This window comes from Dysgonomonas sp. ZJ279, assembly GCF_011039205.1.
Classification (GTDB): Bacteria; Bacteroidota; Bacteroidia; order Bacteroidales; family Dysgonomonadaceae; genus Dysgonomonas.
Genome location: NZ_JAAKEL010000001.1, coordinates 690,523 through 748,193 on the forward strand (window position 1 = coordinate 690,523; position 57,671 = coordinate 748,193).

Annotated in this window: 59 protein-coding genes (2 of these 59 only partly in view); 29 read left to right on the plus strand and 30 right to left on the minus strand. The window is 37.0% G+C overall.

Annotated features, from left to right (window positions below):
- Window positions 1-33, minus strand: partial view of a helix-turn-helix transcriptional regulator gene (locus G7Y57_RS03090; protein ID WP_165020700.1) — the 5' portion only. It extends 867 nt beyond the left edge of the window; the window shows 33 of its 900 coding nt (coding positions 1-33); its start codon is at window positions 31-33; its stop codon lies beyond the left edge, outside the window.
- Window positions 34-208: 175 nt separating this feature from the next.
- Between G7Y57_RS03090 and G7Y57_RS03095 the strand changes: the two genes are divergently transcribed.
- Genes G7Y57_RS03095 through G7Y57_RS03105 form a run of 3 tightly spaced genes read left to right on the plus strand, consistent with a single transcriptional unit; the run spans window position 209 to window position 2,132 of the window.
- A complete protein-coding gene (locus G7Y57_RS03095; protein WP_165020701.1) occupies window positions 209-1,036 on the plus strand; it encodes an ATP-binding cassette domain-containing protein in 828 nt (275 codons plus the stop codon).
- Complete coding sequence (locus G7Y57_RS03100; protein WP_165020702.1) at window positions 1,029-1,757, plus strand: hypothetical protein; 729 nt, start codon at window positions 1,029-1,031, stop codon at window positions 1,755-1,757. The genes G7Y57_RS03095 and G7Y57_RS03100 overlap by 8 nt, the downstream gene beginning before the upstream one ends.
- A gap of 15 nt (window positions 1,758-1,772) precedes the next feature.
- A complete protein-coding gene (locus tag G7Y57_RS03105) occupies window positions 1,773-2,132 on the plus strand; it encodes a GntR family transcriptional regulator (protein WP_165020703.1) in 360 nt (119 codons plus the stop codon).
- Between the two features lie 435 nt (window positions 2,133-2,567).
- On the opposite strand, the gene G7Y57_RS03110 is transcribed toward G7Y57_RS03105, so the two are convergent.
- From G7Y57_RS03110 to G7Y57_RS03130, 5 genes are all read right to left on the minus strand, one after another.
- Window positions 2,568-3,239, minus strand: a complete 672-nt coding sequence (locus G7Y57_RS03110) for a hypothetical protein (protein ID WP_165020704.1) — start codon at window positions 3,237-3,239, stop codon at window positions 2,568-2,570.
- Between the two features lie 101 nt (window positions 3,240-3,340).
- Window positions 3,341-3,775 (minus strand): PaaI family thioesterase, encoded by a 435-nt coding sequence (locus tag G7Y57_RS03115; protein ID WP_165020705.1) that lies wholly within the window; start codon window positions 3,773-3,775, stop codon window positions 3,341-3,343.
- A 96-nt stretch (window positions 3,776-3,871) separates the two neighbouring features.
- A complete protein-coding gene (locus G7Y57_RS03120) occupies window positions 3,872-6,223 on the minus strand; it encodes a GH92 family glycosyl hydrolase (protein WP_165020706.1) in 2,352 nt (783 codons plus the stop codon).
- A 57-nt stretch (window positions 6,224-6,280) separates the two neighbouring features.
- Window positions 6,281-7,099 (minus strand): hypothetical protein, encoded by an 819-nt coding sequence (locus G7Y57_RS03125; RefSeq protein WP_165020707.1) that lies wholly within the window; start codon window positions 7,097-7,099, stop codon window positions 6,281-6,283.
- A gap of 22 nt (window positions 7,100-7,121) precedes the next feature.
- Window positions 7,122-7,658, minus strand: a complete 537-nt coding sequence (locus tag G7Y57_RS03130) for a Hint domain-containing protein (protein WP_165020708.1) — start codon at window positions 7,656-7,658, stop codon at window positions 7,122-7,124.
- Between the two features lie 176 nt (window positions 7,659-7,834).
- On the opposite strand from G7Y57_RS03130, the gene G7Y57_RS03135 reads away from it, so the two are divergent.
- Together G7Y57_RS03135 and G7Y57_RS03140 are read left to right on the plus strand one after the other, a co-directional pair.
- Window positions 7,835-8,878 carry an AI-2E family transporter gene (locus tag G7Y57_RS03135; RefSeq protein WP_165020709.1) on the plus strand — a complete coding sequence of 348 codons (1,044 nt, stop codon included), beginning with the start codon at window positions 7,835-7,837 and terminating at the stop codon, window positions 8,876-8,878.
- Window positions 8,879-8,907: 29 nt separating this feature from the next.
- On the plus strand, window positions 8,908-10,080 hold the full coding sequence (locus G7Y57_RS03140; RefSeq protein WP_165020710.1) for an esterase: 1,173 nt from the start codon (window positions 8,908-8,910) through the stop codon (window positions 10,078-10,080).
- A gap of 177 nt (window positions 10,081-10,257) precedes the next feature.
- On the opposite strand, the gene G7Y57_RS03145 is transcribed toward G7Y57_RS03140, so the two are convergent.
- Window positions 10,258-12,795 (minus strand): prolyl oligopeptidase family serine peptidase, encoded by a 2,538-nt coding sequence (locus G7Y57_RS03145; protein WP_165020711.1) that lies wholly within the window; start codon window positions 12,793-12,795, stop codon window positions 10,258-10,260.
- A gap of 169 nt (window positions 12,796-12,964) precedes the next feature.
- On the opposite strand from G7Y57_RS03145, the gene G7Y57_RS03150 reads away from it, so the two are divergent.
- The 6 genes from G7Y57_RS03150 to G7Y57_RS03175 all read left to right on the plus strand — a co-directional run bounded on the left by G7Y57_RS03150 (window position 12,965) and on the right by G7Y57_RS03175 (window position 23,136).
- Window positions 12,965-13,375 carry a DoxX family protein gene (locus tag G7Y57_RS03150; protein WP_165020712.1) on the plus strand — a complete coding sequence of 137 codons (411 nt, stop codon included), beginning with the start codon at window positions 12,965-12,967 and terminating at the stop codon, window positions 13,373-13,375.
- A gap of 120 nt (window positions 13,376-13,495) precedes the next feature.
- Window positions 13,496-14,566, plus strand: a complete 1,071-nt coding sequence (locus G7Y57_RS03155; protein WP_165020713.1) for a glycerophosphodiester phosphodiesterase — start codon at window positions 13,496-13,498, stop codon at window positions 14,564-14,566.
- Window positions 14,567-14,957: 391 nt separating this feature from the next.
- Entirely contained in the window at window positions 14,958-17,981 is a 3,024-nt protein-coding gene (locus tag G7Y57_RS03160; protein ID WP_165020714.1) for a SusC/RagA family TonB-linked outer membrane protein, read from the plus strand.
- A gap of 19 nt (window positions 17,982-18,000) precedes the next feature.
- Entirely contained in the window at window positions 18,001-19,620 is a 1,620-nt protein-coding gene (locus tag G7Y57_RS03165) for a RagB/SusD family nutrient uptake outer membrane protein (RefSeq protein WP_165020715.1), read from the plus strand.
- A 35-nt stretch (window positions 19,621-19,655) separates the two neighbouring features.
- Entirely contained in the window at window positions 19,656-20,708 is a 1,053-nt protein-coding gene (locus G7Y57_RS03170; protein ID WP_255491315.1) for a SusF/SusE family outer membrane protein, read from the plus strand.
- Window positions 20,709-20,925: 217 nt separating this feature from the next.
- Window positions 20,926-23,136, plus strand: a complete 2,211-nt coding sequence (locus G7Y57_RS03175; protein WP_165020716.1) for a glycoside hydrolase family 97 protein — start codon at window positions 20,926-20,928, stop codon at window positions 23,134-23,136.
- A gap of 110 nt (window positions 23,137-23,246) precedes the next feature.
- Here the strand turns inward: G7Y57_RS03175 and G7Y57_RS03180 are convergent, their stop codons facing one another.
- From G7Y57_RS03180 to G7Y57_RS03200, 5 genes are read right to left on the minus strand one after another with little or no spacing between them, the layout of a single operon-like run.
- Window positions 23,247-24,617 carry an alpha-amylase family glycosyl hydrolase gene (locus G7Y57_RS03180; protein WP_165020717.1) on the minus strand — a complete coding sequence of 457 codons (1,371 nt, stop codon included), beginning with the start codon at window positions 24,615-24,617 and terminating at the stop codon, window positions 23,247-23,249.
- Between the two features lie 18 nt (window positions 24,618-24,635).
- On the minus strand, window positions 24,636-25,976 hold the full coding sequence (locus G7Y57_RS03185) for an SLC45 family MFS transporter (RefSeq protein WP_165020718.1): 1,341 nt from the start codon (window positions 25,974-25,976) through the stop codon (window positions 24,636-24,638).
- Between the two features lie 39 nt (window positions 25,977-26,015).
- Window positions 26,016-27,041, minus strand: coding sequence for a LacI family DNA-binding transcriptional regulator (locus G7Y57_RS03190; RefSeq protein WP_165020719.1), 1,026 nt, complete (start codon window positions 27,039-27,041; stop codon window positions 26,016-26,018).
- Between the two features lie 37 nt (window positions 27,042-27,078).
- Window positions 27,079-28,917, minus strand: a complete 1,839-nt coding sequence (locus tag G7Y57_RS03195) for a glycoside hydrolase family 13 protein (protein ID WP_165020720.1) — start codon at window positions 28,915-28,917, stop codon at window positions 27,079-27,081.
- A 19-nt stretch (window positions 28,918-28,936) separates the two neighbouring features.
- Window positions 28,937-31,615, minus strand: a complete 2,679-nt coding sequence (locus G7Y57_RS03200) for a 4-alpha-glucanotransferase (protein ID WP_165020721.1) — start codon at window positions 31,613-31,615, stop codon at window positions 28,937-28,939.
- Window positions 31,616-31,896: 281 nt separating this feature from the next.
- Here G7Y57_RS03200 and G7Y57_RS03205 point away from each other — a divergent pair, with 281 nt between their 5' ends.
- Window positions 31,897-32,121: a hypothetical protein gene (locus G7Y57_RS03205; protein WP_165020722.1), complete on the plus strand. Its 225-nt coding sequence runs from the start codon at window positions 31,897-31,899 to the stop codon at window positions 32,119-32,121.
- A gap of 236 nt (window positions 32,122-32,357) precedes the next feature.
- On the opposite strand, the gene G7Y57_RS03210 is transcribed toward G7Y57_RS03205, so the two are convergent.
- Entirely contained in the window at window positions 32,358-32,870 is a 513-nt protein-coding gene (locus G7Y57_RS03210) for a DUF4251 domain-containing protein (RefSeq protein WP_255491328.1), read from the minus strand.
- A gap of 290 nt (window positions 32,871-33,160) precedes the next feature.
- On the opposite strand from G7Y57_RS03210, the gene G7Y57_RS03215 reads away from it, so the two are divergent.
- The 3 genes from G7Y57_RS03215 to G7Y57_RS03225 are packed head-to-tail and all read left to right on the plus strand — an operon-like array spanning window position 33,161 to window position 35,438.
- Window positions 33,161-33,898 carry a helix-turn-helix transcriptional regulator gene (locus G7Y57_RS03215; protein WP_165020724.1) on the plus strand — a complete coding sequence of 246 codons (738 nt, stop codon included), beginning with the start codon at window positions 33,161-33,163 and terminating at the stop codon, window positions 33,896-33,898.
- Window positions 33,899-33,929: 31 nt separating this feature from the next.
- Window positions 33,930-34,529 (plus strand): hypothetical protein, encoded by a 600-nt coding sequence (locus G7Y57_RS03220; protein ID WP_165020725.1) that lies wholly within the window; start codon window positions 33,930-33,932, stop codon window positions 34,527-34,529.
- A gap of 57 nt (window positions 34,530-34,586) precedes the next feature.
- The gene (locus tag G7Y57_RS03225) at window positions 34,587-35,438 is read left to right on the plus strand and encodes a hypothetical protein (RefSeq protein ID WP_165020726.1); all 852 of its coding nucleotides are present in this window, start codon (window positions 34,587-34,589) and stop codon (window positions 35,436-35,438) included.
- Here G7Y57_RS03225 and G7Y57_RS03230 read toward each other — a convergent pair.
- Window positions 35,433-36,008 carry an ACP phosphodiesterase gene (locus G7Y57_RS03230; protein ID WP_165020727.1) on the minus strand — a complete coding sequence of 192 codons (576 nt, stop codon included), beginning with the start codon at window positions 36,006-36,008 and terminating at the stop codon, window positions 35,433-35,435. The genes G7Y57_RS03225 and G7Y57_RS03230 overlap by 6 nt on opposite strands.
- A 172-nt stretch (window positions 36,009-36,180) precedes the next feature.
- On the opposite strand from G7Y57_RS03230, the gene G7Y57_RS03235 reads away from it, so the two are divergent.
- Window positions 36,181-37,137, plus strand: a complete 957-nt coding sequence (locus G7Y57_RS03235; RefSeq protein WP_165020728.1) for an NAD-dependent epimerase/dehydratase family protein — start codon at window positions 36,181-36,183, stop codon at window positions 37,135-37,137.
- A 9-nt stretch (window positions 37,138-37,146) separates the two neighbouring features.
- Here G7Y57_RS03235 and G7Y57_RS03240 read toward each other — a convergent pair whose 3' ends face one another.
- Entirely contained in the window at window positions 37,147-37,590 is a 444-nt protein-coding gene (locus G7Y57_RS03240) for a hypothetical protein (RefSeq protein WP_165020729.1), read from the minus strand.
- Between the two features lie 98 nt (window positions 37,591-37,688).
- Window positions 37,689-38,369 (minus strand): hypothetical protein, encoded by a 681-nt coding sequence (locus G7Y57_RS03245; protein WP_165020730.1) that lies wholly within the window; start codon window positions 38,367-38,369, stop codon window positions 37,689-37,691.
- A gap of 272 nt (window positions 38,370-38,641) precedes the next feature.
- Here G7Y57_RS03245 and G7Y57_RS03250 point away from each other — a divergent pair, with 272 nt between their 5' ends.
- Genes G7Y57_RS03250 through G7Y57_RS03260 form a run of 3 tightly spaced genes read left to right on the plus strand, consistent with a single transcriptional unit; the run spans window position 38,642 to window position 40,613 of the window.
- Window positions 38,642-38,917: a zinc ribbon domain-containing protein gene (locus tag G7Y57_RS03250; RefSeq protein WP_165020731.1), complete on the plus strand. Its 276-nt coding sequence runs from the start codon at window positions 38,642-38,644 to the stop codon at window positions 38,915-38,917.
- A gap of 7 nt (window positions 38,918-38,924) precedes the next feature.
- Complete coding sequence (locus G7Y57_RS03255; RefSeq protein WP_165020732.1) at window positions 38,925-39,794, plus strand: GyrI-like domain-containing protein; 870 nt, start codon at window positions 38,925-38,927, stop codon at window positions 39,792-39,794.
- Window positions 39,795-39,848: 54 nt separating this feature from the next.
- Window positions 39,849-40,613 (plus strand): GNAT family N-acetyltransferase, encoded by a 765-nt coding sequence (locus G7Y57_RS03260; protein ID WP_165020733.1) that lies wholly within the window; start codon window positions 39,849-39,851, stop codon window positions 40,611-40,613.
- A gap of 4 nt (window positions 40,614-40,617) precedes the next feature.
- Here G7Y57_RS03260 and G7Y57_RS03265 read toward each other — a convergent pair whose 3' ends face one another.
- Window positions 40,618-41,145 carry a GNAT family N-acetyltransferase gene (locus G7Y57_RS03265; RefSeq protein ID WP_165020734.1) on the minus strand — a complete coding sequence of 176 codons (528 nt, stop codon included), beginning with the start codon at window positions 41,143-41,145 and terminating at the stop codon, window positions 40,618-40,620.
- A 19-nt stretch (window positions 41,146-41,164) separates the two neighbouring features.
- Window positions 41,165-41,698, minus strand: coding sequence for a GNAT family N-acetyltransferase (locus tag G7Y57_RS03270; protein WP_165020735.1), 534 nt, complete (start codon window positions 41,696-41,698; stop codon window positions 41,165-41,167).
- 275 nt (window positions 41,699-41,973) lie between these two features.
- On the opposite strand from G7Y57_RS03270, the gene G7Y57_RS03275 reads away from it, so the two are divergent.
- The 4 genes from G7Y57_RS03275 to G7Y57_RS03290 all read left to right on the plus strand — a co-directional run bounded on the left by G7Y57_RS03275 (window position 41,974) and on the right by G7Y57_RS03290 (window position 44,632).
- On the plus strand, window positions 41,974-42,432 hold the full coding sequence (locus G7Y57_RS03275) for a hypothetical protein (RefSeq protein WP_165020736.1): 459 nt from the start codon (window positions 41,974-41,976) through the stop codon (window positions 42,430-42,432).
- Between the two features lie 171 nt (window positions 42,433-42,603).
- On the plus strand, window positions 42,604-42,990 hold the full coding sequence (locus G7Y57_RS03280) for a hypothetical protein (protein ID WP_165020737.1): 387 nt from the start codon (window positions 42,604-42,606) through the stop codon (window positions 42,988-42,990).
- A gap of 252 nt (window positions 42,991-43,242) precedes the next feature.
- Window positions 43,243-44,145: a hypothetical protein gene (locus G7Y57_RS03285; protein ID WP_165020738.1), complete on the plus strand. Its 903-nt coding sequence runs from the start codon at window positions 43,243-43,245 to the stop codon at window positions 44,143-44,145.
- A gap of 118 nt (window positions 44,146-44,263) precedes the next feature.
- Complete coding sequence (locus G7Y57_RS03290) at window positions 44,264-44,632, plus strand: YccF domain-containing protein (RefSeq protein WP_165020739.1); 369 nt, start codon at window positions 44,264-44,266, stop codon at window positions 44,630-44,632.
- Window positions 44,633-44,651: 19 nt separating this feature from the next.
- Here the strand turns inward: G7Y57_RS03290 and G7Y57_RS03295 are convergent, their stop codons facing one another.
- The gene (locus G7Y57_RS03295) at window positions 44,652-45,257 is read right to left on the minus strand and encodes a DUF4230 domain-containing protein (RefSeq protein WP_165020740.1); all 606 of its coding nucleotides are present in this window, start codon (window positions 45,255-45,257) and stop codon (window positions 44,652-44,654) included.
- 11 nt (window positions 45,258-45,268) lie between these two features.
- Window positions 45,269-45,754 carry a surface-adhesin E family protein gene (locus G7Y57_RS03300; protein WP_165020741.1) on the minus strand — a complete coding sequence of 162 codons (486 nt, stop codon included), beginning with the start codon at window positions 45,752-45,754 and terminating at the stop codon, window positions 45,269-45,271.
- 218 nt (window positions 45,755-45,972) lie between these two features.
- Here G7Y57_RS03300 and G7Y57_RS03305 point away from each other — a divergent pair, with 218 nt between their 5' ends.
- Genes G7Y57_RS03305 through recA form a run of 4 tightly spaced genes read left to right on the plus strand, consistent with a single transcriptional unit; the run spans window position 45,973 to window position 48,612 of the window.
- Window positions 45,973-46,548 carry a TIGR00730 family Rossman fold protein gene (locus tag G7Y57_RS03305; RefSeq protein WP_165020742.1) on the plus strand — a complete coding sequence of 192 codons (576 nt, stop codon included), beginning with the start codon at window positions 45,973-45,975 and terminating at the stop codon, window positions 46,546-46,548.
- 25 nt (window positions 46,549-46,573) lie between these two features.
- Window positions 46,574-47,098: a hypothetical protein gene (locus G7Y57_RS03310; protein ID WP_165020743.1), complete on the plus strand. Its 525-nt coding sequence runs from the start codon at window positions 46,574-46,576 to the stop codon at window positions 47,096-47,098.
- 6 nt (window positions 47,099-47,104) lie between these two features.
- Window positions 47,105-47,563: a thioredoxin-dependent thiol peroxidase gene (bcp, locus tag G7Y57_RS03315; RefSeq protein ID WP_165020744.1), complete on the plus strand. Its 459-nt coding sequence runs from the start codon at window positions 47,105-47,107 to the stop codon at window positions 47,561-47,563.
- A gap of 26 nt (window positions 47,564-47,589) precedes the next feature.
- Window positions 47,590-48,612, plus strand: coding sequence for a recombinase RecA (gene recA, locus G7Y57_RS03320; RefSeq protein WP_165020745.1), 1,023 nt, complete (start codon window positions 47,590-47,592; stop codon window positions 48,610-48,612).
- A 79-nt stretch (window positions 48,613-48,691) separates the two neighbouring features.
- Here the strand turns inward: recA and G7Y57_RS03325 are convergent, their stop codons facing one another.
- The 10 genes from G7Y57_RS03325 to G7Y57_RS03370 all read right to left on the minus strand — a co-directional run bounded on the left by G7Y57_RS03325 (window position 48,692) and on the right by G7Y57_RS03370 (window position 54,547).
- Complete coding sequence (locus tag G7Y57_RS03325; RefSeq protein ID WP_165020746.1) at window positions 48,692-49,222, minus strand: DUF4252 domain-containing protein; 531 nt, start codon at window positions 49,220-49,222, stop codon at window positions 48,692-48,694.
- A 99-nt stretch (window positions 49,223-49,321) separates the two neighbouring features.
- Window positions 49,322-49,789, minus strand: a complete 468-nt coding sequence (locus G7Y57_RS03330; protein WP_165020747.1) for a DUF4252 domain-containing protein — start codon at window positions 49,787-49,789, stop codon at window positions 49,322-49,324.
- Window positions 49,790-49,792: 3 nt separating this feature from the next.
- Complete coding sequence (locus G7Y57_RS03335; RefSeq protein ID WP_165020748.1) at window positions 49,793-50,350, minus strand: hypothetical protein; 558 nt, start codon at window positions 50,348-50,350, stop codon at window positions 49,793-49,795.
- Window positions 50,340-50,843: an RNA polymerase sigma factor gene (locus G7Y57_RS03340; RefSeq protein WP_165020749.1), complete on the minus strand. Its 504-nt coding sequence runs from the start codon at window positions 50,841-50,843 to the stop codon at window positions 50,340-50,342. The genes G7Y57_RS03335 and G7Y57_RS03340 overlap by 11 nt, the downstream gene beginning before the upstream one ends.
- Before the next feature lie 4 nt (window positions 50,844-50,847).
- Window positions 50,848-51,360, minus strand: coding sequence for a DUF4252 domain-containing protein (locus tag G7Y57_RS03345; RefSeq protein WP_165020750.1), 513 nt, complete (start codon window positions 51,358-51,360; stop codon window positions 50,848-50,850).
- Between the two features lie 30 nt (window positions 51,361-51,390).
- Window positions 51,391-51,858, minus strand: a complete 468-nt coding sequence (locus G7Y57_RS03350; RefSeq protein ID WP_165020751.1) for a DUF4252 domain-containing protein — start codon at window positions 51,856-51,858, stop codon at window positions 51,391-51,393.
- Between the two features lie 204 nt (window positions 51,859-52,062).
- Window positions 52,063-52,911 (minus strand): META domain-containing protein, encoded by an 849-nt coding sequence (locus tag G7Y57_RS03355; protein WP_165020752.1) that lies wholly within the window; start codon window positions 52,909-52,911, stop codon window positions 52,063-52,065.
- Between the two features lie 20 nt (window positions 52,912-52,931).
- Complete coding sequence (locus G7Y57_RS03360; RefSeq protein WP_165020753.1) at window positions 52,932-53,714, minus strand: amidohydrolase; 783 nt, start codon at window positions 53,712-53,714, stop codon at window positions 52,932-52,934.
- Between the two features lie 12 nt (window positions 53,715-53,726).
- Window positions 53,727-54,266, minus strand: coding sequence for a 1-acyl-sn-glycerol-3-phosphate acyltransferase (locus tag G7Y57_RS03365; RefSeq protein WP_165020754.1), 540 nt, complete (start codon window positions 54,264-54,266; stop codon window positions 53,727-53,729).
- Window positions 54,266-54,547, minus strand: a complete 282-nt coding sequence (locus G7Y57_RS03370) for a hypothetical protein (protein ID WP_165020755.1) — start codon at window positions 54,545-54,547, stop codon at window positions 54,266-54,268. Before G7Y57_RS03370 ends, G7Y57_RS03365 begins: the two co-directional genes overlap by 1 nt.
- Window positions 54,548-54,689: 142 nt before the next feature.
- On the opposite strand from G7Y57_RS03370, the gene G7Y57_RS03375 reads away from it, so the two are divergent.
- Both G7Y57_RS03375 and glgP read left to right on the plus strand, forming a co-directional pair.
- Complete coding sequence (locus G7Y57_RS03375) at window positions 54,690-56,348, plus strand: glycogen/starch synthase (protein ID WP_165020756.1); 1,659 nt, start codon at window positions 54,690-54,692, stop codon at window positions 56,346-56,348.
- A gap of 144 nt (window positions 56,349-56,492) precedes the next feature.
- A protein-coding gene (gene glgP, locus G7Y57_RS03380) for an alpha-glucan family phosphorylase (protein WP_165020757.1) crosses the window boundary here: on the plus strand, window positions 56,493-57,671 show its 5' portion. 1,401 nt of this gene lie beyond the right edge of the window; the window shows 1,179 of its 2,580 coding nt (coding positions 1-1,179); it begins with the start codon at window positions 56,493-56,495; its stop codon lies off the right edge, out of view.

Genomic DNA, 57,671 nt, shown 5'->3' on the forward strand with positions numbered 1-57,671 from the left:
TGTATGCTCGTGTGCATATAATACTCCTGCCATTGTGTCGAATTAATTCTCTATTAATCTGAAAGTCTTGAATTCAGCCGTAAATTTAAAAATAAATTCTCTTACTCTAAATTGTGTATGTGTAAATATAGAATTTTTTTTTGGAATATTAAAATATTGTTATATATTTGCAGTGTTCTAGTTATGTAATACACTAAATCGTTAGGATATGATACAAATAAATAATCTTAGTTTTTATTATAAGAAGACGCGTCCTATTTTCGATAATGTCTCATTGCAATTGAAGGGTGGGATATATGGCTTATTGGGTGAGAATGGAGTAGGTAAGACTACTTTGTTGCACATTATTAGTGGTTTGCGATTTCCCAAAGAGGGGAGTTGTGAGGTGTTCGGACATAAATCGGTCTATCGAAATCCGGATATGCTATCAAAAATGATTTTCTTGCCGGAGGAATTTCAAGCCCCTGCAATTAGTATTAATGAGTTCGTAAAATATAATTCGGCTTTTTATCCTAATTTCAGTCAGGAGCAATTCGATACATGCCTGAGTGAATTTCAGGTAGAGAATGATCGGAAGATGTCGGAGCTTTCATTCGGACAGAAGAAAAAGACATTAATATCTTATGCAATGGCCATTAATACCCCAATCACATTGTTGGATGAACCGACAAATGGATTGGATATTCCTTCAAAAAGCCAGTTTAGAAAAGTTGTAGCTTCGGCTTACGATGAAGAAAGATGTATTGTTATTTCAACCCACCAGGTTCGCGACTTGGAAAGTTTAATCGATCCTATTATTATTCTTGATCGTAATCAGGTATTATTGAATAATTCGGTAGAAGAAATTACTCAGAAACTTCTTTTCACTCACAGTGCTGTAAAACCAATCGATGCTCTTTATTGCGAACAATCTATACAGGGTTATTTATCAGTTCAGATTAATGCTGATAGAGAAGAGAGTACTCTCAACATAGAAGCATTGTTTAATGCGGTTGTGAATAATAAAGATAGAATAAAAGGATTGTTTAATGTTTAATTTTGAAACTATGGATGCCATATTTAATATAAAAAGATTTATAAACCTGGAGAAACGGAATATTGTTGCTGACAGAATGCAATATCTTTATCTGATAGCTGCTTCGGTAGCAATTTATATTATATCTACTGTGCTTTTTGTTGCAACCGATTCTAACAGTTTGGGCGATTTGATACCCATTCTCTATATGTTTGTAATAATATTTGCTCCGTGCTTGTTAGGAAAAAATATTAGTAAGAATAATTCTATTTTTGATTTTATGCTTCCTGCATCTACTTTCGAAAAATTCTTAAGTTTATTTTTGAAGTATGCTTTTTTGATTCCATTCTTATGTATTTCTATCTTGTTCATATTGTCGGGCATATCTTCCATTCTTCCCATTGAAGCACTGAATGCTCATGCAAAAGATTTAGATCTCGGATCTGAAATATCATGGTACAGGATACATAAAGTGTTAGTGGTACAATCGATATTTTTCTTAGGCTATTTTTATTTCCGACGTTATGCATTTGCCAAAGTCTGTCTGGCTCTGATTCTTTTTTCTTTAGTTCTGGCAATTGTATTTGGTAGTGTAGTAGCCCTATATGGCCCAGAACATGGTATGCTAAAATATAAATTTAGTCTTGGAGTATCGGACAAATGGGATATTATGTCGGGTGTGGTGCTTCCTATCGGTATGTGGGTTATATCTTTTTTCAAACTGAGAGAAACCGAAATTTAACAAAAAAAGAAAATTATGGATTTCAAAGCAAGTAAACCTATATATATGCAGATAGTAGAATTCTGTTTTCAGAAAATACTAACTAGTGAGTGGGTAGAGGATGAGCGCATCCCTTCGGTACGCGAATTGGGCGGGATGTTGCAGGTAAATCCTAATACAGCCATGCGTGCTTTCGAGTATATGCAAAGCGAAGAAGTTATTTATCCGAAGCGTGGCATGGGATATTTTGTCTCTGTGGATGCCCGGAAGCAAATATCAAAACTCCAAAAGAAAGAGTTTTTTGAAGAGACTCTTCCTGAAACTTTTCAGGCAATGGATCTGTTGGGTATTACGATTGAAGAAGTGGTAGATCGTTATGAAAAATCTAAAAAATAGAGTGTTATGAAAAAATATGCAAATAAAATATTAATAGTTATGATCGCAGTTATTGTAGTCTTTTTCGCTGTGATGGTCTATCAGGCAATTAATTCCATCGCATCCGGTACATAATTCGGATAAATAAAGGAGATATTTTGTCTCCATTTGTACAAACACTATTAAAATAAACCCTGTCTCTAATGAAAGAGACAGGGTTTGTTTATTATTTGACGTGAATTCAATATAAGCATCATATAATTATGAGTCTGTACCTATCTTTCTCTCCTCGTCATCCCGATACACAGTGAGGGATCTGTATTACTCCTCATTTCAGAATATTATAGATTCCTCACTGTGTATCGGCATGATAGGTTCAGCTAAATGTTTTATTAGTTTTACTCCTTTCTTTATATCGAACTCACGTTATTTATATAAAGACTTAAGTTTTTATATCTATCTACCTCTGCCCGAAGTTTTGGTTTTTTCACTATCGGAAGTACTTGAAGCTGCTTCTTTTCTGCCACCGGAGGTTGATTGATTCGAATCAGAACTACTTCCTGATGTTGTTGGTCTTTCGGTGGTTGTATTATTGCTTGGGCGTGTTGTTCCTTGATTTGTTGTAGGGCGTGTGCCTGCTGTTGTAGGTCTTTTATTACCAGTATTGTCATATACAGGACGAGTGTTTGCCGCTGTGCCCGGACGAACATTTCCACTACTTCCCGGACGGATACTATTCCCTGGTTTTATCGGTTTTGCCGGTTTGACAGCTTGCGGAGGCCTTCCAGGTGAAGGTTGTACAGGATGTACCGGATAGATGGGGTACATTGGAGCAACACCCATAGGAGGCATCGGCTCAGCTACCACATACATAAAATCATAACCCGACAGCCTATTATTCCAAAATTCAATAGCATATGCTTCGTTTCTATAGTTTATATACTGATATACTTCTTGAACCCCATCAGAGTAGTTATTACTAGATAGAATTCGCACAGGATTACCCATAATTTGGGCTACATCGTCGGGATTCATGCCCATCCTTAGGTTGCTAACATCTGCTATACGAGTAGTTCCACAAGCAGAAAATAGTATAGAGAAGAATACGATAATTGCATACTTTTTCATGATAGTTCAGTTTTAGGTATAGTGTTAATAGTGCTATTTACTATCTAAGATAAAGATAGTACTAAAAGGTTTAATCCGTATGCCGATTTTTTGATTACTCTTTAGTTCTTTTTAGTGTATATAACCTTTTTTACCACAGCGTTTGTTATGCGGATAGTCGAAACCAGCCTGCCTGTTGTTTCCGAAATGACATCCACATTCCACACGTGAGTTGCTTTGCCTTTGTGTTGTATAGTTCCGATGGCACGTACAGTATCGCCCATAGGTGCGGTCGATATGTGGCTGGCACTTATCTGCATACCAAAGCAGCGCTCATCTGCTGCACATAATACATTCGACCCTACGCCTGCTACCGATTCGGCTAATGTTATAGTCGCTCCGCCATGCAGCACGCCCATGGTCTGAGTATGGTATTGAGACACATGCATTGTTGCCTCTAAAGTATTCGGATCTTCTGTTTCGATGAAAAATATATCGAGCGTTTCCATCAAAGTATCTTTTATATGCTCTTTTACCTGATTAGTATCTATTTTCATTTCTTTATAAGAATATTATATGCACAAATGTAAAAATAAAACAATTGAGCCGTGATATCTTATCGATACCACGGCTCAAATTTATATTAATTTCACTTATTTTCTAGGCTCAGGTCCCATTTTTAATTTAAGTGTACCACCATTTACGATAGCGGAAAACGGAACTCTCAGACTTTCGTCAGGTTTTCCATTGAGAATGGCTTCTTGTATATAGATATTTTGTTTCGAGTTATTCTCAACCTCTATTACAAATTCACCTTTCCTTATGTTTTCCGGTAATTTGATTGTTATTTTATCAAATAACGGACTGCCGATTTGGAATGACGGATCGGGTGCAGTTAATCCTTTTACATCGAACAAACCAATTCCGGCCATTACATACCAGGCTCCTAGTTGGCCTTGGTCTTCGTCTTGTCCGTAACCATATCCGTGAATACCTTCTGTTCCATAGAATTCGTCACAGATTGCACGTACCCATTTTTGAGTTAGGTCAGGACGTCCTGAAAAGTTGAATAGCCATGAAATATGCAGGTTGGGTTGATTACCCTGATTATACAATCCTTCTAATCCGGCAAAAGCATCGATGTTTGTTCCGCCGCCGAATATATTCTTTTGCGATACGGTGAATATGCTATCCAGACGGCTGTTAAACTCGTCTTTTCCTATAAGCTCTACCAATTCTTCAGCATCATGAGGAACATAGAATGTATATTGCCATGCATTACCTTCTTGAAATCCTGTCCACGGTTTAGTCGGGTCAAAATCTTTAATAAACTCTCCCTTTTCGTCGCGAGGTCTCATAAATTTGGTGGATGGATCATATACTAATTTCCATCCTTTCGACAATTTCATTAATTGCTCATAATCATCTGTTTTTCCTAATGCCTTAGCCATTTGTGCAACAGCATAGCTACTGAACGAATATTCGAGAGTGTGAGATGTTCCGAATGGAGAACCTTCGGTTGTCAACTCTTCCATACCCGGCTTGCTAACTATATATGGAGCATAGCCACGTTTAACAAAGGCTCCGACATCCATTTTGCCTGCTCCTGCAATACGACCTTCATAACCTAATTCGTTTTTGCGGGCAGCTTCGTATCCTAGTTCCACATCGAAGTTGCGGATGCCAACATTATATGCCGCTGCAATGGCTAAACTGGTAAAGTTTGTGCCTACTCCCGAAACATATTTACTTGTAGCGATACCATCGCCTAACCAACCTGCATCTTTATATACAAGTAGTTGGCTCTGTACCCAATCAGCATAATATTCAGGGTATGCTAGAGCCCATAGTTGCGTCAGATTCCAGAATCCGCCCCATATAGCATCAGTGTTGTAATGGTTGTGGACAGGAAGACCGTTCGCATCGAGTGGTATCTGACCTACTGTTCCGTCATTTTTTGGATAAGCTCCATTTACGTCGTTGGCCAGACCACGACCAAGTAGGGCATGAAATAACCCGGTGTAGAATTTCACCTTATCGTCTTCCGTGCCGCCTTCTACTTTAATGCGGTTCAAATAGTCATTCCAAGTACCGATAGCTTGTTCTTTAGCTTGATCGAAAGCAAGATCTTTTGCCTCTTTCTCGAGATTTAGTCGCGCATTTTCGATAGAAGTATACGACAATCCTACTTTGATATTAACAGCTTCGTTAGCTTTAGTATCGAATGTAAGGTATAAACCGGCTCCTATGCCTTGAATATCTTTTTGTCCGGCTGTGGGAATGCTATCGATAAATGTTCCATAGGCAGTAGGTTGTTTGTCTATTACACCTGAGAAATACATGCTAACAGTGGCTTCCTGTTGATATTTTTTTACATATTCGGGCTTAGTAGTTACATATCCTTCGATGCGACCATCTTCGAAATATGTTATCTTAGCATCTTGTACAGCACCACTTTCACCCTGACGGTGACCAATATCGAAAATTATATTAGACTCTTTCGATTCAGGGAAGGTATATCTGTGAAAGCCAACACGATCAGTTGCCGTTAGCTCGGCTTTTACATTGTAATCTTTTAGCAATACACTATAATAACCTGAAGTTGCGAATTCGTCTTTTCTATCAAAATTAGAACGGTAACCGTCCTCTGGGTTTTCTAATTTTCCCGGCTTGGTTTGTAAAGCTCCAACAGTTGGTGCAAAAACTACCCCTCCGATTTGAAATTCGTGAAAGTTGGCAAAGCCTTCTATCGATGTATGGCGATCGTCGTAGCCAACAGCCTCCCAGCCCCATTTGTTTCCATAATGACCATCGGTAGACGGTGCTAGCTTAGCCATCCCGAAAGGTTTGGCGCCAGGTGTGTAAAAGAACCAGCGGCTATGAGCCGTGCCGATATTCGGCTTTACGTACTGTGTTAAATCAGGTTTCTGGGCATCAGCTTGTTTATCCTTACATCCTACAAGGACCAGACCAGCTAAAGCTACAGAGAAAAAAAGTTTTTTCATGATGTCAGTTTAATTATATTATTGTGTGAAATTATAAGTCTAGATTATTGTATTATTTTAGATTTCACCATCAAACATTTGATAGCTATATTTCTCCTTACGTATTGGTTTTCCCTTTGCATCGAGGGTGACAACTTCTTCTGTCAGGCCACTATCCAGATAAGTGGTTTTTCGGTGTGTAATTTTTGGTGCATCTTCTAATATGAAACTTTCATATAGAAAATCTATTTCGTCGCCGTTTTTATTATGCAATATTGTTTCACGAGCGATTAATTTGCCTTCCAGATTCTTGCTTTCAAATATATGTAGAAGTTTATCGTCATTTATTCGCTGTTTGTAAACTGTATCAGTATTAGAACGGGTTGTCATATCTTTTAGCCCGATTTCATCATAGATACAGGTTACTTTATATTCTAACTGATTGTTTTGATCGAACCGTGTTACTAAAGTATCCCGACCTTGGCTGTTACGATAGCTTGTTACTTTTGCATAGAGTTTAGAGTCTTTATTGAAAAGGCTGTCTATTTTTTGATTGTTCAGATAAGATGTCTGAATTACGGATAATATGCCTTTTGTCGCGCTGCTGATTGTTCTTTTGATTAATAGAGTGTCATTATATTCAAATGTGCTTGTTTGCCCTATATCGGAAGCGAATTCTTTCAGAATGTTTCCGTAGACATCAAATTCAACAGATTTATTTATTCTTCCGATACTTTCCTCTACACCGCTTGAATCAATTTCGTATGTAGTTACGTTATAGCTCTGAACATTGAGTCGGGCATATATATTATTCCTGTTACTCCTACTTTCATTGTCACAACTTATCCATGTTATGCAGAATGTTAAGATAAATAAATAGAGTGTTGTTCTTTTCATTTTAAGGTTACTTAAATTGTGTTTATTCTTGTCCTACTAGAAAACTATTAGCGATGAAAGCCCCGTCCCCTTCCAGTTCGAGCGAATAAGTCTTTGTTGGAGTAGTTATTCCATCTATCGATTTTATTGTTGAATAATTAGTCGTTACAATATCGTAATAAAGCAAATTGTCACCTATATTATATTGTTCTACATCGTCGTAACGTTTGTAGGATTTAGTACGATTCGGATCAAGCGATTTCCATCCGTTAGTCGATAGAAAAGGATGATCGTAAGTCGTTAATATCTGCATATCGTTTGCTAGTGTAATACGAATCAAACGGGAATGCATAACGCTATATACCTTTTTTACTTTGGAAGTCGAATATTTTTGTGTTTCGACATCGAACGACATGATACTATCTCCCACTTGTATATTTTCAATGTCTTTCATCGTGTCGTCCCACATTCTTATTTGTGTGCCCGCCGCTAAACAATGAGAGACAACGTTGTCGCTTTGAGCTGTTATATTTATGCAGAGAAAACTGGTGATGATAAATAACAAAGCCTTGTTTGTCATATAAATAATATTTGATACTATCTACAAAGATAGGAAGTATATTGTGAAATCCTTCTTGTCTGTATTTAGATTTTACCACTATAAATGTATATTATGGAATGTTGTGAACATATTTTATAAATATTATGTTAACTTAATAGCTTGAATAAACAATCTAAAATTTTAAATAAACACCAATGACTATAAAAGAAAAATACTGGAGGTATTCCCTCGTTATCCTTATTATAATATTAGGGTTTCTTATATTTCGTGAGTCTTTGCCATTTCTTAGCGGCTTTCTAGGGGCTTTTACTGTATATATATTAGTACGTAAGCAAATGATGCGTTTGACTGAGAAAAGGAAATGGCGAAAAAGTCTGGCTGCCATAGTAATTCTCGGTGAGGTATTGTTATGCTTCCTTGTTCCGGCATTCGTTGCCATTTGGTTAATAATAAATCAATTACAAAGCATTCATCTTGATCCGGCTGCATTCATAGCTAGTATTCAGCAATTTGTAGATCTAATTCATACAAAGACAGGATATAACCTGCTTGCCAGTGATAATATATCGACTATGGCCTCTTTTATTACCTCTGCAGGACAAATGGTAGTGGGGCAGATAAGTACTTTCGTTATCAATGCTGTTGTTATGCTATTTTTGCTCTATTTTATGCTTATAGGTGGCAGACAAATGGAATCTTATCTTTATGATGTTATGCCGTTCGAAGAGAAGGATAGGGGGCGTGTATTGGGCGAAATGAAAATGATGGTTACTTCCAATGCTATCGGTATTCCTTTACTGGCTGTGATTCAGGGGGCAATTGCAGGAATCGGTTATTTTATCTTCGGAGCACCTAATCCTGTATTATTTGCTTTCCTTACTTGCTTTGCAACCATTATTCCTTTGTTAGGTACTGCTTTGGTATGGTTTCCTTTGGCTGCCTATTTAGCTATGACGGGAGACTGGGGTTCTGCTATCGGATTAGCAGCTTATGCACTGATTATTATTACCAATATTGATAATCTGATTCGTTTCTTATTGCAGAAAAAAATGGCCGATACTCACCCGTTGATCACTGTATTTGGTGTTATAATAGGTCTGTCTTTATTCGGTTTTTGGGGTGTGATATTCGGACCTTTGTTGTTATCTGTGTTTGCATTATTCTTTAATATGTTTAAAGAAAAATATATCGATGAAAAGGGAAAACGATCAGAAAAAATCATATTAAAAGAAGAATAAACCGGTTTCGACCTTAAAACTAATATGTCATGAAAAAAAGTATATTTATTTTAGTTTCTTGTTTGATGCTTTTTGGTGTCAAAACCTTTTCTCAGCAAGCTCTGTGGGGAGGTAGTGATATTGTGTCGCCTGAGGTTCATGCAGATAATACTGTAACATTTCGGGTGCTGGCTCCCGATGCAAAAGATGTGAGGCTTACAGGAGATTGGATTCCGAGCGAAGACTGGACCCCTGCAACGGTAGAGATGAAAAAAGATGAAAAGGGACTATGGACATATACTACAGAGGTAATGCCTTCGGATCTATACAGCTATTCTTTTTTTATAGATGGCTTAAGATCAAATGATGCTAATAATGTATTCCTTAATAGGGATGTATCTACCATTTCGAATATATTTATAGTCGGTAATGGAGTCGGCGACCTATATAAAGTGAACAAGGTTCCTCATGGTTCGGTTACCCGTCGTTGGTACGATTCGCCGGGAAACGATATGACACGCCGCATAACTATTTATACACCTCGTGGTTATGAAACAAGTAAAGAGAAATATCCGGTGCTTTATTTATTGCATGGTATGGGTGGTGATGAAGAAGCTTGGATGGCATTGGGTCGTGCTTCTCAAATATTAGATAATCTTATAGCTCAGGGTAAGGCTAAACCCATGATTGTTGTAATGACGAACGGCAATGTTGTGCAAGAGGCTGCGCCCGGTGAGTCGAGCCTTGGATTTTATAAACCTATATCGCGATTACCTCATACAATGGATGGCAAAATGGAAGAAACTTTTCCTGATGTTATCAAATTTGTAGAAAGTAATTATCGCGTCCAAGCTGATAAATCGGGGCGTGCGATTGCCGGTTTATCAATGGGTGGATTCCATTCATTACATATTTCACATTATTATCCCGATACTTTCGATTACATCGGGTTGTTTTCTCCTGCTATCGACCCGATAGGCGATGCAAGCTCTCCTGTATACGATGATGCAGAGGATGCTATCAGAACACAAATGAAAAATGGTTATAAACTTTACTGGATTGGTATTGGCAAGACTGATTTTCTGTATAAGGATGTTGAGCGATATCGAGGTCAATTGGATGGCTTAGGCATGAAGTATATATATCATGAAAGTGAAGGTGGGCATACATGGAGCAATTGGCGTAATTATTTGACTGATTTTGTACCTCAGTTGTTTAAGTAATATTATGTAATAAAAAAAGGATGTACGACAAGTAATTTTTCGAGTGAATCTGTCATCCTGAACGGAGAGAAGGATCACTCAATGTAGAGTCGGGATTCTTCACTTCGTTCAGAATGACAGAAGGGTGTAACAGTTTTACAGTGTATTTTCACTTGTGCCACCCTCTTTCTTCATTTTTTATTTCTTCGGATACATATTATCCCACCACGAACTGTCGTCTTTCAGCCATTTGTCGAACCATGCAAATATTGAATTACTCCATTCTATGCGACGTGTGTAGTTCGCGATTCCATGGTTTTCACCTTTCACTTGTATAAACTCGGTGGGTTTACCTAATATCTTTAAGGCGGTGTACATCTGAATACTTTCGCCAATGGGGACGTTTGTATCATCTGTTCCGTGTGTAAATAAGATCGGTGTATTTATTTTATCCGCATTAAACAGTGGGCTTTGCTTCACATACATTTCCTGATTGTTCCATGGATAGCTGTGTGCACTAGCTCCCGAACTATAAGTATATCCCCAGTATCCTTCACCCCAATAGCTACTGATAGAACTAATACCTGCATGTGATACTGCTGCTGCGAACAGATCGGTTTGAGTCTGTAGATACATTGTCATGAATCCTCCGTAAGACGCTCCCACACAACCAATTTTCTTGTCATTTACGAAAGAATGTTCTTTCACAAACTGTTTGGTCCCTTCTATAATATCTTCGGCAGTGCGTTTACCCCATGCATTGACATGCAGAGCCGAGAATTTTTGCCCGAAGCCGATCGCTCCACTCGGTTGAATAACATATACTACATATCCTAGTGCTGCATATACATGTGGAGGATAAGCCCCTTCGAGTGCGCGTGAAGTCGGAGTTGTTCCCCCATAATAATAGACAATCATAGGATATTTTTTTGCAGCATCGAAGTTTGGAGGTAAGAAGTAACTTCCGATTATTTCTTCTCCGGCAGAACTTTTAAAGCTCCAGTCTTTTACTTGCCCCAGTTCTAGAATAGCCAATCTTTCTTTGTAAGGGTCTGATATTAATGTTGATTGCTGGCTCTTTACGTCATAGCTATATGCTCTTGTAGAATTTGATTGACTAACACCTACATAAGCACCGGTTAGAGCATTGTCGGCTAAAACAAATGTGCGAACAACATCTTCTTTCATAGGGAGATGTGTGTATGATTTAGTTGTAGGGTTGTAGCGATATATGTTTACATAATCTTTATCTGTAGTGCGGAAATAGATCATATTATCTTTCTTATTCCAAAAAAGATCGTCTATACTTGGATTAAAGTTTTTTGTAATAGGATCGATTTTCTTTGTATTTAAGTCCATAATAAAGGCTTGCCCATCATAGCTATTAGCTATTTGCCCATCATTTATATTTAATCCGATGCCTCCGAATGCTTCGGCAGACCCAGATATCAATATTTTTGTAGCATCAGGTGAAAATGAGGCTCTGTGTGCGAATCCTTGATCTGTCCACAAAGTATCCACATTCATTGTTGCTAAATCGAGTTTGAACATTGAGTATTTTCGGAATGGACGTTCGGTAATAGCTTCATCGGCAAATGAAAATAGGATTTGTTTCGAATCGAAGCTAACATCGTTAATCCATGTTGAGCGCGAGCCAAAAGTCAATTGCTGACTTAATCTGGTTGCTATATCATATTTGAATATGGATGAACGATTTGTATAACCCGGCTGCCTGTCTTCAGGCGAGATTAATAACTTTAAATCACTCTTCGATTCTTCTCCTTTTTCTTGTTTACTATAGAACAAGGTTTTTTCGTCGGGCGAGAAAAAAATACGCTCATCTGGAATGTCTTTTATTAGAACATTTTCTTCAAATGTGGCAGGATCTATAACAATGAGGTTTGAGTTAATATCTTCTTTCGATACATAAAATAATTTATCACTATTCGGCATCCAGCTAAGTTGCTTTTTGCTGTCATTAGTATCAATAAGAATCTGTCTGTTTGTTTTTGTATTGTAGAGTTCTGTTGTAGTTATAATTTTTTCTCCAAATGAATTTCTATACCCCAACAAAATATATTGCCCATTAGGAGATATAGATATATTCGACACACGTTTACCTTTCATTATATCGGTAAAGTTGATAGGGCGTTTATTTGTATTGGCTATTGTATATGTTGTAGTAGAATCTTTGTCTTCATTTTCTATAAAAACTTTGAAGGCATCAGGTGCTTTGCTTTTTGCAGTTCCTAATATTTTGATAACAATGCGATTGGGTTGAGGGTAGGGGCTTAGTGTGGCTTTAGCTTCTTTCCCTAAATGAAGGCTGTCTTCCGTTGTCGACTTTGTAGTGATCAGCTTGTCATCTATGTATATTTCGAGCATATTAGGTGACATTACTTTCAGAGTTGGTTTTGCAAATCTGTGAGAACCTACATAGAATGAAAATAACTGGAATGTAGCTTCGTTTGTAGGCTTATCCAATGTAAAGTAACCGTCATTATTGGGCGATAGATGTTTGATGAATGCAACTTGATCAGGGATATTTAAGCTCATCTTCAATAAATCTTTTTCTGTAAATTTATTTCCTTTCAGGTTGGTTGTATCTACCTTTATCGGACTTGTGATTTTCACAGGCGCAATGGTGTATATTTCTGATATGGGTTGTTGCTTCTGTCCATAAACACTGATTGTCAGAAATAAACATATCGAAATGATGATAACTTTTAGGTTCATAGTATGGATATTATACATATTAATGATTTTCTTAATGAGGTAAAGGTAGAAATAATTAGATCAAATTTTATCATAGCTCTTAACATCTTTTTGTATATAAATAGAATTGATACAAAACAATTTTACATGTGTTTTGTTTATGATGTGTATAAACTAAAATTAATATATAATGAAACTACTTGAAAAAAATACAGATGCAGGGATTTTAATTCTTCGATTGAGTATCGGTATACTAATGCTTCTTCATGGTATTGCCAAATTGAGTTCCGGTGCGGGAGTGATAGAACAGATTGTTGTAGGCGCAGGTTTACCGTCGTTTATAGCTTATGGCGTTTATGTCGGTGAAGTTATTGCTCCCTTGTTTATTATAGCTGGCTATGGAACTAGGATAGCTGGAGCCATTTTTGCAGTTAATTGTGTGGTAGCTGCCTCATTGGCTCATAGTGCTGATATCTTTACATTAAGTCAGTCGGGAGGTTGGGCTGTCGAGTTGCTTGGCTTATATTTCTTTGGTGCTTTAGCTTTAGTATTTACCGGAGGAGGTAAGTATGCTCTAAGTCGTAAACATCTTTGGGATTAAAACCCAATTTATATATTTTATATGAAGAAGCGAAACTTACAGGTTTCGCTTCTTTTGTGTTATTCCGTTTCAGATGTTTTATCAAAACCATTATCTTTGAGTGATTAAATATTATATTTCATGAAAAAATATCTACTTATTCTGTCCGTTTTTCTAGCCGTTTCTAATTATGGAACAGCACAGTCTGTAAAATCATTATTGTCTCTCGATAATTATCATATACCTGTCGATCAGCGAGGTGCTTTGATCGCAAAAGTTGTTTCATCTGATAATTCTGAGATAAAATTGGCGAAAGATACTTCGGGTTTATTTCTGATAGACAAACAAGGTTATATCCGATTGAAGGATGATAAAGTTCTGACTGCCAAATCTCCAATGCGCTATGAAATAGAATTGAAGATTGGAAAAGAGAAAAAAACATTCGAATTGGTAAAGGACGATTTTATTCGCAATGGGGTTATTGCCCATCGTGGAGCCTGGAAACATGCCGATGTGAGCCAAAACTCGTTAGGGGCGTTGAAAAGAGCAATAGAATTAGGTTGTGCCGGTTCTGAATTAGATATATGGCTGTCAGCTGATAATAAAATAATATTGTCGCATGATCTTATTCTTTCTAATATGAATGTGGGTAACACAACGTTGGAGGTATTGAAAACAATTCAACTAAAAGGAGGCGAAACAGTTCCTACGCTTGATGAGTATATTGCCTGCGCAAAAAAACAGAATAAAACACGCTTGATTGTAGAATTAAAATCATACGGCAAAGAAAAGCAAGGGAAAGAAGACGATTCGCAAACAATAGAAGCGAGGCTTATGCGTACAATGGCTTTAACTGACTCGGTTGTTCAATCGGTTCATCGTCAAAAAGCTCAGGCTTGGGTCGAGTATATAAGCTTCGATTACGATGTTGTATTGCGTCTTCGCCAACTAGATCCGACAGTTAAAATATCGTACCTTGAAAATAACAAAAAAATAGAAGACTTGAAAGCTGCCGATATTTCAGGTATCGATTATGAACATACTAGCTTTTATCATAATCCACAATGGATAAAAGATGCACAGTCTCTTGGTTTAACAACAAATGGATGGACTGTGAATAAGAAAGAGCAAATGCAATTTCTTTTGGGTCTTGGTATCGATTACATAACTACCGACGAACCTGAACTATTACTAGATATCTTAAAAAAATAAAATGAGGTTTTTAAACTGATTTATCGAAATTCAGTAACATTGCCTGAAAATAATATATTGCAAGAAAAAAGTCTTGGAGGAACTCTCTCCAAGACTTTTTTTGTTAGTATTTATAAAATAAAATATGTTAATTGATTTTTGGCATAAGCAAATTGTTAATTAATACTCCCTTTTGCCACCCCTTTTAGTGGGATGCAGATTGATTGCAAACGATTGCATAACAAAAACATGTGATTCTGTTACTTGTCTAGTCCTAAACACAATTCAACTTATCATATTTGCATCATAAATCTAAGACCCATGAAAGTGTTCGAAACCTTTTCATGAGTACTTACAGTGTAGTGTATAGTGTAAATCAAATATTGTTAAGCTAATCCTTAATATTATCCACATGAAAAGGAAAACAAATCAGAAAAGTTATGCGAGAGTATTCTTATTCTTAATGATTGGAATGCTGACATTAACAAACTTGTACGCTCAAGAGGGTGCAACGATTGCTGTTAATGGAAATGTAAAAGATAATCTTGGTGAGCCTATTACAGGTGCAAGTGTTGTCGTGAAAGGTACAACCGTCGGAGCAATGACGGATATTGACGGGAATTTTCAAATCAATACACCCTCCAATTCGACTTTAGTTATTTCTTTTATTGGTTTTACAACGAAAGAAGTATCGGTAGCAGGTAAAAGATCAATCTCTGTAATGCTGGAAGAGGATGTAGCGTTACTGGATGAAGTTGTAGTTATCGGCTATGGTAGCGTTAAAAAAGAAGATTTAACAGGTGCTGTTACTACTATTTCGGCAAATTCACTAGCAAGAGGTATGGCTGTAGCCGCCTCTGACCTATTGATTGGAAAAGCACCCGGTGTTAGCGTTATTAATGATGGAGGTGCTCCCGGTACAGGAGCTTCTATCCGCATTCGCGGAGGATCGTCAGTTTCGGCTAGTAATGAGCCCCTTGTTGTGATTGATGGTATACCGGTTGATAATAATGCGATCAATGGTATGGGTAATCCTTTATCTACAGTCAATCCGAACGATATAGAGAGTTTTACAGTACTGAAGGATGCTTCTGCTACTGCAATTTATGGTTCTCGTGCATCGAATGGTGTTATCATTATAACCACCAAAAAAGGACAGGCAGGGAAACCTAAAGTGGCCTATAACGGAACATTCTCAATTAGTACCAAAAAAGGTGAAATAGATGTGATGGATGCTGGTCGATTCCGTAACTACGTAACGGAAGTATTTGGCGCAGGAAGTGAGCAAGTAAAAGCTTTAGGTTCTGCTTCGACAAACTGGCAGGATGCAATTTTCCGTACATCGTTTAGTAACGACCATAACATAAGTGTAGCCGGTGCTGCGAATATGTTACCTTATCGCGTTTCACTGGGATATACTAAAGAGAATGGTATCTTGAAAACATCAACTATGGATCGTTGGACGGGATCACTTAATTTGAGCCCTAAATTCTTTGACGATAAGTTAAGTGTACAATTAAACGTAAAAGGCGTCTATAATACAAACGTATTTGCTGACAAAGGAGCCATTGGTGCTGCGGCTGAATTCGATCCTACTCAACCTATTTATAGCGATGATAGCAAATATGGTAATGGATATTACATGTATTTGAAAGAAGATGGTACACCTATCGATATAGGTTTGACTAATCCGGTAGCCTTTCTTAACCAGAAACACGATGAGTCGACAGTGAAAAGAAGTCTCGGTAATGTTCAATTCGACTATAAAATGCATTTCTTACCTGAACTGCGTGCAAACTTAAATCTCGGTTACGATGTCTCTAGCAGTAAAGGAAACGTGACTATCGAAGATAACTCTCCGATGAGTTGGGTACAAGGTAATTTTAAAGAAGGATGGGGAGATAATAGAGATTATACTCAGCTAAAACGCAGTTTATTAATGGAGTTCTATCTTAATTATGCGAAAGAGATCGGTAAGCATCGTTTTGATGTACTGGGCGGTTATTCATGGCAAGAATTCTATAGAAAAGATACAAACATATACCCTTACTCATCAACAGTTGCTGAGCAAAAAGATGCCACATTCTACAAAGAAGGTGATTCTTACGAGTCTGAAAACTATTTGATATCGTTCTTTGGTCGTGCAAATTATACATTCGACAATCGTTACTTATTCACTGCTACTTTGCGTAGAGATGGTTCGTCTCGTTTCAATGAAGATAATCGTTGGGGATTATTCCCTTCTGCAGCATTAGCATGGAGAATCAACGAAGAATCGTTTATGAAGGATCAAACTTTATTCTCAGATTTGAAGCTGCGTTTGGGTTATGGTATTACAGGTCAACAAAATCTTGGTTCGGATGTCGGGGATTATCCACATCTGGCGAGATATAAATATAGTAAACCGGGTGCTAATTACTTCTGGGGCGACGAGAAAGTTCAAGTACTTCGACCAGAGGCATATGACAAAGGCTTAAAATGGGAAGAAACTACGACTTATAACGTCGGTGTTGACTATGGATTCTTAGGAAATCGTATTTCAGGAGCAGTAGATGTATATTATCGCAAAACAAAAGATCTTTTAAATAAAGTTCCTATTTCGGCAGGTACAAACTTTAGTAATGTATTGCTGACTAATATGGGAGAGCTTGTAAATAAAGGTATTGAGTTTTCTGTAACAGCTCGTCCTATCGAAACCAAAGATTGGAACTGGACATTGAATTATAATGTTTCGTACAATGATAATGAAATAACTAAAGTACTTGATAATCCTAATCCTGATTATGCGGGAATTATCCATGGTGGTATATCCGGAGGTACAGGAACAAATGTTTTGATTCACGCTTTAAATCATCCATTCAATTCATTCTATGTATACGAGCAGGTTTATAATAGTGATGGAAGACCGATAGAAGGAGCATTTATCGATCAAAATAAAGATGGCGTAATAGATACAAAAGATTTGATTAAATACAAAAGTGCTGCGCCGGATGTATTGATGGGTATGACTTCTCAATTGGCATATAAGAACTGGGATTTTAACTTTACAGTGCGCGCGAGTATCGGAAACTATGCTTACAACAATATTCAATCGAACAGAGAAGCACATGGTGGTGCCATCATGTACGACCCGTCGGGATTCTTGAAAAATCGTGTGAACAGTGCTGCGTATACTAACTTCAGCGACCCTCAATATCTGTCAAGTTATTACGTGCAAAATGCATCTTTCGTGCGGATGGACAATATCTCACTCGGATATACATTCGTTAATCCTGTGAAATATGTAGGTTCTATGAGGTTATATGGAACAGTGCAAAATCCATTTGTAATAACATCGTATAATGGTTTAGATCCGGAATTTAACAATGAGGGTATCGATAATAATATTTATCCACGCCCACGTATATACATGATAGGTCTTAGCCTACAATTCTAATCTTCAAAATAAAATAGATATGAAAACTATAAAATATAAATATTTGGCAATAGCGCTATTGTTTGGAGTATCAGTAGCTATGACATCATGTACGGATGATCTGGATACATTGCCCATCGATCCGAACGAACAGGTATCTGAAACTGTTTTCGGAAAAGAATTAGGAGCTTATAAATCCAGCTTAGCTAAAATTTATGCAGGATATACTATTTCAGGAAACAAAGCGGGAGATGACGAGTCGGATGTAGCCGGTGTTGACGGTGGTAGTCAGGCTTCTTTCTTACGCGGTTTGTGGAATATGCAGGAATTACCGACTGATGAAGCTCATTGTAACTGGACTGATGTTGGTATCGATAATTTCAATTACATGAACTGGAATTCAGGAAATGTATTTATCAAAGGAATGTATTACCGTCTTTATTATCAGGTGAATCTTGCAAATGAGTTTCTAAGGGAAACAACTGATGAGAAATTATCATCGCGAGGAGTTGAGGCTGATGTAAGATCAGAAATCGAGGTTTATAGAGGCGATGCTCGTTTCTTGAGAGCTCTTGCCTATTATTACCTGTTAGATATGTTCCGTGCCGTTCCTTTTGTTACGGAAAATAATGCGATCGGTAAAGAACCCCCTACACAAATTCAACCGAAAGAATTATTTACTTATATCGAAACAGAATTATTGGAGTCTCAAGATGCTTTATTAGAACCATTCGTGGGTTATAACAATAAATATTATGGTCGCGTTACTAAAGCGGCAGCATGGTCTTTATTATCACGTTTGTATCTGAATGCAGGAACTTATACCGGAGTAAGTAAATACACAGAATGTATTACTTATAGCAGTAAAGTAATAGCAGTAGGATATGAATTAGAACCTAAGTACGAAGATATGTTTAAAGCTGATAACGGTAATTCAAAAGAAATGATTTTCCCTATTCGCTACGAAGGTGCTGATACTCAAACTTGGGGTGGAATGACATTCCTTATCTGTAGTACTGTACCATCGGCACTACAAAGCGATGTTAATGCACAAGGCGCCTGGCAGGGTAATCGTGCCCGCGTATCTCTGTTGAATGTTTTCAAAAAAGAAACCGGCTATAATGATGATACCCGTTTCTCTATGTTGAAACCCGATTTGGCAGATAATGTGGAAATAATCGACCCGACCAGATATAAGAATGGTATCCCTGTCGTTAAATATTCGAACGTGAATAAAGACGGATCTTTGCCGCCAAGTAATATTGTTTATACCGATTTTCCTTTATTCCGTTTGGGCGAAATATACTTGAATTATGCAGAGGCAGTTCTTCGAGGGGGAGCAGGCGGTAGTACATCTACAGCACTCACTTATGTGAACAATCTACGTAAACGTGCATATAACAATTCTCCTAGTGCAAGTGTTAGCTCTATAAACGAGCAATTTATACTAGACGAGCGCGGACGTGAATTTTTCTTCGAAGCACAACGCCGTACCGATTTGGTTCGTTTCAATCAATTGACAACCGATTCATATATTTGGACATGGAAGGGTAATACCTTTAACGGAAAAAGCGTAGATAAAAGATACAATGTATACCCGATTCCTGCTGACGATATGGGTTCTAATCCGAACCTGCAACAATACGCGGACGGATATTAATTTACGAGTTATCATAAATATAATATATAAGAATTATGAAAAAACTAAATATATTTTTAATCATATCGCTTTGTCTGTTTGGATTTTATTCCTGCGATGATGATAGCAATAGGATAACGTTGAATGAAAATGATTTTGTAGCCCCTGTTTTCACACAGGAAGTTACGCAAGGATTTGAAATAACAGAAGATACAGATTTGACAGAGGTTATCGGTTCTTGGAGCTGGACTAAATCTGAATTTGGTGTACAATCTCCTTCCAGATACGAGATTGAAGTGGACACACTCGAATCTTTCGAAACATTCAAGGTGTTTACAGCTACAGCTGGAACGTCTATAGAGCTGACTTATAAGGAGCTGAATAATGCTGCTATGATGTTTGTGAAGGAATCCAGAGAGATTAAACTTTACTTCCGCTTGAAGACGAGTTTGGGTACAGCAGGCGCGGATCCGGTATTTATTAGCGATACCAAATCGGTTGCATTCACTTGTTTGTATATACTGCCTCTTCCGACAGAACTTTATATGACCGGCGCAGATTTTGGCGGCTGGAATTGGGATGCAGAAGGTGCTGTTAAATTAATACCTGTTAATGGTGTTGCGGGAGCATTTTGGACTATTAATTATTTTACAGGTGGTAATGGTTTTAAATGGTCACCTGATAGAGATTGGGGTACAGCTTTCGGAAAACAAGATACATCGATCGGCTTTACAAACGATGGCGATGGGAATGCTGTTGTACCCGCAGATGGTTTGTATATGGTTTATATAGATATGGCTGAAAAGAAAATAGCAATCGAACCGGCTAAGATTTATGGTATCGGTGATGCCTTTGGCGGATGGTCGGAAGGTCAATATCCATTTACTGTGACTGATGGTAAAGCTACAATTACAACAACTGCGGCCAATAATGTCAGAATGTATGCTGCATCTTCTATTGCAACATCAGATTGGTGGACCAGAGAGTTTAATATTTTTAATGGCAAGATTGAATATAGAGGAACAGGCGGTGATCAAGCTGCTGTTCCGGTTGCAGCAGGAGCTGTTGTAACTCTTGACTTTAAAACAGGAACAGGTACGATTCAATAAATTGTAAAATAAATTCTTCATAGAAAGCGATAGGGATATTTACCTGTCGCTTTTTTTATAATGTTTTATCTGCAAACGTTTGCAACGAAAAATGCTTCATTGCATTGGGCATATAGGCATATAGCAGTATCTAATCCGTTACTTTGTATAACGGATTCTATCCGACTTCATTTAAGATGATAAATCATTAAATCACTAATTATATTAAAACAAAGCAATGAGAAAATTATTTACTCTGGTGTGTTTATGTCTTTCGGCTGGACTTATTTCAGCACAAGATGTACAATCACCAAATGGTAATCTGAAACTATCCTTTTCGTTACACGATGGGGGAGTGCCGACATACAGTCTGACGTATAAAGGCAAAGATGTTATTAAACCCAGTAAGCTGGGACTGGAGCTGAAAGATGAATCGGATAAACCTTCTAATTTCAGTGATTTTTCTATTGAACGCAAATCGAATACTGATCAGGCAAATGACAAAGTGTCTTTATTGAACGGCTTTGAAGTAACGGAAACAAAGACCTCTACATTCGATGAAGTATGGCAGCCGGTTTGGGGAGAAGTGAAAGATATTCGTAATCATTATAATGAACTTGCTGTTACTTTGAATCAAAAGTCAACAGATAGGCAAATTGTACTTCGTTTCCGTGTATTTGATGACGGCCTTGGTTTCCGTTATGAATTTCCTACACAAAAGAATCTGATTTACTTTGTTATCAAAGAAGAAAAGACTCAATTTGCATTGGCTGGCGATCATAAGACATTCTGGATACCCGGTGACTATGATACGCAAGAATATAACTACACAACGTCGAATCTATCAGAAATAAGAAGCCGCTTCAAAACTGCTTATACGCCTAACGTTTCGCAAACACCATTTTCTGAAACAGGTGTACAGACTCCATTGATGATGAAGAGTTCAGACGGACTTTACATCAATATACACGAAGCAGCTTTGATAGATTATGCTTGTATGCATTTGAATCTGGATGATAAAAATATGGTCTTAGAATCGTGGTTGACTCCCGATGCCCAAGGAGCTAAAGGCTATATGCAAGCTCCGACTCAAACACCTTGGCGTACAGTAATCGTGAGTGACGATGCTCGCGATATACTAGCTTCTAAATTGACCTTGAACCTGAATGACCCTTCTAAGATAGAAGATACTTCGTGGATCAAACCTGTTAAATATATTGGTGTATGGTGGGAAATGATTACCGGAAAAAGCACATGGGCGTATACAGACGAATTACCAAGTGTTAGATTGGGAGAAACCGATTATACAAAAACAAAACCTAACGGTAAACACGCAGCGAATACAGCTAATGTGAAAAAGTACATTGATTTTGCAGCCCTTCACGGATTTGATGCCGTATTGGTCGAAGGCTGGAATATCGGATGGGAAGACTGGTTTGGTCACTCGAAAGACTATGTGTTTGATTTCGTTACTCCATATCCTGATTTCGATGTTCAAGAAATTCATAATTATGCTAAAAGTAAAGGCGTGAAAATGATGATGCATCATGAAACATCTTCTTCGGTACGCAACTATGAACGTCACATGGAGAAAGCATATCAGTTTATGGCAGACAATGGTTATAATTCTGTAAAGAGTGGTTATGTAGGAAGCATTATCCCTCGTGGTGAATTTCATTATGGGCAATGGATGGTAAATCATTATATGCATGCTTTAGAAGAAGCAGCTAAACACAAGATTATGGTAAACGCTCATGAGGCAGTGCGCCCGACGGGAGTATCTCGTACATATCCGAATCTTATCGGTAATGAATCGGCTCGAGGAACAGAATATGAAGCATTTGGCGGCAACACTCCCGATCATACCACAATTCTTCCGTTTACTCGTTTGATAGGTGGTCCGATGGATTATACACCGGGTATTTTCCAAATGGATGTAAGCGCTTATAATCCCGATAATAATTCGCATGTAAATACGACTCTTGCCCGCCAGTTGGCATTGTATGTTACGATGTATAGCCCATTGCAAATGGCAGCAGATTTGCCTGAAACATATAATAAATTCCTAGATGCATTTCAGTTCATCAAAGATGTTGCGATCGATTGGGACGATACAAAAATATTGGAGGCTGAACCGGGCGATTATATTACGATTGCACGTAAAGCAAAAGGATCGAATAACTGGTTTATAGGTAGTACTTGTGACGAGAATGGACGTACATCTGCCATCTCATTCGACTATCTGGATGCCGGCAAGCAATATATAGCAACTATTTATAGCGATGCTAAGGATGCTAATTATAAAACAAATCCACAGGCTTATGCTATCCGCAAGGTAATAGTTACCAATAAGTCGAAGTTATCTCAACTTTGTGCACCGGGTGGCGGATACGCTATCAGTGTAATTGAAGCAGATAAAGAACAAACAAAAGGATTAAAGAAACTGTGAGGTCTATATTAGTAAGATTGTTTAGATCATAGTAATGTTTAGTTTAAATTCAAGGGCGCAGATTATTCAATCTGCGCCCTCACTGTTTGTATATAAACTAAAACTGAATGTTATTTTGTCAGTACTCTATACTCCCAAGGTTTAAGAGTTGCAGGTAGTTCTTTGATGGCTGTTCCTGTAAAGTAATCTGTAAAATTACCTCTGCCAAATCCATCGTTACTCGTATACGTAATATTCTTATCCGATAAGTTCAGCATAACAAGGATTTCTTTCCCTTCTCTTTCTCGTGAGAATATAAGTAAATTATCGTTAGCGGAAGTACTGTATCTTTTTATCTTTCCGCCTTGTTCACCGGCACGCAAAGCAGGATGAGTGCGTTTTAGATTATTTAATTTTTTATAGAATTCTGTAGTTGAGTTTTCGTTCCATGACGGAACTTGGTCTTTCTCGAAGAAAGATAAACGTTTCTTTAATCCTACTTCTTGTCCGGTATATATCATCGGCATACCATTGAGAGTATAGGTAAGTACAGCAAAAGCTTCCACACCCTTTCCGTAACGTTCGAATTCTGTTCCGTTCCACGAATTTTCATCGTGATTGGTAAGGAAATTCATTTTATAAGCATCACTACAAATTGTAGTATCCAGTTTTTGAATATAAGAGTAAATAGTGTCAGCATTCTTAGTCTTTTTTACTACATCAGCCATCATATGCATCAATTCCCATGAATAGTTCGCATCAAAAGCATGCTCTAACAAGTCAGAGTTTTCAGATTCGGCTAGCATAAACATTGGTTTTACACTGTCCAATTCCTTTCTGGTACTATTCCAGAAATCGGTTGGAACCTCGTGCGCCATATCGCATCTGAAACCATCGATATCGAAATCGGTAACCCAATATTTCATCGCACCAACCATTGCCGTGCGCATATCATTGTTATCGTAATTCAACTCTGCGGTGTCAGTCCAGTCGTAAGGCGAAACAATCGTGTTGGTACTGTCTTTCATGTACCAATCAGGATGTTCGGTTATCCATGCATTATCCCAGCCTGTATGATTTGCTACCCAGTCTATTATTACTTTGAATCCCATTTCGTGAGCCTTATCTACCAAGCGTTTGAAGTCTTCTTTTGTACCGAATTCGGGATTGATACCTTTGTAGTCTTTTACAGCGTAATAGCTGCCGAGTGTTCCTTTTCTATTTTTTTCTGATATAGGATGCACTGGCATAATCCAAAGTACATCCACCCCTAATTCTTTAAGACGGGGCAAATGCTGTTCGAATGCAGCGAATGTTCCTTCTTTGGTGTATTGTCTGATATTTACTTCGTAGATTACAGCATTACGGGTCCAATCGAGGTGTTGCACGGTGCATTTTTCTTCTGTTTCTACTGTTAGATTATCATTATTGGCTTTTTGTTTACAAGATGTACCAAGCAAAACAAGGGATGCAATAATGAATAATGAAAGATTCTTTCTCATGTAATTTATTTTATGTATTTATTTTATCATTTCAGTTTCTGCTGCTTTAGGCTCTATGTCTTTTACAAACGCAACCGAAATTGCTGCTAATAACATGGACACGCCTGCGACAACAAGCATTGTGATAGAACTGCCTTCGGCAACGTATTTCAACAATAAGCCACCTGTTAATCCCGCAACAATCTGAGGAATGGTGATTGTCGCATTGAATATTCCCATATATACACCCATTTTACTTGCAGGAAGTGCTGCTGATAGAATTGCATAGGGCATAGCAAGAATACCTGCCCAAGCAATACCAATGCCAAGCATGGAAATCAGCAACATATTTTTATCATCGAAGAAGAACATCGACACTAAGCCTAATGCACCCATTAACAGAGCAAAAGAATAAACTTTTTTACGTCCTATTTTATCGGCTATCTTTGCCATGAATATGGAAAATCCAACAGCGAATATGCCATAAATGCCACTCAATACACCATTCCAGTTTCCTGCTTCGTTATATGCTTGTGAAAGAGGGTCTTTCGTGTGCCAAACATTTTCAGCAATACCATCGGTTGCATATACCCACATTAAGAATAATGCAAACCACGAGAAAAACTGGACAATGGATAGCTGAAGCATCGTTTTAGGAGTGCTTTTCAGAATATCGACGAACGATGTTTTTTTCTTTTCAGCCTCTGTGATATTATTATATTCTTCATACTCTTTAGGTGGATATTCTTTCACGCGGAAACATGTCCATAGCACAGCGAGTAATAATACTGCTCCTCCGAAATAAAATGCCCAGATTACCGAAGGCGGAACCATTTCCCCTACTTTCGGTATATTTCTTATCCCGATCCATGTCAGTATAAATGGAAGAAAGGAACCTACAACAGCCCCTATATTTGTAAGGAAACTCTGTATCGAGTATCCTTGATTTCGTTGTTTATCGTTTACCATATCCCCAACCAGTGATCGGAATGGTTGCATGGAAACATTGAATGCACAGTCCATAAACAGCAACATGCAGGCACCGAAAAATACGGGTGGGAAAATATGCGCTACTATTTCAGAATTGGGCATAAAGAACATGGCAATTGCAGACACTATTGCTCCAGCCAGTATAAAAGGAATACGCCTGCCTAGTCTTGTCCATGTACGATCGCTCGACATTCCGATGATCGGTTGTACAATAAGTCCGGCTATGGGTGCTGCCAGCCAGAATAGGGGAAGGTGATGTGGATCAGCTCCGAGAGCCGAAAGTATTCGGCTTGTTTGAGAACTTTGCAATGAATATCCTATTTGTATGCCTAAAAATCCGAAACTAAGATTCCAGATTTGCCAAAAGTTAAGAGTAGGTTTTTGTTTCATGGTATATGGTTTAGATCGGTATTAGTTTAGTGTATTATTTTAATTGTCGGGTAGAACACGTGTAGTCTGCCTGACAATCAGCGATGTTTTTATGATCTTATTCTTTCGTGTCGTGTCTTCGGGATTTTCAACTTTTTCGAGCAAAAGTTTCATCGCTTCTTCGCCTACTTTTTCGGGGTGCTGATCCATTGTTGTAAGCATCGGATCGGTATCCTGTGATATATTCGAGTTCGAGAACCCGCAAATAGATATATCATCAGGTATTCTTAGTTTTAGTTTCTTTGCCGCTAATAATATGCCGGAAGCTGTATAATCATTCATTGCCATAAAACCATCGGGTCTATTTGGCTCTTGGAGTATCTCCATTGCTCTTTCATATCCTAATGGCTTATTGTCGGCTATACGAATCAAATTTTCTTCTACTGGTAAATGATATTTGCGTATAGCATCCAGATAGCCGTTTTTTCTGTTTTTCGAAATCTCCATATGAAGAGGTGCAGAGAAAAAAGCTATGCGCTTACATCCGCTTTTGATCATATATTCCACAGCTGTGAATGTGCCGGAATAATCATCTACCACAACTTTATCGGCATCTATACCGATGCATATTCTGTCGAAAAAGATAACAGGTATATCATTATCCAGCAACTCTTCGAAATGTTCGTACTGCGTTGTTGTCTTAGCTTGTGAAATAAGGGCACCGCAAACGCGAGCCTTTATCAGAGTTTGCACATTACGTATTTCTTTATGGTAATCTTCTGATGATTGACAAATAATAACCTGATAACCTTTGTCTTCGGCAATTGTTTCCATTCCAGACAATACTGCTGAGAAGAAATGATTTGCCAATTCGGGCACAATAACTCCGATGATATTGGTGTGCTGATTACGCAGGCTAAGGGCAAGAGCATTCGGCTTGTATTTATTTTTTTTGGCGTACTCCTGAACAAGTTTTCGTGTTTCGAGGCTGATGTCGGGATTATCCTTTAAAGCCCTCGACACAGTCGAGGGCGAAACATTCAAATCTTTGGCTATATCTTTTATTGTGAGATGACCTTTTTTCATGATTGGAGACGTTGAGGAGTTATCCCTATAAAAATAATCAAAATTCTAATACCAGAACATCTCTCGGAGCAATAGTTAATGTGTTTCCACTCAAATCTATTGTTTTTTCACTTATAATATCTTTTGCTTGATTCTTTGTTAATATTTCCTTGTATGAAGCTATGTTAATGTTTTTTTGTTGGTCTGTTCCACTTAATATAACAACTACTGATTTGCCATTGTGTTTACGTTCGTAAACATAGATGCCATCGGTAGGAGCGAAATGTTTTAGTGTACCTTTAGCTATAACATCATTCCCTTTACGCCATTGCAATATTTTACGTGCAAAATTATATGCTTTATCTTGTTTATCCGTGCGATTAGTAAATGCATTTTGTTTGTCTTCCGCCCATCCTCCGGGGAATGTTTCACGTAAAGTACCATCTCCATTTGCTTTGTCGGCAGCCATCAGAATCTCTGTACCGTAATATATTTCGGGTATACCACGTGTTGTTAACAGAAAAGTAATGGCTTGTCTGTATCTGTCGAAATTAGATGTACTCTCTTCCGTTTTATAGAAACGGGATGTATCATGATTGTCGAGAAATATAAGTAATTCCATTGGGTTTTCATATACAATATCTTGCCCCAGATAGTCATAGATTCGCGCCATTCCATTATCCCAAGAAGTTTCTTCGTCGAAGGCTTTCTCCATAACTCCCATCAACGGGAAATCCATAACGCTGCGTAGATTGGAATTACGGGGAGCAGCTAGTTTACTATCTTTTTGCCAGTAAGCGATGGCCACATTATTACCATACCATGTTTCTCCTACAATATTGAAGTCCGGATATTCTTCGGTTACTTCTTTACACCAGCGAGCCATCATATCGAAGTCTGCATAAGGATGTGTATCTTGACGGATTCCGTCAATTCCGCCATATTCGATCCACCAGATACTATTTTGGATGAGGTATTTTGCTACGTGCGGATTCCGTTGATTCAAATCCGGCATAGATTCTACAAACCAACCATCCAAAGCTAATTTCTTATCTGCTGTCGACACATAAGGATCATATTGTGTTGTTGTCTTATATGATGTCTGGATGTATTTCTCCGAAAAATTGAACCAGTCTTTAGACGGTTTGTCTGTGAAAAAGAAATGTTCGCTGCCGCAATGGTTGAAAATCATATCCATTACTATTTTCATGCCTTTAGCATGTGCTTTATCTACTAAAGAAACAAACTCGTCATTAGATCCGAAACGTCTGTCCACTTTATAATAGTCGGTAGTGGCATAACCATGATATGAGCCTCTCGGCATATCGTTTTCCATTACAGGATTTAACCAGATAGCAGTTACACCAAGGTCATAAATGTAATCCAGATTATTTGCTATTCCTTTAAAGTCTCCGCCATGACGTGCATATTGTTCACTACGGTCTACCTTCGTTTCGCGCATTCCTTTAATGACATCGTTAGATGGGTCGCCATTAGCAAAACGATCGGGCATAATGAGGTATAGTACATCACTCGAATTGAATCCAATTCTGTCTGACGATCCTGTTTTTCTTTGTTTTATTTCGTAAGGAACAACCTTCTTATCTTTACCTTGTTGGAATACTATATCGAATTTTTCCGGTTGAGCGCCCGATAAATCTAAATATAATAATAGATAATTCGGATTCTCCAACCGAACCGATTCTTTTAATCGCACAGCTTTAGATGTAATGTTCACATCGCTTTTAGCAATGTTATCGCCGTGTATCAGAATTTGTACTTCAGGATTTTTCATTCCTGTCCACCAAAATGCAGGTTCTAACGTTTTAATGTCAATTGCAAAAATGGATTGACTGATTAAAACGGCTAATAATAGGGTTAAAACACTCTTTTTCATATTATTTTTTATTGTTCTTTTATAAAATTCGATCTGATGATTCAACCCTTGTTTTTACTTGGTTATTAAATTCATCAGCTTTCAATAAATCTTCCAGTGTAAGATGCATTCTGTAACACCAATAATGTTGTGGTATGGATGGTATATTTATGCGTTCATCATCCGGGTTTTCTCTTCTTAGCTTACTATCAATAGATAACCAATCTTGCAGCGGAAGGATGGCTAACATAGATGGAGAGTTAAGATGGTTGTTTACTATCTGTTTACAGATTTCGGTAGTGCAATCTTCAGGTGCAGCTCCTACTTTCCAGAGTACCTGATTATAATATTGTTGGATCGTATTTCGGTCTTCGTTCCACCATGCTCTGATCGGAGCCATATCGTGGGTAGAAGTGGTGCATACACTCAAATAGGGTAGGTTACTCAACCTTTCGAAAAGCAGATTTTTTTCCTTCGGCATGCGTTCTATTTCGAGACTGAGAATTTGTAATTCGTGCATGACCGATGGTACACATGCCGGAATCATTCCTAAGTCTTCTCCACAGACAAGCATCGATGTCGATGAAATAAGAGTTGGTAATTTCTTCATCGCTTCTTCGCGCCAAAACTGAGAATGACGGTGATAGAAGAAGTCATCATACAGACGATTGAATGCTGCTTTAGTATTATCATCCAGATCACAATATGTATATGTATATTGTGCTGTTATGCGTGGGTGATATTTTGACGGATCGCGTTTATCGTGAATAAATAATACTTCGTTGCATAGACCATATAAGCCATCGCGTATGCGTAGACTTTTTTCATCGGTCTTCCCTGCGAATAATTTTTTAATTTTCACTTGGGTATTACAGTCTTCATTCAGTTCGAAGCGCTGCCAAGCAATAGGATGCATATATTTTCCGATTACTTCCTGACTATACTCGCCGAAGAAATCGCCTAGAAAACTGTCATGAATATATGGCTGAGTCATACGGTATTCGTCGAACCACATGCCCGATGAATGAATCTCGTCGATAGAAAGCGGTAATGCCGGGCTGAAATAACCGAGTAAACCTTGTACGGATGACAATGGTATTTCCCAGATACGGAAAAAGCCTAGGATATGGTCGATACGGTAAGCATCGAAATAATCGGCCATTTTGCGGAAACGTTTTATCCACCACTGGTAGCCATCTTTGGCCATTTCGTCCCAATTGTAAGTTGGGAATCCCCAGTTCTGACCATTCACCGAGAAGTCGTCGGGTGGTGCTCCCGTTTGCACGTCTAAATTGAATAAATGAGGTTCGACCCATGCTTCGACACTGTCGCGACTGATGCCGATCGGTATATCCCCTTTAAGAATAACACCATTGGTATGAGCATATTCTTTTACTTCTACTAATTGTTTATGAAGCAAAAACTGTGTGAAGCATAGCAGATCGATACAAGTCTTAGCTCCATCCTCTGTATCGATTAGTTTTTTTAATTTACTCTCGTTATAGACTGAATTTGCTTTCCACAACGAATAATTTGCTGTCTTATGTTTATCCCTCAAATAAGAGAAACAGGCATAAGGGAATAGCCATTCTTCATTTTTTTTGTAAAACTCAGTATATTCTTTACTTTTCAATATATCATTTCCACATTCGGCAAAAAGATCAGTTAAATATTTCCATTTTAGAATTATTACTTTATCGTAATCTACATTCGCCAGCGTATTTAATTCACCCGCTTCTTTCTGATATTTATTATAAAGCTTCTGATCTTTTAACGGATATTCATTCAGTCCCAGATAAATGGGATGGAGGGCATAAATAGATATTGCATTGTATGGATACGAATCAGTCCATGTGTAGGTGATAGTTGTATCGTTTATGGGTAATATTTGTATTACTTTCTGACCCGTTTTGCTTGTCCAATCAATTAGTTTCTTTATATCCGAAAACTCACCGATGCCAAAACTATTATCTGACCGTAAAGAGAAGACAGGAATAGATACTCCTGCTGCTCTCCAATTCATCCAGCCATAGCGATACTCCAGTGTTTGTACATTCACTATATCCTCTTTATCCTCTATTGAAAGAGGATTGATGGAACGATTGTTACCATTTTCCCAATGAACAATTTTCTTTTCATTGGCATCATAAATTGCCAGCTTATATTCTAGCGTTGATTTTATTTGCGAAGCATTAATTGTTAACAGCCAAATGCCATCCTCCAAAGGTGTAAAATGCAAAGCATCTTGTAATTGCCAGTTTCCAAAAACTTTAGAATCACCACAAAGTATCAGTTCTTGTCCTTTTTTAGCATAAGGACAAATTATTTGTAATAAGATTGTTTTATTATAATATTTGCTTTTAGATACGGGATTGTGGTGAAAAAAACTATTGGTAAAGCATGATGTGTAAAGAAACTTTTGTTGAGGAATTTCTTGCCAGATATCTTCTACAATAAATTTCTTGTCTGTGGCAAGTGTTAGCGTATGTGGATTCCCCCATTCACGACGAACAGTTTTGCCCGATTCTTTTACTATATAGTAATATTTAAGTTCTGATATATCTTTTACTTCCAATTCAATCTGCCATTTGGAAGGAGCTATGCAAGTCATACTTTTTGCAAAGCCTTCATCCCAATTTCCTAATTCAGGAGTGGAGCCACAGATGTAGATGGTCTGTCCCCATACAGTATTATAGTCTAATGATAATATTATTTTCATGTGATTTTTCTTTGTGGCTATTATTTTATGGTCGTCTAGTTAAAGGTCTTCCTCTCTTGTAACAAAACTACGTATTAATAAACTAAAGTCTTTTATATAAAGCCGCTTTTTTGTCAAAATGGGCTGCAAACGATTGCATAGTGTTAAATTATTATGTTTTATGTTTCTCAACTGGTTGTTTGTGAGTTGTATAGTGTGTTTTAGTAGCTTTTTATGGAATATTTGATTTTTTATTCTCTATATAGTAAGCATTGAATAATAACCCTCTAAAATTGAATATTATGAAATCAAGACTTCCTTTAATATGTGTAGTTATGATTATAATATCATATCCACTTTATAATTATCACAGCCAAGAGATCTTTGATAGAAGAGCCAAAGCTCAACATGAAAGACGTGAGAAAATGGCTCAAGCATCTGAAAAATCGAATGCTGTGATTGATGAAGACAACATGAAAACTTATTATGTATTATCCGCTGACTCATTAGTAGTTAGTGGGGAATAATAAATTGCTGTGGTTTTAACTAAGGGCTTATTTTAAAAATATAGTCACATATTCCCCCCAAAAAAGGTGTCTCGTAAGTGATTTTTCGTATCATTCTGTCATTCTGAACGGAGAGAAGAATCCCGGCTCTTGATTGAGAGATCCTTCTCTCCGTTCAGGATGACAAAAGAGAGTAATACTTTGACTGTATTATTTTACTTATGAGACACCTTCTTTTAATTATTTCTTATTATACATCAAAAGAGAGTGCCTTTAAATACACTTGATTCCGATTTGGGATATAAAATACCAGAAAATGTTATTGGATTACTTCTAAAATTAGGATTTACTGTTGCAGTACATTTATTACTGCCTTGTGCCATCCTAAAGGTAACTGTTGCCGACACCCCGGAACCAAGAACTGCCATGCTGTAAGTAATATTGCCTTTTTTGTCTGTTTGTATCTTTACATTAGATGCGGTTCCATCTACTGTAATTCCTCCAATGCCATTAGGTCCGGCGTAGGGAGAGTTAAAGGCCAACTGGATAGTTGCTTTGTCTCCGCTCATAGAGATAAAATTAGTATTGGGAGTTACATAAGCATAGCGCCCGTATTTGAAAGTAATGCGGTCGGCTTCGAGGACGAAATCACGTTCATTCAGCGCTTTTACAGCCATATCGAATTCCATTTGCTCTTCAGCTTCTATGGCGGCTTTAACTGCAGGGTCTTTTTGAGTTTTGCATCCTGTCAGAATCAATGTCATCGACATAAATAAAAATAGCATTGTTTTCATAATAGTTTGATTTTAAATTATAACGTATCTAAATATCAAATAGTTTGGTTTAATGTTAATCTTATTTTAGCTCATATCCTAAAAAATGATTAGCAAATTTTAGGCCATAATTTTAAGCTTACATAATATTTAACTCTAAAAGTCTAGTAAATAGTATCTATGATTCAATATTTTACTATATTTGTATATTGATTCAATTTTAAGTGCTGAATCAAAGGATTTACGACCTGAAAAGAATTTATTGAATAATTTTATACCCATCAATTATGGAATTTAAAGATAGACTCAAACATTTGTTGGAAAGAGATGGAGTTACTGCTTATCGCATCTGGAAGGATACCGCTATCACAAAAGGGACTATTGCTAACTATATAGAAGGGAAGACCAACCCGAATAAGTCGAATATTTCAATCTTAGCTGCTTACTTTAAAGTGAATGAAGAATGGTTGTCTAATGGTGAAGGTAGTATAAACAGAACAGACAAGGTACATGAGGAAGAACCTTTTATTGTAACCAAATCCGGAGTTAAATACTACGAAATGTCAAATGGTAAATTTCGCATGCGTGTACCTTTCATTCCCGTAAAAGCTTATGCGAAATATGTAGATGAGTTTCGTGATGCTGAATTTATGGGCGATGAATACGAAGAATTTGATTTTATAGTAGATAAAATTGGGCATGGGCGTTACTTTGCTTTCGAAATTAAAGGCGATAGTATGGATAACGATACTAAACGCAGTTTGAGTGACGGGGATATTGTGCTTGCGCGTGAGTTGTGTAAAGAGCATTGGCGTAGCAGACTGCATACTGATAATTATCCCAATTGGATCATTGTATTGGATAACACAATTCTTTGTAAACAGATTGTAGATCAGGATATAGAAAATTGCAAGATAACTTGCCACTCATTGAATTCGTCACCCGAATATGCCGACTTTGAATTGAATTTGGATAATGTCCGCCAATTGTGTAATATTGTACAACGGGTATCAAGTAGTTTTTAATAATACACAAACACAAACTAACGCATATAGAATGGAAAAAATAGTATTTACGATATTCTTATTACTGATTGTTGTAATCTCTTGTAAAAAAAGAGGCGTCTCTGATTTAGAAAAAGATTATTATGCAGTGGAAACAGAAGCTGTTGCCCCGCTGTCTTCAGGAAGCGATACCATTGCGATTGATTATAAGGGTATATATTTTAAAGTTCCCGAATCGTGGACCATAGATACAACTAAAGTAGATGAGGGGGTATATAAGATTCTTATAAAACCCAGCTATGTTTACGATGAGCAAGATAAAATTGTTATTAATATTCACGATGCCGTACTAGATCCCAGCACTTATTTGCTGATGTTGAAAACGCAGATAACTAATTCATCCAGAACAGAAAATGTTTCATTTACGAAGGCGGTGTCTAGTAAATTTAAGAATGGTGATATAACTGAGTGTACCTTTAGCGGTGGATATAAAAATGAATATGGTGAATATAGTGGGTTAATAAAAATATATCAGAATAAAGCCGCAAAGAAAACTTATAGCCTACTATACCTTCTTGATAATCGGAACAATGATGATTTCGGAGACGATTTAAATTTATTGGTCAATTCTATAACGGTGGGCAGTAAATAAGCTGTAAGTTTATAACAAGCAAGAATTAAATCTTGGATTTCTAATACTAAAAAAGATATGGGAAAAGATCATTCGGGAGATACGTATAAAAAATCGTATGAAAAAGAGTATCTGAAATCGTACGAAAATTCTCGCACGCAGAAGAAGCTATATGATGATTTACGTAAAAATTACGAAACAGTAAGTAAGAAACTGGATGATAAGCCATACCCTAAAAGTGAAAAAGGTGAATTCAAAGGGATTGTTCCTGCATCAGCAGAATATGTAAACCCCGAAGGCAGACCATCGAAGATAGAAAAAAGGGCTACACCCCTCTCTGATGCCAGAGCTATCGCTATCGAAACAAGGAAACAAGCCGCTGCATCAGAAAAACCATCAAAACAACCGATTCAGACTATTTCGAAAAAGCCTCAATCCGAGGTGCCACCACCATACGTTCCGCCTTTTCAAAAGGAGAAACAATACGCAGAAGCCGACTATAGCTACATTGATAAGAATTCGCTGGAAGCACCTGTTCAACGTATATCAGATAAGAAATATAAGGATATTTATACAGAGGAGGTTATCGACGATGTAGAAGCACGAAAAAGATTACTATATGCAGGTTATGTTGCAAAGGAGAAAATGAATTTTGGAATGTTGGTCGTATTGTCCGTTGTTGCACTATTTCTAAATATAGGAGGTCCTGTGTTTCTGATGATTATAGGAATATGCACTATGACCAAAAAGGATACGGTACTCGAAAAAGTAAAGAACAGCGGCTGGAAATTAAGCTTTTCAATGCCTGCCACTCCTTCGGAACAAGATAAATATAAATCGAAAGGTGTACTTTATATAGCTATAGGAATAATTATCGGAATTTATCAATCATCCTTATCTTATGGTACTATTGCTAGTTTAATATCATGAAATTTCTTCAACATATTTTTTCAGATCAGGAAAAAACAGTTCATAGCTTTTTTGAATAGTGTTGTAATTTTTCTCAAAATCAGCAAAGACAGGCGCATTGTCGTCTAAGTAACTGGCTCGCCGTTTCAGCCTATCGAAACTGCGTTCTATCATCCACATATTCTGATAGTTCGAGAACCAATCTTCACTTTTCATATACATATACATATTGCAAAATATGGATGGTAATATATTGCCTCGCTCTTCAATTTGCGTGTAGCAGTTTTGTGCAAAAGCTTCCCATCCTTCTTTTGGTTGATTGAGTGGATCAAGAGCAAGAAAGTGATCGTATGATACATCAAGAAAAGAGCTTCCATATCTTCCGGCTGATTCTTGAAATAGTTTTTTCGCTTCAAGTGTCACAGGATGGCTGTCGGTAAACGAATCGATTAATCTGTGGATTTTTATTCCACGGCGAATTTCTGAGGGATACACATCCATTTGTTTACCTTTCACCATGTCGGCTATAAGGTTTCCCACAAGTATGTCGGGATTGTCGAAAGAAAGAAAAGCATGTGCCAGAAAATTCATAATAGATATATTTCAATTATTGGTAAAGATACTAATTTGTAACTAAAAGAGCGTATTTAATAGCGCGTTTCGAGCTTCCCTGAGAATTGGGCTGTGAACTTAATCAGAAAGAAGAAACGGTTAGTTTATATCTATATATTCTGTATATTTGTAGAAACACAAAATAGACTTTATGAATAATCTGAGAGTTGCTATTACAGGTGCGGCAGGTAATTTAGGTGGCTTAATGGCACAAGGAATGAAAAACAGGAATCTGAATCTTAATTTGCTTACTCACCGCAGAAATGTTGCTCAAGACCTTTTGAATAAAGACAATATTACTGTATTTAAAACAGACTTGGCTGATAAGAATACGTTGTATGATGCATTACACGATGTAGATGTTATTATCCATTTTGCCGGCGTATTGTTCAAAGCCAATCCGGAGAAATTTTTGCCAAAAACTAACACTACATATTTTAATAACTTACTTGAAGTAGCTGTCTTACAAAAAGTAAAACGTGTTATATTGATTAGTTTCCCTCATGTAGAGGGGGAGTGTACACCTGATAATCCGGCACATGGATCGTTAGATGGAAAACCCGAATCGATGCATGCTCGCACTCGCCTCGAAGAAGAAAAACTATTATTTAAATACGCGAGCCAGTATGGATTTGAAGGTGTATCTCTGCGTGTCGGTATGGTCTATGGAAAAGGCATACTGATGATAGATGCAGGGCAATGGTTTGCACGCCATTGGCTACTCGGAATATGGAAGAAACCAACAGCTATTCATCTAATATCGAAAACTGATTTTGTGAATGCTACTATTGCTGCCGTCGAAAAACCAAATATTAACGGCATATATCATATTGGAGATGAGGGGGTCCAGTCTTTGCAACAATTCTTGGACGACATTACTGTTTATAAGGGAAATCATAAGCCGTGGTGTATGCCGGTCTGGATGATCATGACTGCTGCCCGTGGTTTTGAAATTTTCTCGTGGATATTTAATACACGCAGTCCCTTGACAGTCGATTTTGTAAAGATAGGAATGGTGTCATACTATGGTGATACGAAAAGGATGCGGGAGGAACTATTACCCAAGTTAAAATATAAAACCTACAAAGACGGTATCAAATTATTTTAATGTTCAGTTTTATTGATCAAGAAATTGCCTTCTGAGCCTGATAAAATATTTGCCTTCTTGCGAGTCGTTTACATAGGCATTTATTTCACTTTCAGATAAAGAAACGACTTTAAATGTGACTGTTTGCGGTACCCTGCTATCGGTAGTGTTCTGTATAAAATCAAAATAAGTTACCGCAATAGAGTCACCTTCTATTCTGTATCTTCCTCCTATATTAAATAATATGACACCTTCTGAAGCTTGCCCTTTATGAAATACCATATCGTCTTTAAATATATAATGGTCGGGAAAGGCTTGCTCTATGATAATGCTATCGTTTACTATACGTTTGGCCTCGACCCATCTGCCGACGATATCAGTTTTTTGTAATCTGATTGTATCGTTTACTACATCCTGTGCTCGTATATTTTGAAGTCCCAGAAGAAACAAGAAAATATATAATAATCTTTTCATACTTCATTATATTTGTTGGTGAGCTGGTCTAATCTAATAGGTTAAAAGAAAGGTGTATACTTAATAAATACACACCTTACCAAACCTAAACTTATCTATTATCTACCTCGTCCACTATTTCTACCAGACGAATCATCACTTTTATTATAACCTGAGTGGGTCTTATTTTGTTCACGACGCTTGTTATTATCATTGCCGGATTTGTTTTCGGCTATGTTTACTTTATCTGATCGCTTATTTGTATTATTGTAGACGGGCCTGTTTGTTTCGGGTCTATTGGTATTAGGCCTGCTAACATTGTTACGATTATTGTTGGGACGCTCACTATGGTTTTCTTTCTTATTAGAAGAATACCATACAACATTATTGTGTCGGCTATCGCGATAGCGATTATCTCGGCTGTCTCTAATTACGACTTGATTTCTATAACCTTTGTATCTTACATAGCTTCTGCGATGGTTGTGATTATATATCCAAGGATCGCGAACGTTCAATACTACCTTATATAATCCATATAAGTCATAATTGCTGTACGCATAAGGCAGGTAACGTGATGGTACCCAATAACCACGATCGAAGTAATAGAACATTCCTGCATTCACATTGTAGTAACAATCGATGTCGGGGAAGTAGTAATAGCCGACATAGTCGTAACCAATAGGACCCCATGCCGGTTGTTGGTTTACATTTATATTTATACTTACGTTTTGAGCTTCTGCTTTATTTGCAAAGGATATTGCGCTGATTAGTAGTGCGAATATCAATATAGTCTTTTTCATAATTTCAGGTGTTAGTGTTAGAAAATGTATTGAAATATCTCTCTTTACTCCTTTGATGTTAACTAAATGAAAAGGATTAATGAGCACCTCTCTCTTTAACCTTGGTTAACAATTGTCAAGTCTCGTATTCCGCTGAACTTCCTAATCATTGTGATTAGGAATAATTCAGTGTATGTGAAAATTAGCAAGAATTGATAACCTTGTATTTCTTTAAATTTGTTTTATTTACATTAAGATATAAATTTCAATTTTTAACTATAAAACGAAGGACTATGGATGAAAAATTCTGCCAAAGCTGTGGCATGCCATTAAACACAGCAGCCGATTTCGGTACAAATAAAGATAACAGTGTAAATGAAGATTATTGTACGTATTGCTTCAAAGAAGGTTCTTTTGCACAGGATGTAACAATGGATGAAATGATAGATCATTGCCTTAATTATTTAGACGAATTCAATAAAGACAGTGACAAGGTATATTCTAAAGAGGAAGCCAGAGCCACGATGAAAGAGTATTTTCCTAACTTGAAGCGTTGGAAAACAGCTTGATGTATAAATGAGGGAAAGAACTATCAATGATTATGAAAGGGCTGTAAATAAAGTTGTTGATTATATCAATAAACATTTATATGACAGCCCCGATTTAAAACAATTATCAGAAGTCGCGAATATTTCTGAATTTCATTTTCATCGTATTTTTAAAACTATAATCGGTGAGAATATTGGAGAGTATGTTGCTCGCCTACGATTGGAGGATATAGCTCAACGTTTGCGTATGTCGAGTGATACGTTAGATAAGATAGCCTTGGAAAAAGGTTATGGAACAAAAAATGCTTTGTCGAAAGCCTTCAAAAAACACTTTGGTGTTTTGCCATCTGTTTATCGTATTTTACCACAAAACAACTCATTTTTCTTTAGAGATGATGAACGAAAAGAGATACTTCTTAACCCCGAAGTTAGAATAGTAGATGCTAAAAGAATAGTATATATACGAATTATAGATTGGTATGGGGCGCCGGATTCTTATGCTAAGGCATGGAAACAGTTAGGACAGTTTGCCAAGGAAAATAATTTGATTAATGCACAAACAGAATACATAGGATTGAGCTTTGATGATCCTACAATTACTGAACCGGAGAATTGCAGGTTTTATGCCTGCATAACTGTGGATAGAGATATACAACCAACGGGGCCTTTTGGCGTGCAGACTGTAGATGAGGGTTTATACGCTGTGTTTACTTTGTGTGGATCTTATAGCGGATTGTTGGATCTTTATTTCAATATTTATATTAAATGGTTACCTATAAGCGACTATAAACTGCGAAAGAAGAGCGCTTTTGAAAAGTATCTGAATAGTCCCGATAAGGTGTCGGAAGACGAATTCCTGACCGAAATATACGTGCCTGTCTCTAAAAAGAAGACGTAATATAAGTTTATCCTATTTATTTTCTTAATATTGTAAAGAAAACAAACATACAAAATGAATATAATAACACTAACCGGAGAAAACCTCTCTAATGAACACATCTGTTGTTCGATGAGTAGTAAATCAACAGAATCAGGTGTAGCAGCAAAAAAAGAATGGCTTGGCTGCCGTATTCAGGAGGGACTGAAGTTTAAAAAGTTAGATGCGAGAGGGAAGGTTTTTATAGAATATTTACCGGCGGAGAATGCTTGGCTACCCATCGACGCAGAAGGATATATGCTAATCAACTGTTTTTGGGTTTCCGGCTCATTCAAAGGACATGGTTATGGAAAACAACTACTGGCTGAGTGCGAATCCGATGCACTTAATCAAGGCTGTAAAGGCATAGCTTTGATTGTCGGAAGTAAGAAGAAACCTTACTTGTCAGACAAATCATTTATGATTCGACACGGATACGAAATATGTGATAGCTGTGCACCTTTTTTCGAATTGGCAGTGAAGCGGTTTGAAAATGATGCTCAATTACCTCGATTCAAAAATTGTGCACATCAAGGTCTGGGTGAAGGAGTATATGGAATAGATATATTTTATACAGCTCAATGTCCGTTTACAGTGCCATATACAAAATTGCTCGAACCTGTAATTACGGAAACTGATTATCCTGTTCGTATTTCTCAGATAAAGACAAAAGAGGAGGCTCAGAACCATGTCTGCCCAGTTACTACTTATAGCGTTTTTATAGATGGACAGTTTTACTCAAATGAAATATTTACACCAGATAAACTGAGAAAACTACTGGCCAATATAAACGTACAGTAAAGAATTATTTCATAATAATCTCCACCATATTTTCATAAAAAACATCATATTGTTCTTTGCTTATATGGCGATTATGACTCAGTAAAACTAGTTTATGAGGCGCATATTCTTTATTGTAAGGCGGATGATAATGATCGTACTCGTTTATATTAAAATTCAGCCTTTCATAAAAGCGAAGCCTTTTAATAGAAATGTCGTCTGTTAAGGGATCGATCTCCACCAGAACCGTTTTCTCTTTTTTATTTATAAACTCATGGAGTATAAGCGAACCGTAGTTTTGGCCTCTTAATTTATCGTTAACGGCAAAATGTTCGATGTAAATATATTCTTCAAACTCCCAATAGGCAATAAATGCTATTAAGGTTGAATTTTCAATTGTACATTCGAGAGAGTAGCGATCACTCTCAAATGCTTTTATTTGCTGGGCTGTGTCCCTTTGCTCATGTATTGGGAATGAAGTCGAGTATATTGGACGAAAAATATCATACCACTTGTCGTTAATATCTTTTATTAAATGAACTTTACTTAACATTTTTCTCTTATCAAATTTTTTATACTTCTTCGAACGCCTTGTCGTATTTTACGGTTCCTCTTACGCCTGATAGAGCATCCTTTACGAGTTCCACTGCCATAAATACATTGGCCGGAACATTAAAGGGTGCTTTGATACCCCACTTGTTTGTGGGTGCAAATCCAAATCTCGGATAATAATGTTCATGTCCCAGTACAATAGCCGATTCATATCCCAGTTCCTTTGCTTTTTTCAGGCCGTGCTGTATCAATTGAGTCCCGATACCCTTTCGCTGCAATTCTGGCTTGACAGCTATAGGTGCAAGGGCAAGGCTCTCTGTCTCTGTTTCCTCATTGACGATTTTTATAGTAGTGAACAGAATATGGCCTACCAGCTTATTCTCTATTGTGGCGACTAACGATAGCTCGGGTATAAAATTCTCACTACCTCTTAAACGGTCAACCAACTGTGCCTCGTCTCTCCCCTCGAAAGCTGTGCTATTGATGTTATATACGGCGGGAAAATCAGTTGCATCTTCCTGCCTGATTTCAACTGTTATACTATTGTTTTTCATGACTATAGTTTATATAAGTGGCTAGTAAATATACCAATAAAAAAACTATTTATAAAGGATTTTAGATGTTAATATTTTTTATTTAGTTATTTGTCGATATCTTGAATAAGAAGGTTCTCTTCTTTTTTCTATCAGAATGTGTTACATTTGTACACATAAAAAGTGATACACGGATTTTAAACGATTAGATTATGAGGAAGCATTTATTTTTAATTCTATTTACAATAAGTACGTTAGGGATATTATTTACTTCTTGTGGGAGTGATGATGAGCCGGTGAAAGAAACGCACCATTTTACTGGTTCTTGTGAACAAAAACTTTCTTTAATCGGTTTCCAAGGTTCTACGGTGGAAATTACGGAGGTGGCCAATTCATTAGACGATATGCTGAGGGGTAATATAAATTATGGTACTCCTATTGCAGGTGGAGTCCTAAATTTCGGTGAACCGACTAGTATTAAGATTACAGGGTTAAAGGCAGGTGTAGTGTTGAAAAACTTTTCATTGACAATCAATGGGGTTGAGCACACATTTGGAGATATTACTACTCAGACAGTTAATTTATACAATTCAGGTACAATTGATTATTTTACGCGAGCATTTAATGCTATGGTTGCTAGCAATGATAAGACAATGAGATCTAAAGCAAAATTTACTCCTTCGCATGATTTGTCTAGAGCAGACGATGTAAATGTTGAAATAGTATTTAACGGAACATTTTTCTATTTAAAGTAAATCATAGTATATATTGATACATAAATAGGCTGATCCATATCTTCTGGATCAGCTTTTGTCTTTTTATGGTAGATAGCTGATTATTAAAACTATTCTTTAATTATTTTGTTTAATTTGTAGGCTCAGAAAAGAAAAGGTGGGCAGAGTAGTTGAATTAAAGTTAGTAGAAAGATGAAAAAAATATTTGTAATGGCAGGCTTTGCCGTTTTGATGTTTGGTTTTGTAGCGTGTACAGAGACTAAGAAAGATACTCAGGACGCTAAAGAATCTATAGAAAATGCAGCGGACGATCTTAAAAAAGAAGCGAATGAAACGCAGAAATCTATAGAAAATACAGCAGAAGAGGCAAAAAAACAATCGGAAAGTAAAGCTGATGAGTTGAAGGAAAAAGCCGATGATGTTGTAAGTAGTACGAAAAAAGAGGTTTCTAAAGACGCTGATAAAGCTAAGGCTGCAGTAAAAGATGCAGCCCAAGATGCAGAAAAGAAAGCTAAAGAAGCAAGCGATAAAGCAAAAGCTGAAGCTCAAAAAGCAGCAGACGCAGCGAAAAAATTATAATAATAAAAAATTGGTGTTTTATTATAACATAACAGTAAAAGTCTTGATAACCAGATATCAAGACTTTGTTTGTTAGATAAAGAGATCTTTTGTAAAATAAGAGATCGTAAAAAACGTTTATTCTCTGCATGAATGTTATTAAAACAATAAATACTAATTAAATTAAAGGTAAAAAGCTCGTTTACAGCATTGATATCAACAGGAAAAGATATATCTTTGTAGTCCGAGTCACAGTAGACCATTTGCAAAACGATGAATAAGCTTTATATATTTTTTCTTTTAATAACCTTCTTCTTGGCTGGTTGTACAAACAATAGCGATGAGTCTGGGGGGACTGATCCCGATCCTGAATTTACAGAAACGAATAAACCGCTTTCTGTGCAGAATATTACAGGTAAGTGGGAGGTATATAATTTTACTAAGACAGTGAATTCTGGCACACCTCTTCGATATGTCGATATTGATGGTTTTACTATAACTTTTAATGCTGATAATACATTCTCGGAGGCTAATGCCCGAGGTGATTTGGGTAATAAAGGTGAATATGAAATATCGAGATCGGACTCTATAACATTTCGTTTTAAGAACGAAGATCAAGAGAATGATACTACAGGCTATATTGTTACACTTTTAAGTGATAAGAGGCTTGTCACGCTTGATTCGTATTTCGCTCAACTTGCAGGCTCTTCTGCGGTTTTCCGTGTCAAGGATCTGAAATTCTGGCGAAATCTGGCTACTATGCCGACCGGACATCCGGGAGTAACCAAAGAAGATGTGACTATAGAAAGATTGCAAGGTCAATGGGAAATTTATTCTTTTCGTGAATATATAGGCGGTAGTCTTGCTAATGATAATGCGGAGAAAGAAGCTTTATTTAAAGGTGTTACCTATTTGTTCAATCTGGATAAGACATATAAAGAGTTTGGAAAAAGTGGAGGATTATCCACGCAGGGTACTTTTGTCATTGTAGATGATGTTGTCCATTTATTTGACAACGCACAGGAAGAGGGAGCAAATATTTCTTATACAGTGTGGATAACCAATTGGGTGAATGATGAATTTGTATTTTATCATATAACTATGGAAGTGGTGCCTGGATCGACTCAATTGAGAATTCGCGAATCCTTTACGAATTTGAGGAGAAAGGCTTCGTAGAAATTGATAAGGATAAGAATTAATATATAATAGAACAATATTGGAAAACACCATTATTGTTCTATTTTTTTATACATTTGGCGATAAGATATAACAGACGTGAAAAAAGAAGTGATTTATGAAAACTATAGGTAATATTATTTGGTTTGTCTTCGGTGGTTTTATGATTGCAATAGAGTATTTTATTGCGGGTTTACTAATGATGCTTACCATAATTGGCATACCTTTTGGTATACAAGTTATGAAAATGGGCATGTTAGCGATTTGGCCTTTCGGGCACAAAGTAGTTGAGGATGAAACTTCATCGGGATGTCTTAGTTTTGTAATGAATATTATCTGGATTATAGTAGGCGGATTCTGGATTGCGCTCACTCATCTCTTTTGGGGGATACTATTTTGTATAACAATTGTAGGTATTCCTTTCGGGAAGCAGCATTTCAAGCTTATCAGGCTAGCCCTCGTTCCTTTTGGGAAACGTATCGAATAGAACTCGCTGCAAATTTTAATTAAGGGAAACTATATTTATTATTTTCCGAAGTTTCCGATCGGAATGTGATCATAATATGATTGAAGCCCATCGATTGTAATATAGGGTGTAGTAGTTGAATCGTATTCTCACGGCTTTTCGGTGCAAAATCCATTTTTAGAGCTTGAGCATATAATTCTTTTTCTGCATATCGGTAAGCCTCATCTGTTATTTTTTCAGATTCCCATAACCCATATTCTATATCATAGATGTGAGATTTCGAATGGTCTATTTTGCTGTGACATATTTCGGGTGCAGGTAGTGTTATACGGATCGAATCGCCCGCAGTATAAATATCTTTATCTTTTATCTTCGTTAAATCTACACATCCGATTACTTCACCTGTTACTACAAGTACCGTTTTGGCATTAGGAAGCCACTCACGCACTTTCTTATACTCGATTATATCTTGTATACTATATCTTATCACTTCCAGATTGCCTAAAGCTTCAACTTTTTGTACAATCATGTTATGTGATATTTCGACTTTCGTTTCTTCATTTTTGGGCGAAACAATGAAGTATGTAATCAATCCTCCGATGAGACCTCCGATTATTAGTAATGTAAGTAATGCTCTTAATCTCATGCTGTTAAATTTTATTGTTCATAATCACAAACGAAAAAGAAAGTATAATCACCAACCGTGTCATTCTCTACATTGAGCCAGCGAATATTATTTTTAGCATGGGTTGTTCTTACAATGCGATTACCGAGTGAATCAAAATCTTCGACAGACAACACCCTGAATCGTTTATTTGTGCATTCGTAGAGGCAATTGTATATGCAATAACTAAAATCAATCCATTTATCGGCTTTTTCAGGCTTTCCCATTTTGGTATATTCTGCTTTTATCTTATCAGCATAGGCTTTGCGGCTCTTGTCGGATATGTATACTCGTTTCTCGCGTGCATACGTTACAGCACCCTCATGTCTTATACTTGCTGTGTCTATGTATATTTCTACATCTTCTATAACAGCTATGTTATGCCAGTTTTCGGGTTTGTCAGCCAATGTCTGAGTCGATTTACAGCTGGCAAAAAGGAGAGTTAATAGAGTAAAGAAGATAATTTTTTTATATTCCATAGCTTTATGTGTGTTCTTTTAATTAAGAACAAATATATGTTTTAAAAGTTTTCAACAGCATCTTTTATTCTCTAAATATCTAGTATATTATTATTATCTTTGTTAGATTAAAGTTGCAATTTTATTTATCATTTTGAAATGCATAATGATCAAAGTATATTATAGTTAAAACGGTATCTTTAAAATTTTATTTATACAAAAATAGAGCAATTCATAATATGAAATATATATCTGTATTCTGCGGTTCATCGAGTGGTAACGATAATATTTTTCCGGAACAGGTTTCTTTATTGGGACAAACAATTGCGCGCAGAGGATATGGTATCGTATATGGTGGTGCCCATGTCGGTCTGATGGGTGCAGTAGCTGACGGAGCATTGCAACAGGGCGGTCAGGTTATTGGTGTTATTCCGCAATTTCTTAAAAAGAAAGAATTGGAGCACAAAAAATTGACAAAAATACATGTTGTAGAAACTATGCACGAGCGTAAAGCTCTTATGAATGAACTAAGTGATGGGGTTATTGCCTTACCCGGAGGATATGGAACCATGGAAGAATTGTTTGAGATGCTTACATGGGCACAATTAGCATTACATAAGAAACCTATAGGCTTATTGAATATCGATGGCTTTTATGATTCTCTTATTGCTCTTTCGGATATGATGATTAAAAAAGGGTTCCTTAAAGATGAATATCGGGAATTGCTTTTGGTCGACAATGATATTGAACGGTTATTGGATAAGATGGAGGCGTATAAGCCTCCGCTAAACGATAAGTGGTTCGTAACCGCATGAGAATAATATTCAAAACAAACTTTACATGAGAAAATTATTATTAATTAGTCTATCTGTATTCTGTTTTATAGGGGGCTATGCGCAAACAAAAGGAACAGTAAGTAAGCGTTCGGTAGAAAAGTCCTCGACAAAATCGAAAACGACGTATAGTTATTTTTTACTTGACCAAATGAAAGCCGTCGATGATGTTTACACAGCTTTCGTAGTTGATACAAGAGCTTTCTGGAATAAAGAGCCTGACTGTGATTTGTCAAAATTGGTTGATGAACGTGTATTGCAGATAACACAAATCAGAAGTACTGTTAATTTGAGCCCAGTGTATATCGGAGGAGATGATTATCGTGAATCTGTAATTGATTATATTGAGGCTGTGAGCCTAAAGGTAAAAACATTGTATGGCTATGCTATTATCGACCCGAATACGCAAGCAGAAGAATATGATGAGGCAATGAAGGTTTTTGATGAAGCTACAGATGTAGCAATGGAAAAGCGAAATAAATTGAAAGAAGTAAAAAGTATTTATGAAAAGACTTTTTATATAGAAAAATAGAAAATTATGGCATTAAATGTTGGAGACAAAATACCTGAGATGCTGGGTGTCAATCAAGATGGGGTAGAGGTTAAAGCGAGTGATTATACAGGGCGAAAGCTAGTCCTTTATTTTTATCCGAAAGATAATACTCCCGGTTGTACAGCCGAAGCTTGTAGCTTAAGAGATAATTTTAGTGATTTGCGAAAAGCCGGTTATGAAATACTCGGTGCGAGTCTCGATGATGAAAAGTCTCATAAGAAATTTATCGAAAAGCAGCAATTGCCCTTTCCTCTTATTGCTGATACAGACAAACGTCTGATAGAAGAGTTTGGCGTATGGGGAGAGAAAAAGTTTATGGGGAAAGATTACATGGGTATCTTGCGCACCACGTTCCTGATAAACGAACAAGGGATAATAGAAAAAATAATAGGTCCGAAAGAAATTAAAACTAAAGACCACGGTCAACAAATATTAAATCAGTAATAATAAATATATAAAGGAAGATTATAATGGCAGAAGAAAAAGAGAAAAAGGAAAAAACGTCTCTCAATCCGGAAAAAATGAAAGCCTTACAGGCTGCAATGGATAAGATAGAGAAAAGCTACGGAAAAGGCTCTATCATGAAAATGGGAGATGATAAAATTGATGAAATAGCTGTTATTCCGACAGGTTCTATTGCACTGAATGCTGCTCTTGGCGTTGGTGGATATCCTCGTGGAAGGGTAGTAGAGATATATGGCCCAGAATCGTCGGGTAAAACTACATTGGCCATTCATGCTATTGCAGAAGCCCAAAAGGCAGGTGGTATTGCAGCGTTTGTTGATGCAGAGCATGCTTTCGACAGATTCTATGCAGAGAAATTAGGTGTAGATATTGCGAATCTTTTGATTTCGCAACCCGATAGTGGAGAGCAAGCTTTGGAGATAACGGAGCAATTGATCCGTTCATCGGCTATCGATATCATCGTTATCGACTCGGTGGCTGCCCTGACACCTAAGGCTGAGCTGGAAGGTGAAATGGGAGACTCTAAAATGGGTCTACAGGCACGTTTAATGTCGCAAGCATTGCGTAAATTGACTGCTGCGATTAATAAAACAAATACAACTTGTATTTTTATCAATCAGTTGCGTGACAAGATCGGTGTGATGTTCGGTTCTCCCGAAACTACGACCGGTGGTAATGCATTGAAATATTATGCGTCGGTACGTCTTGATATTCGCCGTATTGGGCAGTTGAAAGATGGTGACGACGTGAAAGGTAGCCAAACCCGTGTGAAAGTTGCTAAAAATAAAGTGGCACCTCCTTTCCGTAAGGCTGAATTCGATATCATGTATGGTGAAGGTATTTCACGTGCAGGAGAGATCGTTGATCTGGGTGCGGATTTAGGTATAGTAAAGAAAAGCGGTTCATGGTATAGCTATAACGAGACTAAATTAGGTCAGGGGCGCGAAGCTGCTAAGGATACTATAAAAGACAATCCTGAATTGGCTGAAGAACTGGAGGCATTAATTTTTGCTGCGCTTAAGAAGTAATTTTACTTATAAAATAAAGAAAAGGGCTTTGAATAATTATTCAAAGCCCTTTTTATATGATTTTTTTCAGTATCGCTTATTAGTCGACATCGTATATTATAAATTCTTCTTCTTCAATATTTTCGGTTTCTCCTTTTTCTTCTTCATTTAGTATATTCTGTACTTCCTCATAAGAAAAACGACCCGTTAATCTGATTACATAATACTCTTTAATATCGCCTGCTACTATAATGAATTCATTTCGTGAATCTTTTTTTCCGGCTTTGAATAAAAATAAAACATCTCCGTTTTGCGTATTCAGGTTGAGCAACGATCTGTAGTCTTTATCTTTAGAGAAATGCGTAACTTCCTTTCTTATCTTTTGGGTCACAGTTTCATCGTGCGAAATATACATCTGCATTTCGTCAATCTTACTAAAGATCTTATCTATACTTGCACCGACTGCATTTATACCATTACTGGAAGTCGATGCTAACATTTCACCCGAAAGATTCATCATCTCGATTCCTTTTATTTTGGCTATATTCTTGAATACATCTTTTGCATGTATTTGTGAAAATGCTGAACATAATAAAAGTGTAGTAAGTATGAATAAGTGTTTTATCTTCATTTGTTTTCGTTTTTATATTAAGCCGTAAAGGTATATAAAAAAACGCCGGATGTATTTAGCATTCGGCGTTTTTGTTATTGATTATTGATCGAAGTAGCTTTATTGCTTGCTGTTAGCTATCTTTTGTATATCCTGGGCTGTGAAACTGCCTAGCAGACGGATTATAGTGCACTCGTTAGGCTCACTTACCACCATGACCAGCTCTTTGAATTCAGTATCATTTTTCTTTTTCACGTAAAACGTGATATGATCTTCTTTGTCTTTTACAGTCATTAGCGATTCATACAATTTATCTTTGGTAAGAACTTCTGCTTCTTTTCTCATCATGGCTGCTATATTTGGCTTTTCACTTGTATATATTTCTACCTGATCCAGCTTGTTAGCTAGCCCTTTCAGGTCTGCTCCACCCATATTCATATTAGGAGCCATACTTAAAAGTGTTTTAGATATATATACAACAGAGATTTCATTATTGTTCGAAAACTTGTCGAACAAATTGTTTTGCGCCTGCGCACCCATTGTGCTAAGCATAAGGGCTATAATGGTAAATAATATCTTTGTCTTCATAATTTATTTATTTTTTCGATTGAATGTTTTATCCAATATTTCGTTTGTTTTATCAATATTATTCGATACAAGCTCTAACTGATTCATTCCCTTATTGAGGTTTGCGGCTACAAGCAGTAGTGCTTTTTCTGCTTCTTTTTTAGCCTGATCCGGATCGGTAAATGTATCTTTTAATTCTTGCTTCTCTTGAAATTCGTTACCCGCTAGAATTGATGATTCGTGAGGTCTATTGTTGAAATAAAGTCCAACTGAAAATAAAATTGCTATACATGCCGCTGCACTTACTGCCCAGATCCATAGATGCTTCCTGTTTCGACTTCTCTTTTTCTCATCTCTCTCTGCTAAACTATCGATCAGATTTTCCAGTTTTGATTCAAGAGTAGGGGGTACTTCTATGTTTTCTTCGCTTTGGAATAATTGGAGAAATATTTCTTTTTCGCCAAGTAACTCTTCGGATACATTCTCACTTTCGAAATAGCGAAGTAGTATAAGCTCCTCCTCATGGCTTGTTTCTCCATTATAAAAAGCGTCTAAAAGTATTTTTATTTCGTCAGTTTTCATATCTGTTCAATTGTTTAAATTGTTCCCGTATCGTTTTTCTGGCTCTTGAGAGTGTTACCCTTATATTCCCGCTACTAAGCCCTGTGATTTGCTCTATTTCTTCGTCCGTACAACTATCCCAATGCTTGAGTATCATAACTTGCCGCTGTTGTTCGGGGAGATTGTCGACCAATTGCCTTATATGATGTACTTCATCTTGCAGTTCTATTTGTTTCGTCAGAGATTCTGTTTCGGGTATATCATAATCATAGCTTGTCTGCCTATTTTTCTTAGTCTTCCGTAAATGATCCAGACATTGATTCCTAAGAATTACAACCGCAAATACTTCGGTATTTTCTATATTGTCTAAGTCGTTACGCTTATCCCAGAGTTTAGTATAGGTTTCCTGCACAATATCTTCGGCGCTAGACTCATTTTGTATAATGCGATATGCAATTCGGTATAATTTCTGATGATACGGGAGAAATACTTTTTTAAAGATTTCCACATCCATATTATCACTCTTTTTTATAGTTGTTATTTTGCTCGCTTATGAAACCATTCAAGTCAGATTCGTCCATGTTAACAGACATTCTCACAAATACAATCTCGTCTTGTTCTAAGCTGAAAACTAAGATTTCAGATATAATATCTCCGTTTTTACTTGCGACAATACGTACATTCTCTCCATCTTCTTTTACCCTTATCAATGATTCATAACCATTGCCGTCTTCAAAGCTATTCATCTTGTCCAGTAGCTGGTTTTTTGTTTCTAACGAAAACCCTTCAAGACTAAAAACTTCTATTGAATCTATTTTATGCATAAAGGGTGGCGTGTTAGATTTCAACTGACCTGTCGGATCTGCTGCCGCTGCCGCTTCGAATGAAGAATTTAGCATTGCCTTACTCACGATTTGATGGTCGCTGTTGCATGTTTTTTCGAAATAACCAATTACACTGTTGATATCCTGAGCAAATGTAATTTGGCTTCCGGCTAATACGATGATTAGGCATATAAGAGTCTTCTTCATAATCGGGATTGTATTTATAAAAATTTCTGTTTACTTATTGTATTTGTTTACAAGTTCTGCAATATCACTTTCTTTTATTTTCCCTTTAAGGTGCACTATTGCAGGATCGTTATCTTGACAAAGGATAACTATTTCGCGAATTAAATCCTTTTCTTTCTTTATCATTATGCGGACACCTTCGTTTCCGTCTTTTACTTGTATAAGAGTTTCGTAGCCACCCCCATCTTTCAGTTTGCTGATCTGTTGTGCATAATCGTTCTTTATGCTTGCCGAACAGCTACCGAGATCATATACTGCCATCGATTGTATTCCTTTGGCTATGGGTGCATCATTGCCTCCGCCCATTATTTTGGCACAGCTCATAAGGAAACCGCCAATTTTTACATTTTCCACATTATCGACTTTCGAGAATTTAGCCATTAATTGCTCTACACCTTGTGCGTAAGCCGCTTGACCAATGACGAAAGTAAGAATTAAACAAAATAGATACTTTTTCATAACAAATAGTATTGGTTAAAATTAATATTTTTTTGGTTGATGTGCACGAATCAATCATCTTTCAATTACAAGGACGAACCACATAATATATTTGTTACAAGAAATGTAACTATTTTTGAAATACCACTTAGAGGTATAAAAAAAGAGTTGTACTCTTTCTAGGATTGTACAACTCTTCTATTTGGTAAGGTGCTGAGTAAGCGCTTATTCTATTGGTGTAGTATCTAAAGAATTAACAACAGCATCTTCAGTTTTCGAAAATTCAAATACAACATTGCCATCTTTTAAGAATGTCAGTGTGTTGCCGTTGATTGTTGCTTGTAATGGTGTTGCCAAAGCGCTTGTGAATTTATCTTCACCTTGCAAACTAGGACAAGCCATTTTAGTAGACATTACCGGACCGAAAGCTACAGTGTTTTCTGTTAAAGTAAAGTTGGTACGATATGTATTGCATCCTGCAAAACCAAATATTTTGCCATCTGCCGAAATTTCCATAGTTGGTTTTCTATCTGAAAATAGTGTAGCCAAGTCTTCACCTGTGAATGATGAAAGAGTCCACGATCCAGCTAGATTGTCGAGGCTAACAGGTTGTACACCTGAATTTTCTTTTGCCATTTCTCCTTTTTCGAATTGAAGTAATACTTTTTCACCTTCAGTGAATTGAAGTACTCCGTCTTTATTCAGTACCAGAACAAGATTTGGAGTTCCTAATGCTTTAAGAAATTCAGGTTCTGCATTTTTTTGAAAACACATCATCATTGTAGATCCAAGTTGAGGAGCAGCAAATTCATTTTTTTCATTCAGGGTAAATCCACCGAAATATCTGTTACAACCGGCCGAACCGGCTATCAGACTATCTGTAAAATTAAATTCAATACTTGGTATCGGTCCCTCAAAAGCAGTTGTTGCTTCTGTTCCATTTAGGGTTTTTAATACCCAATATCCAGCTAAATTATTTTTCTCAATTGGTTTAGTAGAACTACAGCTTTGGATTCCAAAACTTAACGCTACTGCTGTAACAACTAATGTTACTGACTTAAGTAAATGTTTCATAATTAATATTTAATAATTGTTTATTCTATTTTAAATTTATCCGCATCTTTCCATACAGGAAATTTTGCTCTAAATTTATCAATATCTTCTTTAGATATAGAGACTGTTTCGATCTGCTCTTGGTTTAATGGGATAGATGTCAGTATCTCACCTTTAGCATTAATTAACTTCGAACTGCCATCATGTTTGAGCCCATTGCCATCTATACCGATTCTGTTCACACCGCATACATAACACATGTTTTCGATTGCTCGTGCGTCGAGCAATGTGTTCCATACTTTTATGCGTGATGCAGGCCAGTTTGCTACATATATGAGTAAATCATACTCATTATTGACATTGCGCGCCCATACGGGGAACCGAAGATCATAACAGACTAATAAACAAATGTTGAATCCTTTATGTTCAAATATCAAACGTTTTTCGCCCGAAGAAAAGAAGTCGGCTTCTTGTCCCATTCTGAATAAATGGCGTTTGTCGTAGTAATATTCGGACGATGCGGAAATGAAAAATGCACGGTTGAAATAATCACCGTTTTCTTTAGCAATAAAGCTGCCGCATATTGCGATATCGTATTGGGAGGCATATTGCTTTATGTAAGTAATGGTTTCTTCGGATGTGGTTTCTGCTAATTCGTGACTACGCATCGAGAACCCTGTTGTACACATCTCGGGCAGGACAACTATATCTGTTTGTCCTGCCAAAGAGGCTACTATATCTTTGATTTTCGATAAATTGGCTTGCTTGTTTTCCCAAACGATATCATATTGGGCAAGGCTTACTCTGAGTACAGTATCTTGCATGACTGTATTTATTTAGAGTGCAAATTTTTCAGGATGGCGGGGGGTTACACCTTTGTAAAAAGCTTTTATTTCAAGTATATCAGCCTCTACATCTCCTGTAGGTATAATGATTTTCTTGAAATCGGCTTCTTTCTTCTTATAGTCGAAAGCAGCAACGACAATCGGAACTTTTGCTGCAAGGGCTATGTAATAGAAACCCTTTTTCCATTCTTTATTGTGCTTGCGTGTTCCTTCAGGGGTAACTGCTAATTGAAATTTTTCATTAGAGTTATAAAGGTCCGTCATTTGTTCTATTAACGATGTGTTTTTAGAACGATCCACAGGTACTCCTCCAATTGCTTTAAATATAAGATTCATAGGGAAGAAGAACCAATCTTTCTTTATCAGAAAAGAAGCATGTTTTCCCATCGATGTATATATTACAAGCCCAAGAGGTAAATCCCAATTGCTGGTGTGAGGAGCAACACAAATAACACACTTGTCGGGAATGTCAGTCAATCCGACTATTTTCCACCCAATCGATTTGAGTATAAATTTACAAATTGCTTTCATTAACCGAGCGCGGTAATTTCTTTTCCTATTATGTTTATTTGCTCTTGAATATCGCTGCGTAATTTTTTGTAATAAGCTTTAGTTCTACCTTTTACTTCTTTACCTTCACTCACACTTACACGCTTCAATAAGTTACCATGAATTTCTGCTATGTGAGCGATAACTTTGTCGGCCGCGTCTTTGTCTGCATCCATCACAAATACCTTATAGAATACGCAATCACCATAAAGTAAGTCCATTGATGCATTTATCTGTTTTTTCAAATCTTTTCTACTACTCATATTAAAATAAATTTGTATTTTTAAAAATTATAACCATCTTTAGGTAAACTAATAACGAAGGGCAAAGATACTAAAAAGACTTTACTTCTTCCTTCACATTAAGATTAATTGGGTTTAGAAAAAGACAACAGAAAAAAACATTATGGCAAAAAAGAACTCTAAAACAGACTATATTTTTGAGACTAGTTGGGAAGTATGTAATAAGGTAGGGGGTATTTATACCGTTTTGTCCACGAGAGCAAAATCCATGCAGGATTTGCATAAAGACAAAGTTATTTTTATTGGTCCGGATGTTTGGACAAAAGAAAAGAGTCCTTGGTTCGAAGAAGATGAAAATATTCTGGCTGATTGGAAAAAAGTTGCTTCTGCGCAGGATAATTTAAAAATCCGTATAGGACGTTGGGATGTACCGGGAAAACCGATTGTCATTTTAGTGAATTTCAATCAGTTCTATTCTCGAAAGGATACAATATATGCTGAAATGTGGAACGAATTTGGAGTAGATTCTTTGCATGCATATGGCGATTATGACGAATCGTGTATGTTTGCCTACGCCACAGGAGTCGTTATTGAAAGCTTTTACAAGTTTCATAAACTGGAAAAGAAAAATGTGGTAGCCCACTTCAATGAATGGATGTTGGGTATGGGTGCACTGTATGTGAAAAAACACCTGCCTCGCATTGGTACTTTATTTACTACACATGCTACTTCTATTGGTCGTTCAATAGCCGGAAATGGAAAACCGTTGTACAATTACTTAGCGGCTTACGATAGTGATCAGATGGCTCGTGAGTTGAACATGACCGCAAAACACTCTGTCGAAAAGGCGGCAGCACAACAAGTAGATTGTTTTACTACTGTAAGTGATATAACGGCTCGTGAATGTAAGCAATTGCTTCATCGTGAACCGATAGTTACTCCAAATGGTTTTGAGAAAGATTTTATACCTACGGGCGAAGCTCATGAGAAAAAACGTATTGCTGCTCGTAAAGCCCTGATCAATGTGACCGAGAAGTTACTAGGCTACGAGATAGAGAACGATGCTTTATTGGTGGCCACCAGTGGCCGATACGAGTATCGTAACAAAGGCATAGATGTATTTATAGATTCTATGGCGCGATTGGAAAAAATAAAGCAATTACAGAAAGATGTTATTGCATTCATAATGGTTCCTGCATGGATTGACGGCCCTCGAGCCGATTTGCAAGAACGTCTGGCAAAAAAGAAAATCCCTAAAGACCAGCTAAATCATCCGTATGTCACTCATTGGTTACGTAATATGAATCACGATTCGGTATTGAATCAACTGGACTATCTGAAAATAGAAAATAAGAAAGAAGATAAAGTGAAAATTGTGTTTGTACCTTCTTATCTGAATGGATCGGATGGTATCTTCAACATGACGTATTATGATTTATTGATAGGTATGGATTTAACTGTATTTCCGTCTTATTATGAACCATGGGGATATACTCCTCACGAAAGTATTGCTTTCTCGGTACCGACTATAACAACCACATTAGCCGGATTTGGTCTGTGGATGCGTAAGATGGGCGATGAACGCGGTATGAGTGATGGTGCAGAAGTAATAAAGCGTGATGATTATAATTTCATAGAAGTTTCGGAAGATATATGTAATCGTATATTTGAAATGACTACTAAAAGTGAAGAACAGGAAGTTCTGCTTCGTGAGTCGGCTTTAGATAGAGCGGGACTGGCCGATTGGGCACATTTTTATAAATACTATGAAGATGCTTACGCCTTAGCATTGGACGAAGCGCAGGAACGAAATAAAATTTAACTTTAGCAAACGATTGCACTTCTAATTGATCTTTATATCAGATGAATATAGCAAATAATAAATCTTATTTAATTATATTTGCTTTATTCATGATTGATGGGTCAAATCACTAAAATTAAAGAACCAATAATAAAAACAAGCATTATGAAAATTAAATCAAGCTATTCGAACTCACCATCTTGGAGGAGTGCGCATACGCAAGTAAGATTACAAAAAGAATTGCTCCCTCTCGAAAAAATAGCTCACAATCTATGGTGGGTGTGGAATAACGACGCAACTGAATTGTTTGGAGATATGGATCCTGAACTCTGGAGAGAGGTGAACCATAATCCTGTTCTGATGCTTCAGAAGCTTTCTTACGAACGATCGGAAAAAATACTGGCAGATGCAGATTTGATGGCACGTGTTAAAAAAATCATCAAGAAGTTTGATGATTATATGACACAAAAATATGATACGAACAAAACATCTATTGCCTATTTCAGTATGGAGTACGGCTTTACACATGTGCTTAAAATTTACTCTGGTGGACTTGGAGTCCTTGCAGGTGATTACCTGAAAGAAGCAAGTGACAGTCATGTAGATCTTACAGGGGTAGGTTTCTTGTATCGTTACGGATATTTCACTCAGGCAATCTCTCCCGACGGACAACAGGTCGCTGAATACGAACCGCAAAATTTTGGCGAGCTACCTATCGAGCAGGTGTTTAACGAGGATGGAAATCCTATGATTTTAGCCGTTCCATATCACGATAGATCTGTCTATGCAAACGTATGGAAGGTAAACGTGGGGCGTATCACATTGTATCTTCTGGATACTGATACAGACTTAAATAGCGAATACGACCGTTCTATTACGCATCAATTGTATGGCGGTGACTGGGAGAATCGTATGAAACAAGAATATCTGTTAGGTATCGGTGGTATTTTACTATTGAACAAGCTAGGTATCAAAAAAGAAATATATCATTGCAACGAGGGTCACGCAGCCTTTATCAACGTTCAACGTCTCTTAGACCTTATCGAAGGCGAAGGTTTATCATTCAACCAAGCATTAGAAGTTGTACGTGCATCGGGCTTGTACACTGTGCATACTCCGGTTCCGGCGGGTCACGATTATTTCGATGAAGGGTTGCTTGGTAAATATCTAGGTGGATATCCAGCACGTTTGGGTATCTCGTGGCAAGAATTTGTTGATATGGGACGTGAGCACCCGGGTTCTTCCGAAAAATTCAGCATGAGTGCATTTGCATTGAATACTTGCTTGGAAGCGAACGGTGTAAGTTTACTGCACGGTAGAGTTTCACGCGAAATGTTCCAGCCA

Excerpts from the sequence above, each read along its gene's own strand:
- G7Y57_RS03095 (WP_165020701.1), top strand. The coding sequence starts at position 209 with ATGATACAAATAAATAATCTTAGTTTTTATTATAAGAAGACGCGTCCT.
- G7Y57_RS03100 (WP_165020702.1), top strand. The coding sequence starts at position 1,029 with ATGTTTAATTTTGAAACTATGGATGCCATATTTAATATAAAAAGATTT.
- G7Y57_RS03105 (WP_165020703.1), top strand. The coding sequence starts at position 1,773 with ATGGATTTCAAAGCAAGTAAACCTATATATATGCAGATAGTAGAATTC.
- G7Y57_RS03110 (WP_165020704.1), bottom strand. The coding sequence starts at position 3,239 with ATGAAAAAGTATGCAATTATCGTATTCTTCTCTATACTATTTTCTGCT.
- G7Y57_RS03115 (WP_165020705.1), bottom strand. The coding sequence starts at position 3,775 with ATGAAAATAGATACTAATCAGGTAAAAGAGCATATAAAAGATACTTTG.
- G7Y57_RS03120 (WP_165020706.1), bottom strand. The coding sequence starts at position 6,223 with ATGAAAAAACTTTTTTTCTCTGTAGCTTTAGCTGGTCTGGTCCTTGTA.
- G7Y57_RS03125 (WP_165020707.1), bottom strand. The coding sequence starts at position 7,099 with ATGAAAAGAACAACACTCTATTTATTTATCTTAACATTCTGCATAACA.
- G7Y57_RS03130 (WP_165020708.1), bottom strand. The coding sequence starts at position 7,658 with ATGACAAACAAGGCTTTGTTATTTATCATCACCAGTTTTCTCTGCATA.
- G7Y57_RS03135 (WP_165020709.1), top strand. The coding sequence starts at position 7,835 with ATGACTATAAAAGAAAAATACTGGAGGTATTCCCTCGTTATCCTTATT.
- G7Y57_RS03140 (WP_165020710.1), top strand. The coding sequence starts at position 8,908 with ATGAAAAAAAGTATATTTATTTTAGTTTCTTGTTTGATGCTTTTTGGT.
- G7Y57_RS03145 (WP_165020711.1), bottom strand. The coding sequence starts at position 12,795 with ATGAACCTAAAAGTTATCATCATTTCGATATGTTTATTTCTGACAATC.
- G7Y57_RS03150 (WP_165020712.1), top strand. The coding sequence starts at position 12,965 with ATGAAACTACTTGAAAAAAATACAGATGCAGGGATTTTAATTCTTCGA.
- G7Y57_RS03155 (WP_165020713.1), top strand. The coding sequence starts at position 13,496 with ATGAAAAAATATCTACTTATTCTGTCCGTTTTTCTAGCCGTTTCTAAT.
- G7Y57_RS03160 (WP_165020714.1), top strand. The coding sequence starts at position 14,958 with ATGAAAAGGAAAACAAATCAGAAAAGTTATGCGAGAGTATTCTTATTC.
- G7Y57_RS03165 (WP_165020715.1), top strand. The coding sequence starts at position 18,001 with ATGAAAACTATAAAATATAAATATTTGGCAATAGCGCTATTGTTTGGA.
- G7Y57_RS03170 (WP_255491315.1), top strand. The coding sequence starts at position 19,656 with ATGAAAAAACTAAATATATTTTTAATCATATCGCTTTGTCTGTTTGGA.
- G7Y57_RS03175 (WP_165020716.1), top strand. The coding sequence starts at position 20,926 with ATGAGAAAATTATTTACTCTGGTGTGTTTATGTCTTTCGGCTGGACTT.
- G7Y57_RS03180 (WP_165020717.1), bottom strand. The coding sequence starts at position 24,617 with ATGAGAAAGAATCTTTCATTATTCATTATTGCATCCCTTGTTTTGCTT.
- G7Y57_RS03185 (WP_165020718.1), bottom strand. The coding sequence starts at position 25,976 with ATGAAACAAAAACCTACTCTTAACTTTTGGCAAATCTGGAATCTTAGT.
- G7Y57_RS03190 (WP_165020719.1), bottom strand. The coding sequence starts at position 27,041 with ATGAAAAAAGGTCATCTCACAATAAAAGATATAGCCAAAGATTTGAAT.
- G7Y57_RS03195 (WP_165020720.1), bottom strand. The coding sequence starts at position 28,917 with ATGAAAAAGAGTGTTTTAACCCTATTATTAGCCGTTTTAATCAGTCAA.
- G7Y57_RS03200 (WP_165020721.1), bottom strand. The coding sequence starts at position 31,615 with ATGAAAATAATATTATCATTAGACTATAATACTGTATGGGGACAGACC.
- G7Y57_RS03205 (WP_165020722.1), top strand. The coding sequence starts at position 31,897 with ATGAAATCAAGACTTCCTTTAATATGTGTAGTTATGATTATAATATCA.
- G7Y57_RS03210 (WP_255491328.1), bottom strand. The coding sequence starts at position 32,870 with ATGTCGATGACATTGATTCTGACAGGATGCAAAACTCAAAAAGACCCT.
- G7Y57_RS03215 (WP_165020724.1), top strand. The coding sequence starts at position 33,161 with ATGGAATTTAAAGATAGACTCAAACATTTGTTGGAAAGAGATGGAGTT.
- G7Y57_RS03220 (WP_165020725.1), top strand. The coding sequence starts at position 33,930 with ATGGAAAAAATAGTATTTACGATATTCTTATTACTGATTGTTGTAATC.
- G7Y57_RS03225 (WP_165020726.1), top strand. The coding sequence starts at position 34,587 with ATGGGAAAAGATCATTCGGGAGATACGTATAAAAAATCGTATGAAAAA.
- G7Y57_RS03230 (WP_165020727.1), bottom strand. The coding sequence starts at position 36,008 with ATGAATTTTCTGGCACATGCTTTTCTTTCTTTCGACAATCCCGACATA.
- G7Y57_RS03235 (WP_165020728.1), top strand. The coding sequence starts at position 36,181 with ATGAATAATCTGAGAGTTGCTATTACAGGTGCGGCAGGTAATTTAGGT.
- G7Y57_RS03240 (WP_165020729.1), bottom strand. The coding sequence starts at position 37,590 with ATGAAAAGATTATTATATATTTTCTTGTTTCTTCTGGGACTTCAAAAT.
- G7Y57_RS03245 (WP_165020730.1), bottom strand. The coding sequence starts at position 38,369 with ATGAAAAAGACTATATTGATATTCGCACTACTAATCAGCGCAATATCC.
- G7Y57_RS03250 (WP_165020731.1), top strand. The coding sequence starts at position 38,642 with ATGGATGAAAAATTCTGCCAAAGCTGTGGCATGCCATTAAACACAGCA.
- G7Y57_RS03255 (WP_165020732.1), top strand. The coding sequence starts at position 38,925 with ATGAGGGAAAGAACTATCAATGATTATGAAAGGGCTGTAAATAAAGTT.
- G7Y57_RS03260 (WP_165020733.1), top strand. The coding sequence starts at position 39,849 with ATGAATATAATAACACTAACCGGAGAAAACCTCTCTAATGAACACATC.
- G7Y57_RS03265 (WP_165020734.1), bottom strand. The coding sequence starts at position 41,145 with ATGTTAAGTAAAGTTCATTTAATAAAAGATATTAACGACAAGTGGTAT.
- G7Y57_RS03270 (WP_165020735.1), bottom strand. The coding sequence starts at position 41,698 with ATGAAAAACAATAGTATAACAGTTGAAATCAGGCAGGAAGATGCAACT.
- G7Y57_RS03280 (WP_165020737.1), top strand. The coding sequence starts at position 42,604 with ATGAAAAAAATATTTGTAATGGCAGGCTTTGCCGTTTTGATGTTTGGT.
- G7Y57_RS03285 (WP_165020738.1), top strand. The coding sequence starts at position 43,243 with ATGAATAAGCTTTATATATTTTTTCTTTTAATAACCTTCTTCTTGGCT.
- G7Y57_RS03290 (WP_165020739.1), top strand. The coding sequence starts at position 44,264 with ATGAAAACTATAGGTAATATTATTTGGTTTGTCTTCGGTGGTTTTATG.
- G7Y57_RS03295 (WP_165020740.1), bottom strand. The coding sequence starts at position 45,257 with ATGAGATTAAGAGCATTACTTACATTACTAATAATCGGAGGTCTCATC.
- G7Y57_RS03300 (WP_165020741.1), bottom strand. The coding sequence starts at position 45,754 with ATGGAATATAAAAAAATTATCTTCTTTACTCTATTAACTCTCCTTTTT.
- G7Y57_RS03305 (WP_165020742.1), top strand. The coding sequence starts at position 45,973 with ATGAAATATATATCTGTATTCTGCGGTTCATCGAGTGGTAACGATAAT.
- G7Y57_RS03310 (WP_165020743.1), top strand. The coding sequence starts at position 46,574 with ATGAGAAAATTATTATTAATTAGTCTATCTGTATTCTGTTTTATAGGG.
- bcp (WP_165020744.1), top strand. The coding sequence starts at position 47,105 with ATGGCATTAAATGTTGGAGACAAAATACCTGAGATGCTGGGTGTCAAT.
- recA (WP_165020745.1), top strand. The coding sequence starts at position 47,590 with ATGGCAGAAGAAAAAGAGAAAAAGGAAAAAACGTCTCTCAATCCGGAA.
- G7Y57_RS03325 (WP_165020746.1), bottom strand. The coding sequence starts at position 49,222 with ATGAAGATAAAACACTTATTCATACTTACTACACTTTTATTATGTTCA.
- G7Y57_RS03330 (WP_165020747.1), bottom strand. The coding sequence starts at position 49,789 with ATGAAGACAAAGATATTATTTACCATTATAGCCCTTATGCTTAGCACA.
- G7Y57_RS03335 (WP_165020748.1), bottom strand. The coding sequence starts at position 50,350 with ATGAAAACTGACGAAATAAAAATACTTTTAGACGCTTTTTATAATGGA.
- G7Y57_RS03340 (WP_165020749.1), bottom strand. The coding sequence starts at position 50,843 with ATGGATGTGGAAATCTTTAAAAAAGTATTTCTCCCGTATCATCAGAAA.
- G7Y57_RS03345 (WP_165020750.1), bottom strand. The coding sequence starts at position 51,360 with ATGAAGAAGACTCTTATATGCCTAATCATCGTATTAGCCGGAAGCCAA.
- G7Y57_RS03350 (WP_165020751.1), bottom strand. The coding sequence starts at position 51,858 with ATGAAAAAGTATCTATTTTGTTTAATTCTTACTTTCGTCATTGGTCAA.
- G7Y57_RS03355 (WP_165020752.1), bottom strand. The coding sequence starts at position 52,911 with ATGAAACATTTACTTAAGTCAGTAACATTAGTTGTTACAGCAGTAGCG.
- G7Y57_RS03360 (WP_165020753.1), bottom strand. The coding sequence starts at position 53,714 with ATGCAAGATACTGTACTCAGAGTAAGCCTTGCCCAATATGATATCGTT.
- G7Y57_RS03365 (WP_165020754.1), bottom strand. The coding sequence starts at position 54,266 with ATGAAAGCAATTTGTAAATTTATACTCAAATCGATTGGGTGGAAAATA.
- G7Y57_RS03370 (WP_165020755.1), bottom strand. The coding sequence starts at position 54,547 with ATGAGTAGTAGAAAAGATTTGAAAAAACAGATAAATGCATCAATGGAC.
- G7Y57_RS03375 (WP_165020756.1), top strand. The coding sequence starts at position 54,690 with ATGGCAAAAAAGAACTCTAAAACAGACTATATTTTTGAGACTAGTTGG.